This is a genomic window from Mixta tenebrionis (assembly GCF_006517625.1).
Taxonomy (GTDB): Bacteria; Pseudomonadota; Gammaproteobacteria; order Enterobacterales; family Enterobacteriaceae; genus Mixta; species Mixta tenebrionis.
Window position 1 is genome coordinate 1 of the sequence record NZ_VHQI01000006.1, and the last position, 57,054, is coordinate 57,054.

Here is a 57,054-nt window from a genome sequence, read left to right on the forward strand (position 1 = left end):
ATGGGGATATCGAAGCCTTTACCGGTTAATCCAGCGCCAGGTGTTGCTGGAAACATAACCAGCTCTGTAACAACCGAATATGGAAATGATCAGGCAGGAAAAGTACTGGGTGGTGGCCAATGAAAATCTTAGCCTCAAAATGGTTTTCAATCTTCGTTTACCTGTTAATAGCCTTCCCTACTGGGATATTTATTGCTGCTGTAACTATGCAGATTGTAATCAAGTTATTTTACTTTTCCCTTAATGGATCATCTTTGAATTTGTCCTCGATTGATTACTTAAAAATTTTGAAAGGAAGTATCGCGGGAGGAATTATTGGAGCGATAGGTTGTTGGTGGATCTACTACCAGCACTACAGAAAAAACAGAAACAGATAGCACAAAAATCCCGGCTATCGAACCGGGATTTCTTGTTGTTGAGAATAATGCGCTGGGCGCGGCAGCCGGTTCAGATCTGGGATTTTGGTTAGGGAAAACACCGGACGCAACAGCAGAGGATAAAGCGAAAGTGGCTGGCGATATAGCGAAGGGAAATGCAATTGTTTCAGCAGGAGTAGCCAGTACAGTGGGAGTCGGTACGTTAACGGCAGAACAGGCTGCGGTGTGGGGGCTGGGGGCCGGAGTGAATGCTGGAGTGCAGTATGCAAGTAGCGGCGAGGTAAATCCGGTTAACTCTGTGATAGCAGGCTGGGTAAATGTAGCGACAATGGGACAGGGTTGGAAAGGTACTGTAGCCTGGAACAGTGCGGGAGGTGCTTTGACTAATGCCATAAATGGTGATGATCCACTGACCGGAGCTGTAACAACGGGAGCAGGTGCCTGGGCTGGATATGGTGTTGGTAACTATATTGTGAAACCGGCAGCAAATACGGCGGGTAAGTGGTTAACCGGCGGCTGGAATCCGAAGTTTGATGCTAATTGGTTGAAATATAGTGAGGTGAAAGGTCAATTCGGGATTTCGAAAGAAATGTTGCCGAGTAAGATCCCAGGGGCAGTAGGTAATGCCAGTGGTAGCTTAACATCTGAATTTGGAAGTGCTTTAATCCAGAAAAAAAATAATGGAATGGAGGGAGGAGAATGAGGAGCCTTCTGTTCTTAATTACTATAATAATGATCTGCATATTAGGGATGTTTATTATTGGTATAGTATTTTATATTTCTCTGGAGCTTTTTTTCTATATTTATGCCGGTACGCCGGTATACTTTGAGAGTTATCAATTTGTAAAATTGATAAAAATGAGCGTTGGTGGCGGTGGGATTGTAGGCTTAGGGATTGGCATGCTTCATTTATTCAAAGTTAAAGGTTTTTAATCTGAAGAGAATACATCACAAGTATTGTGGTACCGTATAGTTGAGAATAACTATTTGAGCCAGAAACAGCAGGCTCAGAAGAAAGAAGAACTTGCACAATGTAAGAGCATCTCCTGTAAAGCTCAGACTCAGGCAAAATGGACGGCGATTGACCTGGGTCAGGACGGCAGCTTTGCGGCGGGTATGATCGCCGGGGTTCCGGCAGGACTGTATGATGCCGTTGACGGCATCGTGAAAACGGCCAGCAGTCCGGTTGAAACCTACGAGGCGCTGAAATCTCTGTTTAACAGCGGTGACGTGCTGGGCAATGTATCGGATGCAGTGAAGCAGTCCTATATCGACCGTATTGATCGGATGGAAGCGGAATACCAGAGAGCCGGGGCCAGCGGATCGTTTAATGCAGGGGTTGAAGGCGGGAAGCTGGTCACGGATATAGCTGGTCTGCTGGCTGGCGGAGCCGGAGTGGCGAAAGGCGGTGTGCTCCTGACGGAGAAAGTGGTTGCGAAAACTACTGGTATAGTAGAAACAACATTAAAATCTTCAGTCGTTAACAAAATACTGGAGGCAGATCGTATTGGTAGTGGACTAAAACCGGATCCTACACATAGAGGAGCAAGTTATCTGAGTCGCGAACAATTGATGAGTGGGAAAGTTTTCACTATCAAAGGCGGTGATGGTATAGAAAGAAGATTATTGCAAGCCGAAGGTTCCTTTAATGGAAAAAAGGTGTATTCGAATATATTTATGACAATAAAGGGAACGTAACACACCAAAGGTTTATCGAGAGTGGAAGAATTACGGGTAAACCCAATCAAAGAGTGCAGAAGGTGAAATGATATGAATTTATACCCGATACCTTTCGATTTTATTGATAAAAATATTCGGCTGTCGTGGTGTGAAGTAAAGTGGGGTTATGAAAATAGTCTCATTACCTCAGAAGTGCCCGTAAAGAAGGCGGAAAAGATTGTCTTAACAGAGTGTTATACGAAGCCTGAGCTTGAATTGTCATTTATTATGCCGGGTGAAAAAAATAACATAGATCCTTTGCTAAAAGAGCTATGTTCGGAAATTAAGCAGAATGGCCAGTCAGCGATTAGAAAAAAGTGGCTATATATAGTACTTAGCTGGCTTTGGAAAAATCAAGGTTGTTTTGATGATCCGTTAGGAGAAGTAGAAAATATCTACGCTCATTTTGATTACCCAGGTGAAATAGAAGGTTTTATAAAATATATGCCTCCTAATGATGGATATGATCCATCAAAGCATACTGAGGCGGAGAATATTAATCATTTAATGGATAAGTGGCGAAACTATTTAGTTAAAGAATCAAATACGTTTATGTCTTAATGAAATCCCGCCCTTTACCGGCGGGATTTTTACTACCACCTTATAAAACCACGACCTATGGGCGTAGTCATCAGCAGGTTTGGCTCTGCCTTATTGTCTTTGGGTTTAAACCTAACAGGACTGGCAGAGACTTCTTTTTAGCGTATTTAGTACGCTCTTCCAGGGCGAAATCAATGCCACCTTCGATGAAGGCGGATTTTTACTTAAACCCGTCAGCTACTCCTCCCTCGCCAGCCGGATGATCAGCTGTCCCGGCCCGGTGATCACCTCGATCTTCTGCCCGGTCACAAACCCCAGCGCCGCCATCCAGCGGCCCTTGAGCGTAATGGACGGCGACGGCTCAAACTTTCGCTGATCCCTATAATCCACAGTGCAATGCCGGGTTGTGGGTGCCTCTCCTTATGATGTTGCGCAGCCATAATCAACGTGCCGGGCGGAGCCGGAATAAGAGAGCGCGAAACAGGTGCTTGAGCAAATTTTTGACTCTTTCGGTTTAACAGTATCAACCTGGCGAGCTGTTAACTTCATTGAGGGCACCTCAAAAGGGGCGCATCTTTTATGCCTCCCAGAATGTACTTGATTCTGGTAGAGATAAGTTGACCCCAGGAGAACATAACTGATTGTTATGGCAGCTAGTATAAGGGATTTACTGATTACAGTGGCGTTCAGTAGAGGCAAATTGGCGGAAGATCACAGGGGTCGAACCTGCCCAGGACCGCTGGCGGCCCCAACCGGATTTGAAGTCCGGCCGCCTCACCGGAGACGACGATCTTCCATCAAATGATGGCTGCGAGTATAACACCGGAGCCGCCAGGATACAGCTCTTCTCAATGGCGCTGGAAGGCAGCTTAATGACTGGTTAATTTTGCGTTTATGCGGTCACCCTTGTTCCTTGTATATCTGTGCTGCTACCCCGTTTGCGGCTTATAAATGCTGATAATAATACCTGACTAGAATATCTCGCCGCTCTGTCGGCGATACTCTCTGGGCGTCGTGGCATAGCTTTTCTTAAATACCGAATAAAAATACTGGAGCGATGGATAGCCGCACATTTGCGAAATCTCATTGATCGGCAGCGAAGATGAGATTAACAGGGTACGCGCCCGCTCCAGTTTTTCACTATGAATAATGGTATGAATGGTTTCGCCGGTTTCATCCTTAAAGCGTTTTTCCAGGTTGGAACGCGACATGCCGACCGCGTCCAGTACCTGCTCAACCTTAATACCTTTGCAGGCGTTGCCGCGAATATAGTGCATAGCCTGAATCACCGCCGGATCGCGCAGCGAACGATAGTCGGTAGAACGGCGGGCGACTACTTTAACGGGCGGTACCAGAATGCGCTGTAGCGGCAATGATTGCCGATCCAGCAGACGATGCAGCAGCTTGGCCGCCTGATAGCCCATCTGGTGAGTGCCCTGCGCGACTGATGACAGCGCAACGCGTGACAGATAGCGCGTCAGTTCTTCATTATCGATACCGATTACGCACAGCTTCTCCGGCACCGGGATTTTTAAATGTTCGCATACCTGTAGCAGGTGGCGGGCGCGCGCGTCGGTTACCGCAATAATTCCGGTCTGCGGCGGCAGCGTCTGCAGCCAGTCGGCGAGTCGGTTTTGCGCATGCTGCCAGTGGGCAGGCGCCGTTTCCATACCCTGATAAATTACGCCCTGGTAGCGCTCTTTCGCTACCAGCTGGCGAAAGGCGTACTCCCGCTCCTGCGCCCAGCGCTTGCCGCTGGAGGCGGGCAGGCCGTAAAAGGCGAAACGGTTGATGCCCTTTTCTTTCAGGTGCAGAAAGGCGCTCTCTACCAGCGCGGCGTTGTCGGTAGCGATATAGTGGACCGGCGGATAATCTTCGGGGCGATGGTAGGAGCCGCCAACGCCTACGATAGGAACCTCCACATTGCGCAGCAGCGCCTCGATCGCCGTATCGTCGTAGTCGGCGATCACGCCGTCTCCCAGGCACTCACGAATATTTTCAATACGGCAGCGAAAATCCTCCTCAATAAAAATATCCCAGTCGGTTTGCGATGCTTGTAAGTATTCGCCAACGCCCTCTACCACCTGACGATCGTAGGCTTTGTTGGCGTTAAACAGCAGGCTGATGCGGAAACGTTTTTCAAACATGATCACTCCCGTTTTTATTCTGCATCCTGATTACCACAGCCAAACCGGCAGCAGAAAAAAATTGGCGAGCCCTGTGATCTGCTTCGACGATTACACCCGCCGTCGGGTAGCGGAATCCATCCAGACCGCCAGCAGCAGAATGGCGCCTTTAACGATGTACTGCCAGAAAGTGGGTACATCCATCATGCTCATGCCGTTATCCAGCGAGGCCATAATAAAAGCGCCCATTACCGCGCCCGCGACCGAACCGATACCGCCGGCGAGGCTGGTCCCGCCGATAACGCAGGCGGCAATAGCGTCCAGTTCGGCGATATTGCCGGCAGAGGGGGAGCCGGCGCCGAGGCGGGAACTGAGGATCAATCCGGCGACCGCGACCAGCAGGCCGTTAATAGCAAATACCGCCAGCTTGGTGCGCGCCACGTTAATACCGGAGAGCCGGGCGGCATCCAGGTTGCCGCCGATGGCGTAGATACGGCGGCCAAAAGCGGTACGCGTCGCCATAAACATCCCCGCCAGCAGCAGCAGCGCCAGAATCAGCACCGGCGTCGGCACGCCGCGATAATCGTTTAACAGCCAGATAGCGCCCAGCACCAGCAGCGCGGTAATAGCCTGGCGCGTTACCGCGCTGCGCCCGGTTGGCTGCGGCAGGCCCATCTCCTGACGGCGCATCCGCAGCCGCCACTGCCAGGCGATAAACAGGCCAAGGCCGATGACGCCAAAGCCGAAGCCGATACCGTCGGCAAGGTAGCTCTGCCCAATTTGCGACATTGCCGGGCTGGTAGGGGCGACGGTGGTGCCGTTGGTGATGCCTACCAGTACGCCGCGAAAGGCAAGCATCCCCGCCAGGGTGACAATAAAAGAGGGTACTTTACGGTAGGCCACCCACCAGCCGTTCCAGGCGCCCAGCAGCAGACCAAGCGCCAGCGTAACTACAATAGTCAACGGCAGCGGCCAGCCCAGCCAGACGTCAAAAATAGCCGCGGCGCCGCCCAGCAGACCCATCATCGAGCCTACCGAGAGGTCGATCTCAGCGGCGATAATCACAAAAACCATGCCTACCGCCAGAATGCCGGTGATGGCTGTCTGGCGCAGCAGGTTAGAGACGTTGCGCGCGCTAAGGTAAGCGCCGTCGGTCATCCAGGTAAAAAACAGCATAATCAACAGGATGGCAGCCAGCATAACCAGCACCTGCAGGTTAAGCAGGCGTAATTTGCCCGGCGCGCCGCCGCCGCTGGCGGGCAGCATCGCGGTATTGGTTTTAAGCATAGTGTTCACTCCGCAGCGCCGCTTCCATTACCTGCTCCTGCGTCAGGTTATGGTTCGGCAGATCAGCTTTGATTTGGCCTTCGTGCATTACCAGCACGCGATCGCTTAGCCCTAATACCTCCGGTAGTTCGGAAGAGATCACGATAATGGCGATGCCCTGTTGCACCAGTTGATGAATCAGCTTGTAGATTTCCACGCGGGCGCCGATATCGATACCGCGCGTCGGCTCGTCCAGAATCAGCACCTGCGGGTTAAGCAGCAGACATTTGGCGATCACCGCCTTTTGCTGATTACCGCCGCTGAGGCGGCCTATCGCTAACTCCGGCGACGCGGTTTTTACCCGCAGCTGTTGAATGGCGTCGTTGATGGCGATCTGTTCACGCGCGTCGTCCAGCGTTGAGAGCGGGCCGCTAAACTGGCTGAGCGCCGCCAGGGTGATATTTTTCCCCACGCCTAATAGCGGAACGATGCCATCCTTTTTACGATCTTCCGGCACCATAGCAATACCGTGGTGAATTGCCTGCTGGCAGCTCCAGCGGCGCGCTTCAACCCGGTGGCCCTGTATTACCACCTCGCCTTCCCAGCGTCCCGGCCACAGGCCGGTAAGGCACTGGACGGTTTCGGTACGTCCCGCGCCCACCAGCCCGGCGATACCGAGAATCTCGCCGCGCCGCAGCGTGAAGGAAACGTTATTTACCCGGCGCAGATGGCGGTTTACCGGATGCCAGGCGGTGAGATTCGTCACGCGCAAAATCTCCTCGCCCTGCGCGTGCGGTTCGCGAGGATAGAGCGCGGTCAGTTCACGTCCGACCATCATGGTAATAATGTCATCTTCGCTCAGGCCCGCAGCCGCACAGGTAGCGATATGCTGGCCGTCGCGAATCACGCAGATGGTATCGGAGATCGCTTTAACTTCGTTCAGCTTGTGGGAGATATAAACGCAGGCGATGCCGTGATCGCGCAGATCGTTGACGATCTCCAGCAGCACGCCGGTTTCCTGTTCGGTCAGGGAAGAGGTAGGCTCATCCAGAATCAGCAGCCGCACCTGTTTATTTAACGCCCTGGCAATCTCCACCAGCTGCTGCTGGCCGATTCCCAGCTCGCCGACGCGCGTCCAGGGGGAAATATCCAGCTTTACCTGTTTGAGCAGGCGCTGACAGCGCAGCGCCATCGTTTCGTCATCCACCACGCCGCCACGGGTAATCTCGCTGCCGAGAAAGATATTTTCCAGCACCGTGAGCTGCCGTACCAGCGCCAGCTCCTGATGGATAATCACTATGCCCTTGCGCTCCGTATCGCGGATGGTCGCCGCGCGTAACGGTTCGCCGGCGAACAGGATTTCGCCCTCGTAGTCGCCGCTGGGATAGAGGCCGCACAGTACCTTCATCAGCGTCGATTTACCGGAGCCGTTTTCGCCGCACAGCGATACGATTTCACCCGCATCCAGGCGCAGCGAAATATTGTCGACGGCCTTTACGCTGCCGAAGCGCTTGGTAATATTTTTCATTTCCAGTTGCGTCGTCATGTCCTACTCCATCTGTTGGCCGGCAAAGAGCAGCAAACGCCGCGGCTCAGGCTATCAGGGCCGCCCGTCGGACGGTAAAACCCTTGCCTGCGGCCCGGCGCTTAAGGAATCTGAAATTCAGAGATCGCTCTTTTTATGAAAGCCATCGGCAACCACGGTGCTGTCAATATTGCTCTTATCAACCGGAATCGGCGTCAGCAGCCAGGCCGGCACCTCTTTTTTGCCGTTGCTGAGCGTGGCGTTAGATTCCGGCTGCTTGCCCTCGCCAAGTTCAACGGCGATTTTGGCTGCGGCATCCGCCAGCTTGCTGATTGGTTTATAGACCGTCATGGTCTGCGTGCCGCTTTCGATACGTTTGATGGCCGCCAGATCGGCATCCTGGCCGGAGATAGCGACTTTGCCCGCCAGCCCCTGAGCGGAAAGCGCCTGAATCGCGCCGCCGGCGGTGGCGTCATTCGAGGCGACCACCGCATCGATATGGTTGTTATTGGCGGTCAGGGCGTTTTCCATTATTTTCAACGCGTTTTCCGGCAGCCAGGCATCGACCCACTGATCGCCCACTACCTTGATTTTGCCCTGATCGATTAATGGCTTAAGCACCTTCATTTGACCGGCGCGGAACAGCCGGGCGTTATTATCCACCGGCGAGCCGCCCATCAAAAAGTAATTCCCCTGCGGCACCTGCTTTACCATACTTTGGGCCTGAAGTTCGCCGACTTTTTCATTATCGAAAGAGATATAAAAATCGATATCGGCATTATTTATCATGCGATCGTAAGCCAGCACTTTAATGCCTTCCTGCTTCGCTTCGGCAATCACGTTGCTTAATACCTGGCCGTTGTAGGGAATAATCACCAGCACGTCCACGCCGCGGTTGATCATATTTTCAATCTGCGACATCTGCGTCTCTTCATTGCCGTTGGCGGACTGAACAAATACGCTGGCGCCCAGCGCTTCAGCCTTTTTCACGAAAATATCGCGATCTTTTTGCCAGCGTTCAAGGCGCAGGTCGTCAATCGCCATGCCGATCTTCACCTCTTTTGCCTGTCCAGCCTGGCTAAACAGGGCCAGCGCAGCGCAGAGAGCCAGTAACGTAGGTTTCATTTTCATCTTCATTACCCTGTAGGTTGAGGTCATTTTTATTAAGGCGATCCTGAATGGGCTGATGAATTCTTGACCTGATGGCCGGGTTTAGCAATTACAGATTTTTATCCTGGGGTTACGTTTTTTGGTTTATTTCTGATTTTATGATGGCGGTCTATTTTTTAATGCGTGGCGGATTGTTCTGCTGTGATTTTTGCGTGCGGTAACGAAAATCAGGCGATCGAACGGGTTAATTTGCGAGGTATCGCACAGATAATAATTATCTTAATTGCGGTGTGAAATAACATAATTGAGCATTGCTGAGGCGCCGATCAGAATAAAGCTATCTTCGCTGACCATTTCCGGTCACTTGTTAAGGAGTAAAAGATGCAGGCTTATTTTGATCAGATTGAACGCGTTAGCTATCAGGGGCCAGACAGCAGCGATCCGCTGGCGTTTCGTCATTATAATCCTGATGAAATCGTGCTGGGTAAGCGTATGGCGGATCATCTGCGCTTTGCCGCCTGCTACTGGCATACTTTCTGCTGGACCGGCGTGGATATGTTTGGCGTCAGCGCCTTTGACCGGCCGTGGCAAAAAGCGGGCGACGCGCTGGAAATGGCGAAGCGCAAAGCGGATGTCGCCTTCGAATTTTTCTACAAGCTGAACGTGCCTTTTTACTGTTTTCACGATGTTGATGTCGCGCCGGAAGGGGGATCGCTGCAAAGCTATCAGCATAATCTGGCGCTGATGACCGAGGTGCTGCAGGAGAAACAGCAGCAGACCGGCGTCAGGCTGCTGTGGGGCACCGCCAACTGCTTTACCCATCCGCGCTACGGCGCCGGGGCCGCGACCAACCCCGATCCGGAAGTCTTTGCCTGGGCGGCGAGCCAGGTATGCAGCGCCATGCAGGCCACCCATCAGCTCGGCGGCGAAAACTACGTTCTGTGGGGCGGGCGTGAGGGCTATGAAACGCTGCTGAATACCGATCTACGTCAGGAGCGCCAGCAGCTTGGGCGCTTTATGCAGATGGTGGTGGAGCACAAACATAAAACCGGCTTTCAGGGCACGCTGCTGATTGAACCGAAGCCGCAGGAGCCGACTAAACATCAGTATGATTATGATGTGGCTACGGTTTATGGCTTTCTGCAGCAGTTTGGGCTGGAAAAAGAGGTGAAAGTTAACGTCGAGGCGAACCACGCTACGCTGGCCGGCCACAGCTTCCATCACGAAATTGCGATGGCGATAGCGCTGGGTATTTTCGGCTCGGTGGATGCCAACCGCGGCGATCCGCAGCTGGGCTGGGATACCGATCAGTTCCCGAACAGCGTGGAAGAGAACGCGCTGGTAATGTATGAGATCGTGAAGGCGGGCGGGTTTACCACCGGCGGGCTTAATTTTGACGCCAAAGTACGGCGCCAGAGTACCGATAAATACGATCTCTTTTACGGGCATATCGGCGCGATGGACACCATGGCGCTGGCGCTGAAACTGGCGGCGCGCATGATTGAGGCGGGCGAGCTGGATCGGCGCGTTGCTGCGCGCTATAGCGGCTGGAACGGCGAGCTGGGGCAGCAGATCCTGCAGGGCGAGATGTCGCTGGCGGCGCTGGCTTCCCACGCTGCCGCACAGCAGCTTAACCCCCAACATCAGAGCGGACGTCAGGAGCAGCTGGAGAATCTGGTTAACGGCTGGCTGTATCGCGGATAAAACAACGGGAGCCGGAGCATGGTTATCGGCATTGATTTAGGCACCTCCGGCGTCAAGGCGGTGCTGCTGAACGCGGCGGGCGAAGTAGTCGCCAGCCAGACGAAGAAGCTGGCCGTTTCGCGTCCGCAGCCGCTGTGGAGCGAGCAGGACGCGAACAGCTGGTGGCAGGCGACCGACAGCGCGCTGCAGGCGCTGCGTCAGCAGCACGATCTCAGTCAGGTCAGGGCGATCGGCCTGACCGGGCAGATGCATGGCGCGACGCTGCTGGATGCGCAGCATCAGCCGCTGCGTCCGGCGATTTTATGGAACGATGGCCGCAGCCTCGCGCAGTGTCAACAGCTGGAAGAAAAGGTGCCGCAGGCGCGGCAGATTACCGGCAACCTGATGATGCCGGGGTTCACCGCGCCGAAGCTGCTGTGGGTCAGGCAGCATGAGCCGGAGATTTTCTCACGCATCGCGAAGGTGCTGCTGCCGAAAGATTACCTGCGCTGGCGTCTGACCGGCGACTTCGCCAGCGACATGTCTGATGCGGCAGGTACGCTCTGGCTGGACGTGGCGAATCGCTGCTGGAGCGATGCGCTGCTGGGGGCCTGCGGGCTGACGCAGGCGCAGATGCCGACGCTGTTCGAGGGCAACCAGGTCACCGGCTATTTGCAGCCTGCGCTGGCGCAGCGCTGGGGTATGGAAAGCGTGCCGGTGGTGGCGGGCGGCGGCGATAATGCCGCGGGCGCGGTAGGCACCGGGATGATTAACGCCGGACAGAGCATGCTGTCTCTGGGCACGTCCGGCGTCTACTTCGTCGTGAGCGACGGTTTTCTGGCGAACCCGGAAAGCGCGGTTCACAGCTTCTGTCACGCGCTGCCGAATCGCTGGCATCTGATGTCGGTGATGCTCAGCGCGGCGGCCTGTCTGGACTGGGCGGCGGCGCTGACCGGCTGCGCCGATGTGCCTGAATTGCTGGCCGAGGCGGAGCGGGCGCGCCTCGATGTGCCGCCGCTGTTCTTTTTGCCCTATCTTTCCGGCGAACGCACGCCGCACAACAATCCGCAGGCGAAAGGGGTCTTTTTCGGCATGACGCACCAGCACGGTCGGCCCGAACTGGCGCTGGCGGTGCTGGAAGGAGTGGGATACGCACTGGCGGAGGGTATGGATGCGGTGCATGCCTGCGGCATTAAGCCGGAGCGCGTGACGCTGATCGGCGGCGGCGCGCGCAGCCCGTTCTGGCGGCAGATGCTGGCGGATATCAGCGGACAGACGCTGGACTACTGCCGCGGCGGCGATGTCGGCCCGGCGCTTGGCGCCGCACGGCTGGCGCAGCTGGCGTTGCAGCCGGATACGCCGCCGGAAACGCTGCTGCCCACGCTGCCGCTGGAACAGCGCCATCAGCCGGATGCGCAGCGCCATCAGCGCTATCAGGCGCGGCGGGCGCTGTTCGCCAGGCTTTATCAGCAGCTGGCGCCGCTGATGGATACGGATTCACTGTAAAAAAAGCGTCTGGCTTATCGCCGGCGCCGATTGCAGTACGAGAGCACGTCGCGCTTAACTCACCAGATGATGCCTGTCGAGACGGCGCAGGCCCAACGCCAGCAGCAGGCTGCCCGCCAGGGTTACGCTGAAGACCAGCACGATATCCAGCAACGGCCGCTGGGTATAATCAAGGTGATGGGTGCGCATAAAATGGATAAACAGCGCGTGAAAGCCGTAAATCGGCAGTGAATTGCGGGAAATCAGCGCCAGCCCTGGCAGTGGACGCTGGTTCAGGCAGTTTTTAAACCAGATAAACAGGCTCAGCGCGCCGATAAACACCAGCGGGCCGCAGTAGAGATACCAGAGGTCGGAGAACGCGCCGTTAACGTGCAGCTCCTGTTTGGTGCCCAGCGAAATACCCGCCACGCAGGCGAGAAACAGCGCCGCCGCCAGCCAGCTGACGCCGCGCTTTTCCGTATTCATGGCGCCGAGGGCGCGGCCCAGCAGGGCATAGAGCAGATAGTAAATGCTTTCGCCGCTGATGTAGAGATTAACCGGCAGCCACTGGAAACGTCCAGTTGACTGGGCAGCGGTATGGGGATTGGCGATTATCGCCAGCACCAGCACCAGCGCGACGACGTAACCCGCCGTGGTCGGTTTTACCTGAATCAGCGGCGAAAAAAGATAGATAGTGATGATGGCGAAGAAGAACCACAGGTGATAGAACACCGGCTTTTGCAGCAGGTACAGCAGCGACAGTTTTTCACTGATCGGCGTCAGCAGGCTGATATAGAGCAGCGCCACCATACTGTAGAACAGCAGGCAGAGCGCAATGCGCAGAAAATGGCGCGGCTGCGCGCTGCGTTCGCCGAAAAACAGGTAGCCGGAGATCATAAAGAACAGCGGTACGCAGACGCGCGACGCGGAGTTAAGCAGGTTCGCCAGGTCCCAGGCGGATTCCGCCACCCGATCGCTGTTGGTGATATACCAGGTCGTAGTGTGAATTACGATCACCATCAGGCAGGCGACGGCGCGTAAATTATCTATCCAGCCGATCTTTTGCAGAGACATTTTTTCCTCATATCGCGTGCGCTTGCGTTTATGAGGGTAGCCAGGCGGCTGCGCTTCAACAACCTCAGGTTGCCAGCAAACGAATTTATCGGCTTCAGGCCAGGTGACGTCAACCCTGACAAAACAAAGCGCGCGTTGGAGCGCGATCTCAAGCTGCATAACCGTCGGTCAAAGGGTATACTGACCCACACTTTTTAATCCACCCGTATCGCGTGCGAATTCAACATGCAAAAGTTTGATACTAAGACCTTTCAGGGCCTGATCCTGACCTTGCAGGATTACTGGGCGCGTCAGGGCTGCACCATCGTTCAACCTCTGGACATGGAAGTCGGCGCTGGCACTTCTCACCCGATGACCTGCCTGCGGGCGCTTGGTCCCGAGCCGATCGCCGCTGCCTACGTGCAGCCCTCACGCCGTCCTACCGACGGACGCTACGGGGAAAACCCGAACCGCTTACAGCACTACTACCAGTTCCAGACCATTATCAAGCCGTCGCCGGATAATATTCAGGAGCTTTACCTCGGCTCGCTGAAAGAGCTGGGCATCGATCCCACCGTACACGATATCCGCTTTGTGGAAGATAACTGGGAAAACCCGACGCTGGGCGCCTGGGGGCTCGGCTGGGAAGTCTGGCTGAACGGTATGGAAGTCACGCAGTTTACCTACTTCCAGCAGGTCGGCGGCCTGGAGTGCAGGCCGGTAACCGGCGAGATCACCTACGGCCTGGAGCGTCTGGCGATGTATATCCAGGGCGTCGACAGCGTGTACGATCTGGTCTGGAGCGACGGCCCGCTGGGTAAAACTACCTACGGCGACGTGTTCCATCAGAACGAAGTGGAGCAGTCCACCTATAACTTCGAATACGCCGACGTCGATTTCCTCTTCACCTGCTTCGAGCAGTATGAAAAAGAGGCGCAGCAGCTGCTGGCGCTGGAAAAACCGCTGCCGCTGCCGGCCTACGAGCGCATTCTGAAGGCGGCGCACAGCTTTAACCTGCTGGACGCGCGCAAGGCGATTTCGGTAACCGAACGCCAGCGCTATATTCTGCGCATCCGCACCCTGACCAAAGCCGTGGCGGAAGCCTACTACGCCTCCCGCGAGGCGCTGGGTTTCCCGATGTGCAATAACCACAAATAAGAGGCAGCCATGACTGATAAAACTTTTCTGGTGGAAATCGGCACCGAAGAGCTGCCGCCGAAAGCACTGCGTAGCCTGGCGGAATCTTTCGCCGCTCAGGTTACCGCCGAACTGGACAACGCCGGCCTTGCGCATGGCGAAGTCAGCTGGTATGCCGCGCCGCGCCGCCTGGCGCTGAAGGTGGCCAACCTGAGCGCGGCGCAGCCGGATCGCGAGATTGAGAAACGCGGCCCGGCGATTGCCGCCGCCTTTGACGCCAGCGGCGCGCCGACCAAAGCAGCTGAAGGCTGGGCGCGCGGCTGCGGCATTACCGTCGATCGGGCGGAACGTCTGAAAACCGACAAGGGCGAATGGCTGATGTATCGCGCCCAGGTGCAGGGTGAAAGCGCGCAGAAGCTGCTGCCGGGCATGATCGCCACGGCGCTCGGCAAGCTGCCGGTGCCGAAGCTGATGCGCTGGGGCAGCAGCGACGTGCAGTTTGTGCGTCCGGTACATACCGTCACCCTGCTGCTGGACGACGAGCTGATTCCGGCGACTATTCTGGGCATCGAATCTGGCCGCACCCTGCGCGGCCACCGCTTTATGGGCGAGCCGGAGTTCACTATCGCCCATGCCGATCAGTATCCAGAAATTCTGGAAACGCGCGGCAAGGTGATGGCGGATTACGAAGCGCGTAAAGCCAAAATCAAGGCCGATGCCGAAGCGGCGGCGCGTCAGATTGGCGGCAACGCCGATCTCAGCGACAGCCTGCTGGAAGAAGTCGCCTCGCTGGTGGAATGGCCGGTGGTACTGACGGCGACCTTCGAGGAAAAATTCCTCGCGGTGCCTGCCGAAGCGCTGGTTTACACCATGAAAGGCGACCAGAAATATTTCCCGGTTTACGGCAATGACGGCCAGCTGCTGCCGCATTTTATCTTTGTCGCCAATATCGAATCGCGCGATCCGCAGCAGATTATTGCCGGTAACGAGAAGGTGGTGCGTCCGCGTCTCGCCGACGCCGAGTTCTTCTTCAATACCGATCGCAAAAAACGTCTGGAAGATAACCTGCCGCGTCTGGAAACCGTGCTGTTCCAGCAGCAGCTGGGCACGCTGCGCGATAAAACCGATCGTATTCAGGCGCTGGCGGGCTGGATTGCCGCCCAGATTGGCGCGGACGTAAATATGGCGACCCGTGCCGGCCTGCTCTCCAAATGCGACCTGATGACCAATATGGTGTTTGAATTTACCGACACCCAGGGCGTAATGGGGATGCACTACGCACGCCACGACGGCGAAGCGGAAGAGGTGGCGGTAGCGCTGAATGAACAATATCAGCCGCGCTTCGCCGGTGACGATCTGCCTTCCAGCCCGGTAGCCTGCGCGCTGGCGATTGCCGATAAAATGGATACCCTGGCGGGCATCTTCGGTATTGGTCAGCATCCGAAAGGGGATAAAGACCCGTTCGCGCTGCGCCGCGCCGCGCTGGGCGTGCTGCGCATTATCGTTGAGAAGCAGCTGCCGCTCGATCTGCAAACCCTGACTGAAGAGGCGGTGCGCCTGTACGGCAGCAAGCTGAGCAACGAGAAGGTGGTGGATGAGGTTATCGACTTTATGCTGGGCCGTTTCCGCGCCTGGTATCAGGAAGAGGGCCACAGCGTCGATACCATTCAGGCGGTGCTGGCGCGTCGTCCAACCCGTCCGGCGGATTTCGATGCGCGCATGAAGGCGGTTTCGCACTTCCGCACGCTGGATGAAGCCGCCGCGCTGGCCGCCGCCAACAAGCGCGTCTCTAATATTCTGGCAAAAGCGACCGAGCCGCTGAACGATCGCGTACAGGCAGCGTTGCTGAAAGAGAATGAAGAGATCAAGTTGGCTACCTTCGTTACCGCGCTGGAAAGCAAATTACAGCCGTGGTTTGCCGCAGGGCGCTATCAGGATGCGCTGATTGAGCTGGCGCAGCTGCGCGAAGCGGTGGATAACTTCTTCGATAAGGTAATGGTAAACGCCGACGATCGGGAAGTGCGTATTAACCGCCTGACGCTGCTGGCGAAGCTGCGCGATCTGTTCCTGCAGGTAGCGGATATTTCGCTGCTGCAATAATTTTCGCGGCGGGCATGACGCTCGCCAGCCAGCTGCGGCGCCGAATCATTTTCAGGATGGTTCGGCGCCGTTTTTTTTGCAATATTTTCCTTCCGTCATCGCCGATCGGGTGCCGGCGCGGCATGGAACAACGCTCCCGGCTCGCCGCCTGTTCTCTCCGCGCTAAGCAGGAAAAGGCTCTGGCGGTAAACAGGTTTACTCTGCCGGCGCGCCGTTAAACAGCGCCTCGTCGCGCAGGATATGCTCGTTGCCGCGTCGGCGGGTAAAGCCGCTGCGGTCAAAGAACTCCAGCAGCTGAATCGCGATTTTACGGCCGGTGCCGAGCTGGTTGCGAAAATCGGCGGCGCTGGCGGCTCCGGTCGCGGCGGCCTGCTGGCGAATCAGATCGGCGAAGATCCGTATTCTGTCGCTGCGATAGTAACGATCGCGCACGATCGCCGTAACCTGCCCCAGCTGCGCGGCGGTCAGCAGCAGCTGACGAATAGTCTCCTCCTCCTCGCCCAGCCGCTGAGCGATATCGCGAACCCAGAGCGGATCGTCGGCGAACAGCGGCGCCACCCGCTGCCAGAGCTTCGCTTCCTGCGCGTTAAACCTCGGTTTAAAGGTAGGTAAATGCAGCCAGCCCTGGCGATTCACCAGCGCGCCGCGCGCTATCAGCATTTCGATAAGGGCGCAGGCGATCTCCTGTCGTACCTCCGGCAACGCCATACGGCGCAGCCGATCGCGCCCGACGCCGGGCTGATCGCCGTGCTGCTGATGGAAATGCGCCAGCGTGCCCAGCAGCATCTCCTGCCAGCGCTGCGCCACCTGCGCGCCAAGCAGCCAGCCGCCTGCCTCTATTGGCCGCAGCGCCGCGGTGAGCTGCTGCAGCGCCGGCGGCTGCAGCTGGCGCGCCCAGCAGAGCGCGTCAGGCAGGCAGGGCTGCTGTTGCAGATAGCAGTTAATCGCTGCGCTATCGTCCGCGGCGTCGGCCAGCTGATGCAGCCAGCTTAAATAGTGCGGCTGACGTTTGCCGCGCCGTTTGCTGTCCAGCAGCACCACGCGGGCCGCGGCCAGCGTTTGTCGGGCGCTGATATCGCGCAAAATAAGCCGATCGTTATCCGCCAGCCAGAGCGGGGCATCCAGCACCAGCTCCGCCAGCTCGCCTTCCAGCAGCGACACGCGGCCGGTAATGTGGCTGGCCGCGTGATAGATATGTACCGACTGCCACTGCTCCAGCGGCTGCAGCGCCTCAAGCGCCACAATCAGGCGTCGGCTGCCTTCCGGCCGCCCGGCGGCGAGCAGCCAGTCGCCGCGGTTGATTTGTCCCTTTTCCACTTCGCCGCTGATATTCAGAGCGATGCGCTGGCCGCCGTATGCCTGCTGCGTCGGCTGGTTCTGCGCGTGCAGACCGCGTACCCGCACCGGCTGATTAACGCCGGTCAGCCACAGCCGATCGCCGATACAGACCTGGCCTGCCAGCGCCGTGCCGGTTACTACCAGCCCCGCGCCCTTAATGGTAAAGGCGCGATCGATCGCCAGGCGGAACGGGCGCGCCTGCGCGTTTTGTGCCGCGGGCAGCGCGCTGAGATGCTGTCGCAGCGCCTCCAGCCCGGCGCCGGTCACTACGCTGGTGGGGAACCGGGCGCAGCGCTGCCAGCCCAGCTGCTGCGTTAATGCCGTAACCTGACGCGCCACCTCATCGATCCGCGTCGCCGCCACGCGATCGCTTTTCGTCAGCGCGACGGTGAGCGGCGGCTGCCCGGCCAGCTTCAGCAGCGTCAGATGCTCGCGGGTCTGCGGCATTACGCCGTCATCGCAGGCGACCACCAGCAGCGCATGACTGATGCCGCCGATGCCGCTCAACATATTGGCGAGGAATTTTTCATGGCCGGGCACGTCGATAAAGCCCAGTATGCGGCCATCCGGCTGCGGCCAGTAGGCGTAGCCGAGATCGATAGTCATGCCGCGCTTTTTCTCTTCCGGCAGGCGATCGGCGTCGGTGCCGGTCAGCGCCTGCAGCAGGGCGGTTTTACCATGATCGACATGGCCCGCGGTGGCGATAATCATGAGCCCAGCGTCCGTAAAAACAGAGTTTCATCTTCAAGACAACGCAGGTCGAGCCACAGGCGCCCCTCCTGTAAACGGCCAATTACCGGGACAGAGAGCTGGCGCCAGCGCTGCGCCAGCGCTTCCAGGCTGCCGCCGCGTCCGTCGTGCGGCGCAAAGGTGATGGCATAGCTCGGCAGGCGATCCGCCGGCAGCGAACCGCTGCCGATTTGGGAAAAGCAGGGGGCGATCGCCAACTGGTAAGATGCGCCCCACCGTGCCTGCAGCGGCGGCAGCAGCCGTTCCGCCTGTTGCCGTAGCGATTCCCGGTCGCGCGTCAGCAGGCGCAGCGTCGGCAGGCTGTCGTGCAGCCGTTCCGGCTGGCGATAGAGCTGCAGCGTGGCCTCCAGCGCCGCCAGCGTCAGCTTATCCACCCGCAGCGCGCGTTTTAACGGATGCTGCTGCAGACGGGCGATCAGATCTTTTTTGCCAACGATAATGCCCGCCTGCGGTCCGCCCAGCAGCTTATCGCCGGAAAAGCTCACCAGACTGACGCCGCTGGCGATCAGCTGCTGCGGCATCGGCTCGGCGGGCAGCCCGTAGCGGCTGAGATCGATAAGCGAACCGCTGCCGAGATCGCTAATGACCGGCAGGCCGAGTTCCTCGCCCAGCGTCACCAGCTCCGCCTCGTCGACCGCTTTGGTAAAGCCCTGAATCTGATAGTTGCTGGTATGAACTTTCATCAGCAGCGCGCTCTGCTCGTTCACCGCGCTGCGGTAATCTTTCAGGTGAGTGCGGTTGGTGGTGCCCACTTCATGCAACAGGCAGCCCGCCTGACGCATCACGTCGGGTATGCGAAAGGCGCCGCCGATCTCCACCAGTTCGCCGCGTGAGACGATAACTTCTCTGCCGGGCGCCAGCGCCGACAGCATCAGCAGCACCGCCGCCGCGTTGTTGTTAACGATACAGGAGTCTTCCGCGCCGGTCAGCTCGCACAGCAGCTGCGCCAGCGCCCGATCGCGATGCCCGCGCTCCGCCTCGTCCAGCGCATACTCCAGCGTGACCGCATGGCGCGCGGTCTGGCTGAGCGCCGCTATCGCCTGCTCCGCCAGCCGCGTCCTGCCCAGGTTGGTATGCAGCACCGTGCCGGTCAGGTTAAATACCGGACGCAGCGCGCTGCGGCTGCGCTGCGCCAGCCGCGCCGCCGCCTCCTGCGCCCAGTCGGCGTGCCAGCGGGGCAGCTGTTGCTGCTGTCGGATTGCGTCGCGCGCCTCCTGCTGCATGGCGCGCAGGATCTGCGTCAGAAAGGAGGCGCCGTACTGCGCGCCCAGCGCCTGAAGCGCAGGCTCGCGCAGCAGGCGATCGATAGCCGGAAGCTGATGGTAAAGTGTGCTCATAGCATCCCTGTTCTCAGGTGGCTGGCGGCACCGTACGGGCAAAGCTCTCGCGCTGAAAGTTTTTCTCTACCAGCTTAACCAGCGCAGGGCGATTAACGCACCAGTTAGGTGTCACGCGTCGAAAATTAAGGTAACCGATAGCGCAGGCCGCCGCGATATCGGCAAGATTTATCATGTCGCCGTTGAGCCAGGCGCCGCTGGCCGCCGCACGTTCCAGCGCGTCGAGGCCGCGTTCGATCTTATGGCGCTGGCGCAGCATCTCTTCCGGCGATTGCTGTTCTGTCGGGCGCAGCTGCTCGCGCACGATAAACAGCGCCGCGTCGCTGATGCCGTCGGCCAGCGCCTCCAGCTGGCGAACGTTAACCGTGGCCAGCGCATCGTCCGGCAGCAGCTTTGGCGTATGCGGCAGCGTTTCCAGGTAAGCGGCGATAATCGGCGAGTCGTACCAGCAGGCGCCGCTATCATCAACCAGCGCGGGCACTTTGCCTAGAGGATTATATTGCGGAACGTGACTCTCTTCAGACCAGGGGGATTCATTGCTGAATTCAAACGTAATACCTTTTTCCAGCAGGATAACGGAAATCTTACGCACCCAGGGGCTGGTATAGTTGCCGATAAGTTTCATGACGCCTCTCCCTCTGATGGATGGATCAGGCGCCGGGCCGGGAATCGACCCGATCGCCAGCAATCACTCGCTGCCAGGAAACAGGAACGGATTCAGGCTGCTGCGGGCGAAACCCTCCTGCTCCATACGCGCATCCAGCATCAGCGAAGCCAGATCGTCCGCCACCGGATCGACGGCGGGATCTTTCTCCTGCCGCAGCATTTTGAGGTAGGTGCCGCAGTCGCCGCAGCTCTCCGCCTTCACGGCGGACTGTTCACTGTCCAGCGACCAATAGTGTAGATCGCGCGTCTGCTCGCAGTTGGAACATTTGGCGCGAACCACGTGCCATTCGCTTTCGCACAGGTTGCAGTGCAAATAGCGCAGGCCGCCGCTTTCCGTTCCCATATGTATCACGCTGCTTACCGGCACGCTATTACAGACCGGGCAAAACTGGCGCTGGTCGCCATATTCGGCGCGCGCCTTGCCAGGGATCAGCGCCGCCATCTGCGCCCAGTAAACCGACAGGGCGGCCCAGATAAAGGGCGCTTTATCGCTGCTGACTTTGGCGAAATCGTGCGCCAGCAGCGCGGAGGCCAGCTCTTCCAGCTCCGGCGCGGAGGTTTTCTCCAGATTTTCCAGCACCGCCAGCGCCTGACCGCTCATTTCCGGCTTCAGCTCGGCAATCAGCGAGTGCAGCAGGCGCTGCCAGTGCGCGTCGCGCGGCAGCGTATGGATATCGAGCGGCGGTTTGCCGCTGGCGGCGGCTTCACTCAGGCGCGTATGGAGATCCAGGTTCAGCGGGTGATCGTAGAGGACAATTTCCTGCGCTTCCGCAATAAAAGCGACGAAGCGCAGGTAGTCGCCCAGCGGATTTTTCGCCGCCAGCTGGCGTAAACGCGCGGCGCGGCGGCTGTATAAGTTTTTTAGCCGGGGGAAAAGTAACGGCGGAATCATATCCGCCGTTGTTTTGTCGCTTTTCTCCAGCTGTTCCTGCGGGATGATGCGAATAGTCATCAGGGATGTTTATCCTGTTGTGTCGATTGGCTCTGCTGTGCCCGAACAGTGCGATACCAGCGCGGATGGTGCGCCTTCGCCCAGAGCGGCGTGACCCAACCCTCTACCATGGCGGTAATAGTGCCTTTTATCCATAGCGCCGCGTAGATATGCACCATAATCACCAGGATCAGGCCAATCGCCGCGACGGAATGCACCAGCAATGCCAGCCGGATCAGCGGAATGGGAAAGGAAGCGGCGAAATAAGGACGCCAGATCACGATGCCACTCGCCAGCAGCAGCAGTAAGCTGATGATAGCAGCCCAGAATACACACTTTTGCCCCAAATTATAGCGGCCGGTGTCGCCGAACTCTTCATTCCTGATAATTTTGTGGATATTGCGCGCCCAGCGCACATCTTCCCGCTCCAGCAGATTGTGCCGCCAGTAGCGGAAAAACATTACCAGGAAGGCGAAAAACATCGCCACGCCGACAAAAGGGTGCAGGATGCGCGCCAGCTGCGGCGTGCCCAGCACGTTCATCAGCCAGTTAAACGACGGAAAAAAGAACCCCAGGCCGCTGAGAGCGGCAAAGATGAAGCAGAACGCCACAATCCAGTGATTGATGCGTTCCAGCGCGCTGTAGCGCACGATCAGATCGCGCTTTTTCATGATTGATGCTCCTCTTTTTCCTGCTCTTCTTCCTCGTGCTCGCTCACGCGGTTCGGCCCGATGCCCACATAGTGGAAGACCGACGCGGCGAAGGTCGCGGCGAAGCCGATCGCCGCCAGCGGTTTCCAGATGCCTTTCCAGAAGGTAACCGTCGGGCTGATGGACGGATTATCCGGCAGGCCGTGGTAAAGCTGCGGCTTGTTGGCGTGATGCAGTACGTACATAACGTGCGTGCCGCCGACGCCGGACGGATCGTACAGACCGGCGTTCTCGTAGCCGCGGGTTTTCAGCTCTTCAACACGCTCCGCCGCCAGCTGGCGCATATCCGCTTTGCTGCCGAAATGGATAGCGCCGGTCGGGCAGGTTTTTACGCAGGCGGGTTCCTGGCCGACGCTGACGCGATCCACGCACAGCGTACATTTATAGACGCGGTTGTCATCCTCATTCATGCGCGGAACGTTAAACGGACAGCCCGCGATGCAGTAGCCGCAGCCGATACAGTGCTCTGACTGGAAATCGACGATGCCGTTGGCGTACTGGATAATCGCGCCCTCTGCCGGGCACGCCTTCAGGCAGCCCGGATCGGCGCAGTGCATGCAGCCATCCTTGCGGATAAGCCACTCCAGCCTGCCGTTCTCTTCCACTTCAGAGAAGCGCATCACCGTCCAGGATTTCGCGCTCAGATCGGTGGGGTTATCGTATACCCCGACGTTATGCCCGACCTCATCACGGATATCGTTCCATTCCGAGCAGGCAACCTGACACGCCTTACAGCCGATACAGGTGGTGACGTCAATCAGCTTGGCGATTTCCTGCTGATGATCGCGCGCCTGCGGCGGCGGCGTTAAGCCGTTTGTCGCGGAGCGACGAATAATGTCTTGCGACTGATAAGCCATAATCGTTCTCCGTTACACCTTTTCCACGTTCACTAAGAATGCTTTATATTCAGGAGTTTGTGAGTTAGCGTCGCCAACGGACGGCGACAGAGTATTGGCTAAAAAGCCTTTCTGCGTGGCGCCTTCAAAGCCCCAGTGGCAGGGAACGCCGATAGTATCCACCTGTCTGCCGTCAATGGTCAGGCGGCGTAAGCGCTTCGTGACCACCGCTTTGGCCTTGATATAGCCGCGCTGCGAACTCACCCTGACGCTGTCGCCGGCGCTAATGCCTTTATCCGCCGCCAGCTCGGCGCCGATTTCGACAAACTGTTCCGGCTGGGCGATGGCGTTCAGTCGGGCATGTTTGGTCCAGTGTCGGAACAGCTCCGTGATCGAGTAGGTAGTGGCGACATACGGGAAGGCGTCCGCCTTGCCCAGCGTTTTGACATCGTGCGGGAAAATACGCACTACCGGGCTGTGCACCTGTTCCGGATGCAGCGGGTTAGTGGCGGTCGGACTTTCCATCGGCTCATAGTGTTCCGGGAAAGGGCCGTCGGCCAGTTTATCCAGCGCAAACAGGTGTCCCATGCCGTCAGGCAGCATAATGAAGGGACCGATCTGTTTCTCCGGCGCGGCCGTCAGCGGATAATCCGGTACGTCGTAGCCCTGCCAGCGTTTGCCATCCCACTCAATCAGCTTGCGCTGCGGGTCCCAGGCTTTGCCCTGCGGATCGGCCGAGGCGCGGTTATAAAGGATGCGGCGGTTAGCCGGCCACGCCCACGCCCAGCCGGAAATCGCTCCCAGACCTGACGGATCGGCATTGTCGCGGCGCGCCATCTGGTTGCCTTCCTGCGTCCAGCTGCCGGCGTAGATCCAGCAGCCGCTGGCGGTGGTGCCGTCATTGCGCAGTTCGGCAAAGGAGCTGATTTGCTGCCCTTTCTTCAACAGCAGCTTGCCGCTATCGTCGTAGATATCGGTCAGCGCCCAGCCGTTGCTTTCGCGCGCCACCTCTTCCGGCTCCGGATTGCTCGGATCGGTATAGTTCCAGCTCATCGCCAGCAGGGGTTCCGGCGCGGCGCCGCCTTCCTGGCGATAGCGCTCGCGCAGACGCAGGAAGATATTGCCGAGAATTTTACCGTCGTGCAGCGCTTCTCCCGGCGGTTCCGCCGCGGCCCAGTGCCACTGTAACCAGCGTGACGAGTTGGCTACCGAACCGTTTTCCTCCGCGAAGCAGGAAGAGGGCAGACGGAAGACCTCCGTTTGAATCTGCGCCGGATCGACATCGTTAAATTCGCCATGATGCTGCCAGAAGCTGGCGGTTTCGGTGCTTAGCGGATCGATAACCACCATATATTTCAGGCGGGAGAAGGCGCGAAACGCTTTGTTTTTGTTAGGGAAGGCCGCCAGCGGGTTAAAACCCTGAATAATGAAGCCGTTAAACTGCCCCTGCTCCATCATATCGGCCAGCGCCAGGCAGTCGTAGCTCTTATCCCATTTAGGCAGCCAGTCATAGCCCCACTGGTTTTCCGCCGTCGCGTTATCGCCGTAGAAGCTCTTCATCAGGCTGACGAAGAATTTATCGGTGTTCTGCCAGTAGTTAACCTGGCCTGGCAGCGGAGAAACGGGCGTCGCCTGCTGCAGATAGCTGGCAAGCGTGGTTTGCTTTTCCGAAGGCAGCGGCAGGTAGCCGGGCAGGCTCTGCGCCAGCAGGCCGAGATCGGTGTAGCCCTGAACGTTGGAGTGGCCGCGCAGGGCGTTGATGCCGCCGCCGGGCATACCGATGTTGCCCAGCAGCAGCTGGACGATCGCCGCGGTACGGATAATCTGCGCGCCGTTAGTATGGTGCGTCCAGCCGAGCGCGTACAGGAAGGTGGCGGTGCGATCGGGAACGCTGGTGCTGGCTATTGTCTGGCAGATAGCCAGAAAATCTTCTTTGGCGGTGCCGCACAGGCGGCTGACCATCTCCGGCGTATAGCGGCTGGCGTGTTTTTTCAGCAGATTAAGTACGCAGCGCGGATGCGTCAGCGTCATATCGCGTTTGGCCGCGCCGTTAGCGTCCAGCTCATAGTGCCAGCTGGATTTATCGTACTTCTGCGTCGCCTCATCGTAGCCGCTGAACAGACCCGCTTCAAAGCTGAAGCCTTCGCTGACGATCAGCGAAGCGTTGGTGTAGTGTTTGACATACTCGTGCTGGATATGGTCGTGCTGCAGCAGATAGTTGGTCAGGCCCATTAAAAACGCCACGTCGCTGCCGGCGCGCAGCGGGGCATAGATATCGGCGACCGCAGCCGAGCGGTTGAAGCGCGGATCGACCACAATTACTTTAGCTTTATTGTGGGTTTTCGCTTCGATGACCCATTTAAATCCAACGGGATGCGCCTCTGCCGGATTACCGCCCATAATCATTACGACGTTGGCGTTTTTAATATCGTTCCAGTTATTCGTCATCGCGCCGCGCCCGAAGCTGGGCGCCAGTGCGGAAACCGTGGGGCCGTGACAGAGCCGGGCCTGGTTTTCCAGGGCGACGATCCCTAAAGCGCGCGCAAATTTATGGTCGAGCAGGCCGGTTTCATTACTGGCGGCGGAGGAGCAGAGCATGCCGGTAGTGGGCCAGCGGTTTACCGTCACTCCCTGCGCATTTTTTTGCTGGAAGTTGGCGTCGCGGTCTTCTTTCATCAGGCGGGCAATGCGATCGAACGCCTCTTCCCAGCTGATGCGCCGCCACTCGTTTGAGCCTGGCGCGCGATATTCAGGATATTTCAGCCGCTGCTCGCTGTGGATGTAATCCAGCACGCCCGCGCCTTTGGGGCAAAGTGAGCCACGACTAACCGGATGATCGGGATCGCCTTCAATATGATAGATCGAAGAGATAGCGTTCTTTGCGCCGTCGCCGCGACTGTAAATCAGCATGCCGCAACCTACGGAACAATAGGTGCAATTATTGCGGGTTTCTTTCGCCCGTAAAAGTTTATATTCTCTGATGTTCGCAAGAGCAGCGGTGGGGGCAAACCCTAATAAACTCAAGGTCGTACCAGCCATGCCGCCCGCACAGATTTTGAAAAAACTGCGTCTATTAATATGCATAATATTTATTTTTTGCTCAAAGCATTGCCAGAAACAGGGAAAATAACAGCCTCAGAGGTTATTTTTTTGACCGTAATCAAAAAGTAATGGTTTTGTTATAAATATTAAGTCATTAATACTAAAGGGGTACATTCAGAAAATTTAATGATTTGAGCCATTAAATAATCGAAGTGTATCTTTTTACCGTTTATTTATATTAATGTAATTAGCGCTTTCAGCGTGCAAAGTAAAAGCTGCGCCGCCAGATAGCGTTTCGCATTTTTTGTACAGCGATTTCTTTGCGATGCACCGGTTGCAGGTTCAGAATTGCCAGGCAAATGCTGAAGTAATAAGCGGCTTAAGATTACCATCGAATTTGTGTGGCTGTTATAACCAGGTAGACGTAAATTGAACTCTGAAGATCAACAAAATTACGAAGCTGTGAGCAGCTTCACCGGCGCGAGCAAGGCGCTGGTTTGGCAGCGGGACGCGCTGACGCAATCCCGTAGCGACTGGCTGGCCGACGAGGTGCCGGTAGCGCTGGTCTACAACGGTATATCTCATGTCGTCATGATGAGCACCCCCAAAGATTTGGAAGCGTTTGCGTTAGGATTTTCGCTGTCGGAAGGGATTATCGTCGCGCCGGAAGAGATTTACGGTATTGATGTGGTGCCGGGCTGTAACGGCATTGAGGTGCAAATCGAACTTTCCAGCCGCCGCTTTATGGCGCTGAAAGAGCGGCGCCGGGCGATGGCCGGCCGCACCGGCTGCGGCGTATGCGGCGTCGAGCAGCTGAACGATATCGGCAAGCCGATTGCGCCGTTGCCATTCAGCCAGACTTTTGACCTCTCCCTGCTGGATAGCGCGCTGCGGCAGCTGAAAGATTATCAGCCGGTAGGGCAGCTTACCGGCTGTACCCATGCGGCGGCATGGATCGGTGAAGAAGGGCAGTTGGCCGGCGGCTGCGAGGATGTAGGGCGCCACGTTGCGCTGGATAAGCTGTTGGGCTACCGCAGCCGTAGAGGGTGGGCGCGCGGCGCGGCCCTGGTATCCAGCCGCGCCAGTTATGAAATGGTGCAAAAATCGGCCATGTGCGGCGTGCAGATCCTGTTCGCCGTTTCGGCGGCGACGCGGCTGGCGGTCGAAGTGGCGGAACGCAGTAATCTGACGCTGGTAGGCTTTAGCAAACCTGGACGCGCCACGGTTTACACTCATCCAAGACGGTTAATTAATAATTCACTGTAAGCTATTAACTATATTGTTAAAACCACAGGGAGAATATGTTTTTTCTCCCTTTCGGCCAGAACTATAACAACATGCCCCGTGCAATAAAATTCACCGATTGGGCTATTTTACCGCTAAAAAATAGTAATAGATCTATTCCGGTTATCGATCGGCAAAAATAAATGACTATTAAATAAATAGTCATTAAAAGTAATTCAATGAAAAAATAATAATTATAAAACGGCTGTATAGTCTTTTAAGATATTTACAGGTTGCTTCGGCTGTTTTTTTTAGTCTATTATTGGCGAGTGCAATACCCCTGCATGGATTTGTTTCGGGGTGGCGCATAAGTCATCACATTCAAGACTTTTAAATAAAAGGAATTAATATGAAAGAGCTTACCGCAACTGAAATTAACTCAGTTTCTGGTGGATTTTATTTCTCCGCGCCGTTTATCGGCGCATCAATTGGTAACGCAGTTGGTGATGGTGATACCTCTGCGATCCTGGCTGGCGCTGCTATCGCATCTATTGCGTTAGTACCGTATTGCCCGCTGCACTGGGGACTGGGTATCGTGTTAGGCTGTGCTGCTATCATCGTTAAGATTATAGATTGCAACAACCCTGATCCGGAACCGAATCCGGAACCGATTGGCTAAGTTTTTTTAGTCACTCTGTTACTACTAATAGCTCCGATATAAAGGAGCTATTTTTTTAGTAAATTAACTATATTCTTTGATTACCGATAAGCGTAAAACGGCAATACCTGAACATGGTCTATATTTTGTAGCTTATTATTCCGTTAGTAATAAAACTATTTTGTAGTGAAAACCATATTCAATAAAGCGATGTTCTGCTGACAGGAAAACAGAGTAATTCATACCAGTTTAAAAAAGAAATCTGATAAACAGAACGGTGGTATTAATTAAATGAGATCAGGCGGCAGAGATAATAGTACTTATTCTAAAAGATAACGATTTTGTAAATAAGTGATTTGAGCGCCCTGTTGCTTATTTACTTTTTTGTCAGAGTGGTGCTCATAATAAAAAGAAGTGCATAGTATAAATTTGAATAACATTGGGATTTAATTAAAAGGAGTTGTCATGAAAGAATTAAATGCGGTTGAAATAAGTGCAGTAAATGGCGGCTGCTATGGCGGCGGTTACTACGGTGGTGGTTATGGCGGCGGCTATGACTGCAATATCTCCTTCTCGCTGGACTCTATCTTTAATATGGTGTTCAACATCGTTAACGTCAGCGTCAATGCGGCGGTGAGCATTATTAACGTGGTTTCCAACGTGATTATCAACATCGTTAATAATATTCCGGGCAAAGATTGCGAGCCGTGCCCGTGCCCGCCGAACAATGATCCGCTGGGCTAAGGCGTAGCCTTCCAGTATGTGTTAACTAGCCCCGGTCATACGGGGCTATTTTTTTGCCTGTCGTTAGCCCGCTGATGAGCCAGCGGCGGCTTTTTTAACCTTTACCGACGGCGGCGGCGCCGCGGATTTGACGATCCGTGCGTTTTGCGCCGCGCTAAAGACGGGCATTTTTCCAGGATAAGACGGCAAAAACCGCCGGCAGGTGATGCGTAACGAGCGCGCCCCGGAAGCGGCTAACAGCGCGCAAGGTTGCCGACAATTATGGCGTTCAGCTGAGCGCCAGCAGGGATAACACGCCGCCGCAGCGCGCTGGCGCAGGGCCTGGCCGTGCCTGTCGCCGTGCGATTTTTCGCCGCAGCGCCGCTGCTTAAACAAACTTAAAAGAAAGGCAAATCGCTTTTTATTTATCAATGGGTTACGATGATTTTACGGCGGTTGTGCTTTTTGTTGTTCGGCCTTTGCAAATAAAGCATGAAGTCACCGTATCTGGTATAACCTTATAACCAGAAGGGTGATGATAACCCTTTTTTCGATCACTAATTTAACTATAATGATCCAACTGCTTACGCGGTGCTTACAACCAACAGGCGCCGCCCTACAATAAATGGAGATGATGAACATGAGTTATTCACTGCCATCCCTGCCTTACGCATACGACGCACTGGAACCGCATTTCGACAAGCAGACGATGGAGATTCACCACACTAAACATCACCAGACCTACGTCAACAACGCCAACGCGGCGCTGGAAGGCACCGAATTCGCTAACCTGCCGGTAGATGAACTGATTACCAAACTGGATCAGGTGCCCGCAGAGAAAAAAACCGCGCTGCGCAATAACGCAGGCGGCCACTACAACCACAGCCTGTTCTGGAAGGGCCTGAAAACCGGCACCACCCTGCAGGGCGAACTGAAAGCGGCTATCGAGAAAGATTTCGGCAGCGTTGAGAAGTTTAAAGAAGAGTTTGAAAAAGCGGCGGCAACCCGTTTCGGCTCCGGCTGGGCATGGCTGGTGAAGAAAGGCGATAAGCTGGCGGTAGTCTCTACGGCCAACCAGGACAGCCCGCTGATGGGTGAAGCGATCTCCGGCGCTTCCGGCTATCCGATCCTTGGTCTTGACGTATGGGAACATGCTTACTACCTGAAGTATCAGAACAAACGTCCTGACTACATCAAAGCGTTCTGGAACGTGGTCAACTGGGATGAAGCGGCGGCGCGTTTCGCTAATGCCAAATAATATCGCTAATTAAAGCGTTATTAAGCGGCCGGCAGGGCGTTAACCCTGCCGGCTTTTTTATTTTAAAAAGACTTTTCATTGAGCTTCTGTTTAATATGATTGTGAAATATAGCCAGAAAATAATGAATATTTCCTAAACGCTGATTTTATTGGTGTGATATTAACTTTCTGTTGATATTTCTCGACTTATTATTTGTGCATGTTCTCCTGATATTAATAAATAATAATGTCTACTATTACTGACAGCTCAATACCAGCAAGCTCTACCGGATCGCTTTTTTTCCAACTGGCCCGCGGCACATTTAAGCCAAATAAGCTATGGGCGTGCCGGCGTTTTCGCGCCAAGTTTTTATTGCGTTCGCTAGCCTGGCCGGTTACCACTTTTTCCTATATGCAACGAATGTCGCAGCTGCCTGCTATGCGGCAGGCGCTTCATATTCAGGGTTTGCTGCCCGCTAAAATTCATCGCCCCTATCTGTGCGCCAGCTTTAGCGTAAAGCAGCGGGCGCAGGCGCTGCTGGATCATTATGAGGCGGTGCAGCAGCTGTCGCCGCCGCTTCGTCAGCTGCTTTTATCACCGGTTACTCAGCTGGCGGCATCCCTGCGGGGCAAAAACGAGGAGCGCTTTGATATCTCCTGCAGCACCGGACGCTTCGATCGCGAAGGCGAAGTCTCGCTGGTGCTGAGTTACAACGGCACCGCTATCGCCTCGCTCTCTTTCTCTTTTCTGCGCGAGGCGGGGCAGCTGGGGCTGTTAATCGGCGGATTGCAGGGGCCGCGTAAAACGGTGGATGCCGGGATCATTCGCGAGGCGACCAAAGCGGGCCACGGCATCTTCCCGAAACGGTTGCTGATGGAAACGCTGTTCTATCTTGCCGCCTGCTGCCAGGTGCAGTGGATTCAGGCGGTCGGCGATACGACTCACGTTTTCCGCAGCCTGCGCTATCGCCACAGTAAAAAAGAGGTGTTCCACGCCAGCTACAGTGAGTTCTGGCTGTCGCTGAGCGGCCAGGCGCTGGCGGACGGGCGATATCAGCTGCCGCTGGCGATGCCGCGTAAGCCGCTGGAGGAGATTGCCAGTAAGAAACGCGCCGAATATCGTCGTCGCTATGAATTTATGGATACGCTGGAACAGCAGCTGTCGGAAGTGGTGGCCGGAGGCGTCGGCCGGGCGTAGTCCTTACCCGGCCAGCCAGTCAGAACGGTTTTGGCGCAAAGCCGGTCATCTCTTTCAGGTCCATTTCTTTGCCCAGCGCGGTCATGGGATGCACTACGACCAGGCCGCGCACGCTTTTCTTCAGCGCGCCCATATTCGCCTGCTCTTTTTTGGTGATGACGCGATTAAACGGCAGCTTTTGCAGCTTCTGCGCTTCTTTGCTCAGCTTCTCTACGCGGACGTTGCGCAGACGTTCAATCTCGGTGGTCAGCGCTTCTTTTTCTTTCAGCAGCGCGCCGAGCTTTTCCGCATCGCCTGATTCCAGCAGCGCTGGCTCTTTACGATTAAGTATATCCAGCTGATCGCTGAGGCGCTTGATTTCGGCTTTTTCCTGCTCTTTCATGCTTGTTACCTGTACTAATGATTAACCAGTATGATACACGAAAAGCGGGCAGGGCGCGGAGCTTACTTTTTGAAGGCCTGCTTCAGACTGATACGGGAAATCAGCTCCGTCAGGGAAAGCACCATTGTGGATCGCAGCACCTGCTGATAACGCTGCTGCTGCATGGCGCGTAGCTGCGCATCGTCATCTGAGAAATCGGGGCGGGGCGGCCAGGCGCTGACGCAGTGCAGCTCGCCGAACGGGCCTAATATCTCGTCGTCGCTGAAGCGATATTCCGTGCCGTCATGATTCAGCTCTTCGCGCAGCGCCATCAGCAGCTCGCAGTCTTCATATTCCTGACGGCTGATAACGCCCAGGCCATAAATCAGCTTCAGCCGCACCGAAAGCTCGCCCAGCGGGCCGTTGCCCAGCAGTAACGGTTCGACGGCATATTTCACCGCATAGTCATCCTTGCGAAATACCTGAATCACCAGCAGATTGACCGCCTCGCTCAACAGCTCTACGGCGGCAATCAGGAAGCTTCTTACCGAGCGTCCGGCATTCAGGCGTTCCAGCACCTGATTTTCAAAAGCCTGCTTCTCTTCCATTGTTGCCTGTACATTTATCATTCTGCGCGGGGGCACGGTCAGGCCGTGCCCTTGTTGCTCACCGTTAAATGCCATCGGGAGCGTGCGCATTATGGCATTGCGTCATAGGCCTTAACCACTGCGGCAACCACTTCGCTGTTGATATCCAGTCCGGAAATCTGCGCCAGCGCCGCCTGCGGGCCCGATTTTTCCAGCAGCGTCGCCAGTTCCTGCGCCTGCGGATCCTGCTCGCTACGATAGCGCATTGCGGCGGCAATACCTTTGACCAGGTTAACATGTGGCAGCTGATACTCCAGCGTGCCCAGCGTCGGCTTGATTAAACGATCGCCCGCGCTCAGCTTACGCAGCGGCTGGCGGCCGACGCGCTCCACATCATCCTTCAGGTAAGGGTTTTCAAAGCGTCCGAGGATCTTTTCGATATAGGCGGCATGTTTTTGCGCATCGAAGCCGTAGCGTTTGATCAGCACCGCGCCGCTCTCCTGCATTGCGCCCTTCACTACCGCGCGCACCGCCGGATCGAGAATCGCGTCGCGGATGGTCTGATGACCCGCCAGCTGACCAAGGTAGGCGGTAATGGCATGGCCGGTATTGAGGGTAAACAGCTTACGTTCAACAAACGCCATTAGATTGTCGGTCAGTTCCATGCCGGGAATAGAGGGCAGCGGCCCTTTAAACTGCGTTTTATCGACGATCCATTCGCTAAAGGTTTCCACGGTTACCTCCAGCGGATCGCTGCTGTCCGCATCGCCCGGCGGCACGATACGGTCAACGGCGGAATCGACAAAGCCGACATGCTCTTCTACCCAGGCATGGTAGCTTTCCGGCAGCGCGGCCAGCACATGCTGTTTCAGCTGGCTGGTGCCGCGCACCATATTTTCACAGGCGATGATGTTCAGCGGGCGGGCATTAGCGCTATCACTGCGTTTGGCCAGGCCGCGTGCGATGCTGTCAGCGATGCGCGCCAGAATCTGCGGGCCAACCGCCGTGGTAACGATATCAACCCCGGCAATCAGCGTGACGACTTCGTCGCTGGTACTGTTAACCGCGCTGACGCCGGTGACGGTTTCTACCTGCTCCTGTTCGCCCACTACCCGTACCGGATACTGGCGACGGGCGTTTAACGCCTCCAGCACCGCCTGGTTAACGTCTGCGAAAACCAGCTCAATACCGGCATCCGCCAGCAGCTTGCCAATAAATCCCCGCCCGATATTACCGGCGCCGAAATGTAATGCTTTCATCGTTGCAATACCTTTAAAAAAAAAGAGGGGCAAGTCCGCCTTGCCCGGATAAGGGGCCGGGCAGAGCGGCCCCTCAACGTAGAGGTCAGCTTAGGCCGGTTTGCCGGTCAGCAGATCCAACACTTCCTGTACGCTGGCGGTATTGGCCAGACGTTCAATGACGCTCTCATCATCCAGCGCATTGGTCAGGCTGGTAATCACCTGGATATGCTCGTTATTGCGGGCGGCGATGCCGATTACCAGACGAGCGATATCGTCCTGCTCTTCACCAAAGCGCACGCCCTGCGGATACTGGCAGAACACCACGCCGGTTTTCAGCACGCGATCTTTCGCTGCCACCGTGCCGTGCGGTACTGCAATGGACTCGCCCAGGTAAGTGGGCGTCAGCTTCTCACGCTCCAGCATGGCATCAATATATTCAGGCTCAACGTAGCCGCCTTTTACCAGCTGCTCGCCGGCGAAGCGAATCGCCTCCTCTTTCGTGGCGGCGCGCTGGCCGAGAAAGATATTGCTCTCGCCCAGTTTAAACAGGTTAGCCTCGCCGCTGTCATAGCTGTCGCCAAGCGTGGCGTTTACTTTTTCGCGAAGCTCGGCGCTGCGCTGCGCTTCCACCAGGCGCGCGGTCAAATCGCCGTACAGCCCGCTGTCGAGGAAGTTATTCAGCGAAATATGCTGCGCGTGCGGCGCCTGGCGCATGGCGCGTTCAGTCAGATCGCGATGGGTAATCACCAGATCGACGTCGCCCGGCAGCGCGTTGATCGCGGTATTGGTAACGGAAATCTGGCTCAGCCCGGCATCCTGTATTTTTTTACGCAGCACGCCTGCGCCCATGGCGCTGGAGCCCATTCCCGCATCGCAGGCGACGATAATTTTACGCACGTGACTCAGATCGCCGTTCGCTGCGATATTCGCCGCCGCGCCCGCCTGGCCTTTAGACTGCGCCTTCATATCCTGCATACGGCGCGTTGCCGCTTCGATGTCGTCGTCGTCTTTCGCTTTGCTGGTTTTCAGCAGTACCGCAGAAACCACGAAGGAAACCGCAAAAGCGGCCACGATAGCGGCAATATTGGCGAAATAAGCGCCTTTGGGCGTCATTGCCAGTACCGCGAGGATGGAACCTGGAGAAGCCGGAGAAACCAGGCCGCCGTTCAGCAGCGTCAGGGTGAAGACGCCGGTCATGCCGCCGAGGATCACTGCGATCAGCAAACGCGGCGCCATCAGTACGTACGGGAAGTAGATCTCATGGATGCCGCCGAGGAAATGGATAATCGCCGCGCCGCCTGCGGACTGCTTCGCATTGCCGCGGCCAAAAAACATATAGGCGACCAGTACGCCCATGCCCGGACCAGGGTTAGCCTCAATCAGGAAGAAGAGCGATTTACCGGCTTCGCTGGCCTGCTGGATGCCCAGCGGCGAGAAGATGCCGTGGTTAATGGCGTTGTTCAGGAACAGAATTTTCGCCGGTTCAACAAAGACCGAGGTCAGCGGCAGCAGGTTGTGCTGCACCATCAGGTTGACGCCGGTAGCGAGAATATGGGACAGGCCTTCTACCAGCGGGCCGATGGCGAGAAACGCCACAATGGCCAGCAGCATGCCGATAATACCGGCTGAGAAGTTGTTAACCAGCATCTCAAAGCCGCTTTTGATTTTGCCGTCAATCGCCCGGTCAAAGGAGCGGATTGCCCAGCCGCCCAGCGGGCCAGCAATCATTGAGCCGAGAAACATCGGCATATCCGCGCCCACGATCACGCCCATAGTGGTGATAGCGCCCACTACGCCGCCGCGATCGCCGCCTACCAGCCGTCCGCCGGTATAGCCAATCAGCAGCGGCAGCAGGTAGGTGATCATCGGCCCAACCAGTTTCGCCAGCGTTTCGTTAGGCAGCCAGCCGGTTGGAATAAACAGCGCGGTGATGATACCCCAGGCGATAAAGGCGCCGATATTGGGCATCACCATATTACTCAGAAAGCGACCAAAGCTTTGAACCTTGACCTTGACTGATGAGGACATAAAAACACACCCCTTATTGTTACGCGCCGGGAAATAAGAGAGCGCGTGATTTTGTTAAGACGTTACGGCGGGGAGCCGTCGGATTACTGTATGCAGGCGGACTCTAGCACGCGTTTATCACGCTGCGTAGTGAGCGTGCTGAAGTGATTAAGATCACAATTAGAGGTAGAAGGAAGGGCTGTTTTTAGTGAAACAGATCACAGAAAAGCACGGAGAGAAACGCTTTTGCTGCGGATCGGCGGGAAAAAAGCGCTGTTTATTGTGATTTTTATCACGCTTTTTTGCGGTATGTTTCTGTCAGAAATGTGATTTAAATCACAATAAACTTTTGGGCGAAAATGCGTCGGATCACACTTTATCCTGGCACGAAAAAAGCGTGATACGTTATCGCAGCTAATTTTTAATCGTTTTGGCGTAGCGTTGTCGGGGAGCGGCATCCGGGCGGAGAGGGAAGGGATAGCCCGGATGCCGTGAAGCTAGTGGCGATTAAATAAAGTCGGCGCTGCGGAAGGCCGCCAGCGCGTCGCGTTTTTGTTCTGCGGTCATCGGACGCAGCGGACGGCGCGGATCGCCGACGTCAATGCCGTGCAGCTGCATCGCCAGCTTTCCGGCCGCGACGCCGCCGTACTGAACCAGAACGCGAATAATCGCGATGACTTTATCCATACAGGCGGCGACATCCTGATGATTGCCCTGTCTGAAGCTGTCGATCAGGCGGTGATAGAGCGGCGCCGCGTAGTTATAGGTGCTGCCTACCGCGCCAACGGCGCCGCAGGCTAACCCCGCCGGTAAGAATTCATCCACGCCGAATGGAATATCGAACTGGCCGTTATTAACCCGCAGGCAGCGCTGGTACTCATACATGTCACTGGAGTTAAACTTCATCCCGGACAGATTGGGGATTTTATGCGCCGCGGCCAGCAGGAACTGCTCCATATCCAGGCTCAGGCCCGACATGCCGGAGTGGTAGTAGTAAAAGCCTTTCGACGGCGCTGCGGCGGCGATAATGCGGCAGTATTCCACCAGATCGTCAACGGTAGAGGGTTTAAAGAAGCAGGGGCCGATCACCGACGTGGCGAAAATATCCAGCGTTTCAGCATGACGGCTTAGCTCCAGCGCATCGGCGATGCTGAGCGCGCCGGTATGCAGCGTAATGCTTAATTGACCCTGGCTTGCCGCAACCCAGCGCTCGGCAATTTTTTTACGCTCTTCCACGGAACAGTGGATGCCTTCCCCGGTTGTCCCACAGACGTAAGCGCCTTTAACGCCCTGGCTAATCAGATGTTCGGCAATCCGATCGATAACGGGATAGTTTACTTCGCCGTTCGCATCAAAAGGCGTGTGGGGAGCAGCAATAAGTCCTGTTAACTTGGTCATGTAAACCTCTAATGGTGTTTTTCTTCTTAAATTAATTTAATTTGAAGTATTACTCCATGTTAGGGCGTAACCCTGCCGGTTGCAACCGGATAGCGGCAGGGAGAAAAACGGGAGTATCAGAGTGTGATGGGCCGCACTAAATTCGCCCTATTTGAGCATGGACAGCGCATCCATCGTACGCAATTTATTGGAGCGGGCGGTTTCCGGAGCCTTCTGCACCAGCAGCGTATAAATGAGATCGAGGACGAAGAGCTGCGCCGTCTTGGTGCCGATAGAGTCTCCCTGCAGGCGTCCCTGACGGTTGCCGTTAATCAGGGTGAAATCCGCAACTTTACTTAATGGCGATCCCAGATTGTGCGTTAAAGCGACGGTGGTGGCGCCCGCCTGCCTGGCGAGGCTAAGGGCGTGAATAGTTTCCGGCGAATGGCCGGAATGGCTGATGCCGATAGCGACGTCGCCAGCCTTAAGCAGTGCGGCCTGCATATACATAAAGTGATTATTGGTTAAGGCATCGACGCGCAGCCCGATTCGCATCAGCTTGTGCTTCATCTCCTCGGCGGTCAGCCCGGAGGCGCCGACGCCGAAAATATAGGCGCTGTTGCTGAGGTGCAGCGCCTCAACCACGCGTTCAACCTGCTGCATATCCAGCAGGTTGAGCGTTTCTGAGAGTACGGTCGAAATGGCGCCCTGCAGCTTCAGGCCGATGGTGTGCGCGTCATCGCTCTCCTGAATTTCGGCATCCAGCAGCGTGCTGTTGTCATCGCTATCGGTCATGGCCAGCTCAATGGCCAGCTCCATTTTGAAGTTCTGAAAGCCTTTATAGCCCAGAAGCCGGCAGAAGCGGATCACTGACGCTTCGCCCGCGTTTACTTCCTCTGAGAGATCGGCGATGGAAAGCTGAGTTACCCGGTGAGGGGAGGCGAGCACATAGCGTGCGATGCTTTTCCCGACGCGGGTCATACTGTTCTGCATCGCTCCCAGAGTATCAAGTATTTTCCCGGCTTTAACCGGCGAAGTCGGCGTCGTCATCTCTTCCTTACTGTTTACGCGATTATTGGGCGTTCATGATGGGACTCAGCCCATCGTCAGGCAATCAGAATTGCAAAAAAACGGTGTGGCGGCTGAGTATATCCTGAGCAGTAAAAATATATTACCTCTCATCATGTGAGTCAGATCGACTTTTTTCATTTCCATACACCCGATGTCCATGACCCTATTCACAGATTTCATGAAATACTCTTGTGGTGTTTAACTTCTAAAAAATAGAATAATTGGAGTTTAGCTTCATTTGGCTGCAGGATACCTTCCCGTTTCGGCCCTACCGCATAAACGCTTTGCTCATCACAGGAGAGCAATATGAGTAGAACAATAAGTACCACGCCATGGTATAGGCACCTCAATAAGTCGCAGTGGCGGGCGTTCTCCGCTGCCTGGCTTGGCTATTTACTGGATGGCTTTGATTTCGTGTTAATTGCTCTGGTACTCACTGAAGTACAGAGCGAGTTCCAGCTCACCACCGTACAGGCGGCGAGTATTATCTCTGCGGCGTTTATCTCGCGCTGGTTCGGCGGCCTGCTGCTGGGAGCGATGGGCGACCGCTATGGCCGCCGCCTGGCGATGGTCAGCAGTATTATTCTGTTCTCCGTCGGCACGCTGGCCTGCGGCTTTGCGCCGGGATACACCTCAATGTTTATCGCCCGGATGGTGATCGGGATGGGGATGGCTGGCGAGTATGGATCCAGCGCTACCTATGTCATTGAAAGCTGGCCGAAACATTTGCGCAACAAAGCCAGCGGCTTCCTGATTTCCGGCTTTTCCGTCGGCGCCGTTTTGGCGGCGCAGGTTTACAGCCTGGTGGTGCCCGTCTGGGGCTGGCGCGCCTTATTCTTTCTCGGCATCCTGCCGATTATTTTCGCGCTGTGGCTGCGTAAAAATATTCCGGAAACCGAAGACTGGGAAGAGCGCCAGACGAAAAAAACGCCGGTGCGGACGATGGTGGATATTCTCTATCGCGGCAAATACCGCGCGATGAATTTGGTGATGACGCTGGTTGCGACGGCGGCGCTATGGCTCTGCTTCGCCGGGAACCTGCACAGCTCTCTCGCGGTAATTGCGCTGGCGCTCATCTGCACGGCTATCTTTGTCAGCTTTATGGTGCAGAGCAGCGGAAAACGCTGGCCGACCGGCGTAACGCTGATGGTTATTGTACTGTTCGCTTTCCTCTATTCCTGGCCTATTCAGGCGCTGCTGCCTACCTACCTGAAAAGCGAGCTGGCGTACGATCCGGCGACGGTGGCGCAGGTGCTTTTCTTCAGCGGTTTCGGCGCCGCCGTCGGCTGCATCGTCGGCGGCTTCCTCGGCGACTGGCTGGGTACGCGTAAAGCCTACGTTTACAGCCTGCTGGCCTCGCAGCTACTGATCATTCCCGTTTTTGCCCTCGACGGCTCCAGCATCTGGGGCCTGGGCATCCTGCTCTTTTTCCAGCAGATGCTGGGTCAGGGCATCGCTGGCATCTTACCGAAGCTGATAGGCGGTTACTTCGATACCGACCAGCGTGCTGCCGGTCTGGGCTTCACCTATAACGTCGGCGCCCTGGGCGGCGCGGCGGCGCCGGTTATCGGCGCGCTGGTTGCGCAGCATCTGAGCCTGGGCGCCGCGCTGGGTTCGCTCTCCTTTGGATTAACGTTTGTGGTGATCCTGCTGATTGGCCTGGATATGCCCTCCCGCGTACAGCGCTGGATTCGCCCGGAAGCGTTACGTACTCATGACGCCATTGATGGCAAGCCATTCAGCGGCGCGATTGTTCGTAACGACAAAGCGGATGTCCCGCTTTGCAGTAAACACTAAATTAACGCGTCCGGCGCTGTCGGGCGCAAACTGAAGTAAGGGTGAGCGCTATGTTGTTATTTGATACTTTGGATGCAAAGGTTAAAGAATTGGGTGGTCTTATTGTTTCCTGCCAGCCGGTGCCGGGCAGCCCGTTAGATAAACCTGAAATCGTTGCGGCGATGGCGCAGGCGGCGGTACAGGCGGGCGCGGTCGCAGTGCGTATTGAAGGCGTTAACAATCTGAAGGCGGCGCGTGAACTTATTTCAGTCCCCATTATTGGCATCATCAAGCGCGATCTGCCGGATTCGCCGGTACGCATCACGCCGTTGCTGGATGATGTGGATGCGCTGGCGCAGGCGGGCGCGGATATTATCGCTTTTGACGGCACGGAACGCCCGCGTCCGGTCAGCGTGGCGGCGATCATTGAGCGGATTCACCAGCAGGGCTGCGCGGCGATGGCGGACTGCTCCAGTCTGGAAGACGGCACGCAGTGCCACCTTCTCGGTGCGGAAATCATCGGCACGACGCTGTCCGGGTATACCACGGACGTAGTGCCGGAAGCGCCCGATTTCCCGCTGGTGCGGGCGTTGAGCGCTAAAGGCTATCGGGTAATTGCCGAAGGGCGGTTTAACTCTCCGGCCCTCGCGGCGCAGGCTATACAGCACGGCGCCTGGGCGGTAACCGTCGGTTCCGCGATTACTCGTCTTGAACATATCTGTCAGTGGTATCGCGACGCGCTGGCCGGGGCTGCGGTATGACAACGCTGGCGATTGATCTTGGCGGCACGAAGCTGGCCGCCGCGCTGATTGACGCGCAGCGGCGCGTGCTGGAGCAACAAACGCTGCCGACGCCGGCCGGCAGAACGCAGGCGGCGCTGACGGATGCGTTAAGCGCGCTGGTCGCGCCTTTCGCCGGGCGGGCGCAGCGGGTGGCGGTCGCCTCTACGGGAATTATTCGCCACGGCGTGCTCACGGCGTTAAACCCGGATAATCTCGGCGGCCTGGCGCAGTTTCCACTAACGCAAACGCTGGCGCGCCTCACGGGTCTGCCGTGCCTGGCGGTGAACGATGCGCAGGCGGCGGCCTGGGCCGAATATTGCGCTCTGCCTGCCGGGGTAAGCGATATGGTGTTTATCACCGTTTCAACGGGCGTGGGCGGCGGCATTATCTGTAACGGTAAGCTCCTGTCCGGGAAAGAGGGGCTGGCGGGGCATATTGGCCATACGCTGGCCGATCCGCACGGCCCGCGCTGCGGCTGCGGGCGTACCGGCTGCGTGGAGGCTATCGCATCCGGCAGGGGAATCGCCGCGCTGGCGACTGACGATCTGCAGGGCATGACGGCTAAAGCGATTTTTGCCCAGGCGCAGAACGGCCATCCGCAGGCGATGTCGTTAATCCGCCAGTCGGCGAAAACCATCGCCCGGCTGATTGCCGATATCAGGGCGGGCTATGACTGCCAGTATGCCGTGTTGGGCGGCAGCGTCGGGCTGGCGCCTGGCTATCTGGATCTGGTTACGGCATATCTGGCGCAGGAGCCGGCGGTCTATCACACCACTATTACCGCCGCACGCTATCAGCATGATGCCGGCCTGCTGGGCGCGGCATTATTAGCAGAGGAACAAGCATTATGATTATTGGCGATATTCATCATCCGGAATGCGCGGGTCTCTCTCCCGTCCTGCTGCAGGCCGTGAGGCTGGCGCTAAAGATGCAGCCGCAGCAGTGCGAGCCTGGGCGCTATGATTTACAGGGCGATGAGATTTATATGAACGTCATGCGCTTCGCCACGCAGCCGGCGCAAAGTAAAAAAGCGGAGCTGCACGAAAAATTTATTGATATTCAGATCCTGCTGGAAGGCGACGAGACCATCCATTACGGCGTGGTCGGCAGCGCCCGCGAGTGTGAAGCGTGGCATAAAGAAGAGGACTATCAGCTGTGCGCAGCCATTGCCGGGCAGCAGCAGGTGGCGCTGAAGCCCGGTATGTTCGCTATTTTCTTTCCTGGCGAGCCGCATAAGCCGGGCGTGCAGGGCGCGCAGAGCGCTGAGATTAAAAAAACGGTGATTAAGGTTAATCACGCGCTGGTGGCCGGATAACGTAGCGCCGCCTGCCGGGCAGCGCTCTGGCGGCACGCTATGATTATTATCCGCAAAGATAGCCGCCGGTACGCCTGGCGAGCAGGCCGGCGTAAGCGCCAGCCGGCGCTTATCAGGATGTTAAGGCGTCGTCGTTGCCGCACGACGCCTCCGGCTGTTACTGGAAGCCGCCCTGTACGGCGCTTTGCGCCTGCGTCAGCGCCTGCGCTTTAGCCGCAACGTTGCTTATCAGCGTATTGTACTGGCTTGCCTGCTGCTGGGTAGGAAACTGGACGCCATTATCGTTAAAGCTGACGCGCGCCCCCTGCTGTTGCAGGAAATCGCCCGCCTGCACCACATCCTGACTCAGCGACTGCAGGGCCGGCAGCAGCGGCATCAGCGAGGCGGCTGGCTGCGTAACCACCCTGGTATAAATTCGATCGTAGACCGCTTTTAAGTCATCGGGCTGCCTCAGCGTTGCTTTGCTGCCGTCTGCCTGATTTTTCGCGTTCTGAATCTGCTGCGCCAGCACGCTCAGCGTGCCGCTGGCCTGGCGCAGCGTATCGCGGTGGGTCAGGTAATCCTGCGGAATGCGAATCGCGGACAGCTCATCCACCACCGGACGCAGTCCCTGATCCACCGCTTTATTCACCTGCTGGGAAAAGTTATAAATAATGGCGTAATCGTTGGCATAGTTGCCAAAGCGTTGCTTCTGGTCTTCACTTAGCGCAGGCAGATGCTCACCGCTGCGCATTACGGTATTCTGTAAAAAGTCGCTAAAGGCCTTGCGCTGATCGCCTTCTTTATCACCGCAGCCGACAAGCTGCGTCACAACCAGCAGCGCGGCCAACGGTAGCCACAGACGCATCCAGACGCGGGAAATTCCGGTCGCCATAGCGTTTACTCCTGTAAATTAATGAACTATCTGTTTGATTAAGCAGCATAGCTGCTCCCCTTGAGATGCCTAAAGCATAGTTCAATGCGTTCAGGCTGAATATACCTGGCAATAAATTAACGGACCGGGCTGGCGGAAGATAGCCTGATTTAGCCGCCGCGCCAAAAAAGAGCGCAACCTTACCCAGGCCGGCTGGCTATTCGCCGCCGGCGCCGTAGTAAAACAGGAGAAGCCGACGTTTAATTGCTCAACAGATAATTAACCGCTGGTTGTATGTTATCAACGAAGCCGGCGCTTATCAGGAAGACGACGTCAGCCAGGATGAACAGGGATAGCGCGACTAAAAATGGAGCGGAGGTTACCCCTCTTTTTTATTCATGCCGCGCCAATAATAAACCAGATGGTTTCTCTGCTTTACATTAATAATATAACTTTTGTCTAATGGGGCGTTTAAAGGAGAAACGTATTTATCAAAATAACAAACCCGGCCGCTTTTCCGCTACGCTCCCGGCAGATTAATGGTATCGACATGTCCGGCGCTTATCCTGTTTCTATATTTTTCCGGGGAGTTTTTTCGGATTATTTCTACAGTTTCTTTCCTTTTTCTGTCGTATATATTTTATCGCGGTACGGATTAAGAACCAGAGCGAACCGCCGCCGGGAAATGCCACGCGGGACAGGCAAAGAAGTTATTTCATAAATCAGCTTTCGCCGCAGTTCAGGTTAAATTTTTTATTATCAGAAATGCATCGGGAAAGAGACACCTATATAATCTGGATCGGGGCGCTGAGCGCGATCGTAACAGCGGACGCGCGTCGACTTGCTTGTTTTATTGCGCGCGCTGGAAACGCAGTCGTTATAGCGTTCAGCATTGCTGCGCTCGTCGCCATGCAGGCGCGGCGTGGCGTTTTTATCAGTTGGGTAGCTATCGCCCAGCTCCCAGCCCCTTTCGCTGCTGCATCCCGCCAGCAAAAGTAAGCAAATCACAGCGATATTTTTCATGCTTGCTCCTTATCATCGTTTTCTTCGTCATCGTCTTCGGTATAAATTAATATATCGCCAGGCTGGCAATTCAGATGTTTGCATATCTGATTTAATGTTTCCAGGCGGATACCTTTCACTTTGCCATTTTTAAGCAGCGACAGGTTTTGTTCATTGATGCCAATTAGCCTGGAAAGCTCTTTGGAACTTATCCCCCTTTTAGCGATTAAAACGGTCAGATTAATAGTTATTGCCATAGTTCCTGCTTCAGATAATTAAACTGTTTTCATCATCTATAATTTTTGCCCTGCTCAAAATCATAGAGAAAGTATATATAGAAAGACCGACAATAAACGAACGGGTTTCCTCTGCGCTTATACCATAGGATAAAATAAACACCGGTTTGCCTTTCAGGGTAAAAGCCAGCATTTGCAACGTATCTTTAAGCGCCGGAAAACAGGCATCAAAAATAATCAGAATACTTATCGTCTTCAGAAGATTTATATTGATTTTGTCCCAGAAAATATTCATACGAAACCGGTTAAATATTACTGCGCCAAGGATTAACGCCACATAGTAAGGTATAAACCCGATATAATCCAGCGTTAAGGTAATGCTGTATATTAGTTTGCCGCCGACGGGGTAAAGATGCAGTTCGGGATAATATTCACTGTAGCCCTGATAAATTTTTTGAAAAGCCCGATCGTGGAACCAGTCGATCTGCATAATCCATAGTTCTACCAGCGAACTGGCTACCAGCAGCAGACTGACCAACACGCACAGGCAACGAACTTTCCCCGGCAGGCCATAGCCTGCGGCAGAGGCCGGCTGAATCATTTCCGTTTCTTTCATTTGTTATTACTCCATGTGAAGAGAATATTATCGTATAACGATAATTTATTATCGTCAAACGATAATAATCGCGCTATTTGCGCAGCCTGCCCGGCGCTGTTATTAATGGGTTCGACGGCAAAAAAACTAACTATCAATGAGTTAACGCAAGAAGCCCGTCGCCGTGTAAAGCCAGGATGACGCTTAAGCGAGCCAGAACCGCCAGCGTCAGCCGCAGCGGGCTGCGCCGCTGCCGGCGCGCAGCAAGATCGAAAAATAGTCGCAGATCGGGCAGCAAAATGCCCACGATCGTCTAATACTTAAATTCCCGATTTATGTTGCACTGTCCTGCCCTGTTTACCTTTGCAACAAACCGGCATTCTGAGCCTGGGTCTCAGGCTCTTATCTCTGTTCTCTTTCACGTTGTTCATAGTGAGTTTTAGGAGTTTGCTATGGAAGTAAAAGATCCCATGGTTGAGTTACTCAGCAGTCTTGAGCAAATTGTATTGACACGGAACGTTGGTGGTACGTTGACAGCGCAGCAAGAAAAAACGGTTTCACTGCCCGAACCACAGCGCCTGCGCGAAATGACCGGTATGAAAATTGATGAATTTGCCCGCGTGATGGGCGTGAGCGTCTCTTCGGTGAAAAGCTGGGAAGCGAGACGCACCCGCCCATCAGGCAGCGCACAAAAGCTTATGCAGCTGCTGCATTCGAACCCTTACCTGGGCCGCCAGCTGCTTGACTGATCGTATTGCCAGCAAAACAAACCCGCCGCCCGGCGGGTTTTTGTTATCAATTTTAAACCACCTGCTGTGGCGGTGGCGATGGTTTGTCCGCGATAAACCACTTCCTGCGGCTGGCGATATAGTCCGTTTTCAACCCCGTTTAGCGGCGTAGCGATATAGCCCGCTTTACATCGTCCTCTCTTAACCTCTTCTGAGCCTGCAATAGCGCCTCGGCCAGCGCCAGCCTCAGACAGCGCGCGGTAACTTCCCTGCCGCAGGCGCCGGGCTTGTTTACTGTGCATACTTCGCCGCCTGACGCTGAAACCAGGCCTCCGGCACGTTATAAGGGCGCTGGCGCAGCTGCGCGATACCCTGGGCGATAGTGGCCTGCGCCTGCTGCCAGAGTGTGGCATCGCCGCGCTGCAGCAGCCCGATCTGCACCTGTTTTTCCACCAGATAGATGCGGGCGAAATGCGCATCGTACCGCACGATAGCGCGGGTGTTATCGATAATATCCGCCAGCTTAATGGTCTGCGCCTGCGGCGAGGCGTCGGCGGTATGACGAAAGTGCGCTACCTTGCGCGCCGCGCGATTTTTTGCCTGCGGCTGCTTGCTGTCGGTAAGCATCGCTACCAGCGCCGCGACCTCGTCGCCGAACTGGCGTCTGATATCGTCCAGCGTGGTGCCGGTATCCTCCACGGTATCATGCAGCCAGGCGGCGGCAAGCATCGCTTCGTTATTGGTTACGCTGCGCACCAGTTCAACCACTGCCGCCGGATGGACGATATAGGGCTCGTCGGTATATTTACGGCGCTGCCCGGCTGCGGCATGCACCTCCGTGGCGTAGCGTCTTGCCTGTTCTTCCAGTGACTGCATGGCTGGCTCCTGTGCTTCAGCGACATATTGCTTGCAATTATGTAGTGCGCTATCTATATTGTCACGCATGAAACCGCAAGATGATAAAAAAATCCTCAGCGCGCCGCTGCTGCTGGATAACCAGCTCTGCTTCGCCCTTTACTCAGCGAACCTGGCGATGCATAAGCTCTATCGCCAACTGTTGACGCAGCTCGAACTCACCTATCCGCAATATCTGGTAATGCTGGTGCTGTGGCAGCGCGACGATGTGACGGTGTCTGATATTGGCGAGCGGCTGTTTCTTGATTCCGCCACGCTGACGCCGCTATTAAAGCGTCTGGAGGCGGCGGGCATGGTTTCACGCCGGCGCTCGCGGCTGGACGAGCGCCAGGTGGTGGTGACGCTGAGCGCGGCAGGGCGTGCGCTACGGGAAAAAGCCTTAAGCATTCCTGAATCCGTGCTCTGCGCTATTGACTGCGATCCAGAGGCGCTACAGGCCCTTAAGGCGCAGCTGGATCGGCTGCGTGACAACCTTATCCGCTAGCGTCTTACAGGTCAGCCGCTGGTAAAGGCGGCTGAACAGGCTAAAATTTATCGTGCCGGGTCTATTAAATAGTCCGCGATTTAATCGTGAACATACAACAGGAAGGGGTTTACCATGTCATTAGAAAAAGTTATTTATCGTGCGAAGGCTAAAGCTACCGGTGGTCGTGATGGCCGCGCCACCTCTTCTGACGGCGTGCTGGATGTTAAGCTCGGCGTGCCGAAAGAGATGGGCGGAGCCGGCGGTGAAGCGACCAACCCGGAGCAGCTGTTTGCCGCTGGCTACTCCGCCTGCTTCCTGGGGGCGATGAAGTTCGTTGCCGCTCGCGATAAAATCACCATGCCGAAAGAAGCGTTTATTGAAGGTGAAGTGGGTATTGGACCGCTGCCGACCGGTTTCGGTATTGAAGCCACGCTAAACATTAATCTGCCGGGCATGGATCGCGCAGAAGCGCAGAAGCTGGTGGATGCCGCGCATATCGTGTGTCCTTACTCTAACGCCACCCGCAACAATATCGACGTTACCCTGAATATCATCAGCTAATTCTCCAGGCGGGCGCCGGCTCTGCGCGTCCGCCGCGGCTTTCTTTTCATGTGACAAACTGCGCATTTTCTCGTCACGATGGCAAAATTTCGCCGATCGTACCGGGCCATTGTGGTTAACTGGCCGCGCTTTACCGGAAAAGGCTCCTTTTCCGCTCAGCATCCGCTGGTTCATCCTGCCGTGAAAATATTGCCTTCCCTGCAAGAACTCTGGCGCAGCCGGGCGGTCTGATTATCGTTTGTGAAATATGTTGCGCCGGGAATAAAGAAGGTTGAATGAATTACATTAAATCGCTTACCCAGCAAAAGCTCTCTCTTTTGCTGTCGCTCTACATCGGCATTTTGCTGAACCTGCCCGTTTTTTATCGTCGGTTCGATCCTTTTCTTAGCCAATCCACTTTTTCTAACTGGCTGTCTGCGGCGGCGGAAGTGGTGGCGATAGTTCTGCTCACCTTCTTCCTGATGCGCCTGCTGTCGCTGGGCGGCAAGCTGGCGTACCGCATTCTCGCCACGCTGCTGGTGCTGATTTCGGTCGCCGCCGCCTACTATATGACCTTTTTTAACGTGGTGATTGGCTACGGTATCGTCGCCTCGGTGATGACCACCGATATCGATCTCTCTAAAGAGGTGGTGGGTTATCAGTTTGCGTTGTGGATGGTGCTGCTCAGCGCGCTGCCGCTGCTGATGATCTGGCGCAACCGCCTGCGTATGACGCTGATCGAGCAGCTGAGAACGCCGGGCCAGCGCCTGCAGCCGATGGCGATTATGCTGCTGGCGGTGGCGCTGGTCTGGCTGCCGATCCGCTATTTTGACAAGCTGCAAAAAGCCAATGAGGAAATTACCAATATCGATCTGCCCAGCTACGGCGGGGTAGTGGCGCACTCCTATCTGCCCTCTAACTGGCTGTCGGCGCTGGGGCTGTTTACCTGGACGCATATTGATGAGGCGGTAGACGGCGAAGAACTGCTCGACCCGGCGAAGCAGTTTACCTACATCGCGCCGGCGGATATCGATGATACTTACGTGGTGTTCGTCATTGGCGAAACCACCCGCTGGGATCATATGGGGCTGCTGGGCTACCAGCGTGACACGACGCCGAAGCTCTCTCATGAAAAGAATCTGGTGGCGTTCCGCGGCGAATCCTGCGATACCGCCACTAAGCTTTCGCTGCGCTGTATGTTTGTGCGCGAGGGCGGCACTATGGATAACCCAGGGCGTACGCTGAAGGAAGAGAACATCTTTTCCGTACTGAAATCGCTTGGCTTCAGCTCCGAGCTGTTCGCCATGCAGAGCGAAGTCTGGTTTTACGATAACAGCCATGCGGATAACTTCGTCTTCCGCGAGCAGATCGGCTCTGAGCAGCGTAATCAGGGCAAGCCGGTTGACGATATGCTGCTGATCCCGGAGCTCAGGGCGTCGCTCGATCGTCACCCGAACGGTAAGCATCTGGTGGTGCTGCATACCAAAGGTTCGCACTATCTCTATTCCCAGCGCTATCCGCGCAGCTATGCGCGCTATACCCCGGAATGCATGGGCGTTGATGAGAAGTGCAGCAAGGCGCAGCTGATTAACGCTTTCGATAACTCCGTGCTTTACACCGACAGCGTGCTGGACAGCGTTTATGACCAGCTGCGCGATAAAAAAGCGATCGTGTTCTACGCGGCGGATCATGGTGAATCGATCAGCGACAACATGCACCTGCACGGCACGCCGCGCGATATGGCGCCGCCGGAGCAGTTCCGCGTGCCGATGATCGTCTGGGCTTCCGACAGCTGGCTGGCGGAGAGCAACCATCGTCAGGCGTTTGAGCGCCTGCAGGCGCAGCAGCGCGTCGGGAAAACCCATCGCCACGTTGAGCTGTTCGATACTATTCTCGGCTGTCTCGGCTACAGCTCGCCGGACGGCGGCATCAGGGCGGAGAATAACTGGTGTCAGGCGCCGGGCGCTGAAACGGCGGGAAAAAGCTGACGTCGATACGCCGGCGGCGTGAATGCTTTTCAGCCAGTTAAGGCATATGGCGTGAAAAAGTCATTGACGCCTGGCGGCGACCTGAGTAAGATGCGCCCCCATCGGCGAGTAGCGCAGCCTGGTAGCGCAACACGTTCGGGACGTGTGGGTCGGAGGTTCAAATCCTCTCTCGCCGACCAAATCCCCAACCCCAGTCAGCAATGACTGGGGTTTTTGCTTTTTGCGCGCCGGTTATTTTCCCGCAGCTCGCCTTTGCGCCGGCCCTAAGTCCTGCTTGCGTCATAGCCAACGGTTATTCTCTTTTGGGCAGTCATAACCTTTGCTTTTAGCGTGCCCGGCGCAGCAAAGGCGGTTAAGCGTTATTATTGGCAGTCGCCGCGCCGCAGGCCGCGTCTTGTCTGTTCTGTCCGCTTATTTTGCAGCGCGTCCGTATCACTTTTCTTTCTCTGCATCGTCCCGGGCCGCCGCGCCTCGCCGCAGCATTTTTAGCTGCCTTCCCGCCGGAACGGCCGCTCAATCGTTCAGTTATTCAGCATCCAACGATAAAATTTAAAGCTTTTTTTACCGCGGAACGCACTGAGCGGCGCGCTTTTTACCCGATCTTTATGCGGGCAACTGGCAAAATGCTGAATTTTTCATCTGGCTTTGTTAGCGGATGGTTTTTTTTATGTTTGCTTGCTGTTTCTCACACTCTGTGTAAATACCTCACATCCGTATTGACGTCTTTGCGATCTGTTGACAAATTGATGTTTCACCGGGGGAAGGGAAGCGGATTCTTCTGATAGATTTCGCGCTGTCGAGCCGTCAATGCCGCCACTTCACTCCAGACGCCTTCGGGCATTCGCACCGGCCGCACAAAAAAAACACAGGTCGGGCATACGCGCAAACACACATCACATTGGAGCATAAGCATGAGTATTTCCTTGGTTAAATCAGGGGTGCTAAAGGTTGGCCTGAGCCTGATTGCAATGACCGTGGCCGCCAGCGTTCAGGCTAAAACTCTGGTTTACTGTTCAGAAGGATCGCCGGAAGGCTTTAACCCGCAGCTGTTTACCTCCGGCACTACCTATGACGCCAGCTCGCGCCAGGTCTATAACCGTCTGGTGGAGTTCACTATCGGCACCACCGAGCTGCATCCGGCGCTGGCTGAGAAGTGGGAGGTCAGCGAAGATGGCAAAACCTATACCTTCCATTTGCGCAAAGGGGTGAAGTGGCACACCACCAAAGATTTCAAACCCACGCGCGATTTTAATGCCGATGATGTGGTGTTTACCTTCGAGCGCCAGCTCGATAAAAACAACAAATACCACGGCGTTTCCGGCGGCAATTACGAATACTTCGAAGGCATGGATATGCCAAACCTGCTGGCGAAAGTAGAGAAGGTGGATGACTACACCGTGCGCTTTACTCTGACGCGCCCGGAAGCGCCGTTCCTTGCCGATTTGGGGATGGATTTCGCCTCTATCCTGTCCGCAGAATATGCTGACAAAATGCTGAAAGCGGGTACGCCGGAAAAAGTTGACCTCAACCCGGTCGGCACCGGCCCGTTCCAGCTGCTGCAGTATCAGAAGGATTCGCGCATCCTTTATAAAGCTAACGCCGATTACTGGGGTACTAAACCGAAAATCGATCGGCTGGTCTTCTCCATTACGCCGGACGCCTCGGTGCGTTACGCCAAGCTGCAAAAAGGCGAGTGCCAGGTGATGCCCTATCCGAACCCGGCGGATATCGCCCGCATGAAGCAGGATAAAAACATCAATCTGATGGAGCAGCCCGGTCTGAACGTCGGCTATCTCTCCTACAACGTCGAGAAAAAACCGCTGGATAACCTCAAGGTTCGCCAGGCGCTGACCGTGGCGGTAAACAAAAAGGCGATTATCGACGCTGTCTATCAGGGCGCGGGCCAGCCGGCGAAAAACCTGATTCCGCCCACCATGTGGGGCTATAACGATGCGGTGCAGGATTACGCTTACGATCCGGAAAAAGCTAAAGCGCTGCTGAAAGAGGCGGGCATGGCCGATGGTTTCTCTATCGATCTCTGGGCGATGCCGGTACAGCGTCCTTACAACCCGAACGCGCGCCGCATGGCGGAGATGATTCAGGCTGACTGGGCGAAAATCGGCGTGAAGGCGAAAATCGTTACCTATGAGTGGGGCGAATACCTCAAGCGCGCCAAAGATGGCGAGCATCAGACGGTGATGATGGGCTGGACCGGCGATAACGGGGATCCGGATAACTTCTTCGGCACGCTGTTCAGCTGCGCCGCGGCAAAAGATGGTTCCAACTATTCGCGCTGGTGCGACAAGTCGTTTGAGGAACTGATTCAGCCGGCACGCGCCACCGAAGACCACCAGAAACGTATCGAGCTTTACAAACAGGCTCAGGTAGTGATGCACGACCAGGCGCCCGCGCTGATCATTGCCCACTCCACGGTATATGAGCCGGTCAGCAAGAAAGTTTCTAACTACGTGGTGGATCCGTTGGGCGGTCACTATTTCGTTAACGTCGATATCGCTGAATAATCAACAGGGCCAGCTTCGCCTGGCCTGATATCCCTGAGCCGTCGTCGTCCATATTCATTATGGGCAGCGACGGCCCGACGGCGATAGCTGTGGGCTGAAGTAGCTTCATCCCCTTTCCCGGACGAAAAAATGGCTAAGGCGCAATACACCGCGTCGCGGTTGGCTTCACGCCAACGCAGGCATGTGAGCAAAACCCGCCCGGCGCGGCGGGATAAAAACAGAGAAACCGGATTATGCTGCAGTTCATATTCCGACGTTTGGGGTTGGTTATCCCAACGTTTATCGGTATTACCCTTTTAACCTTCGCTTTCGTGCATCTGATCCCCGGCGATCCGGTGCTGATCATGGCGGGCGAACGCGGGATCTCCCCGGAACGCCACGCGCAGCTGATGGCCCAGCTTGGTCTGGATCAGCCGATGTGGAAACAGTACCTCACCTACATTAATGGCGTGCTGCATGGCGATCTCGGCATCTCGCTGAAGAGCCGCACGCCGGTATGGGATGAATTTGTCCCGCGCTTTAAAGCCACGCTGGAGCTGGGCTTCTGCGCCATGCTGTTTGCGATGATTGTCGGTATCCCGGTTGGCGTGCTGGCGGCGGTAAAGCGCGGCTCGGTTTTCGACCATACCGCAGTCGGCATCTCGCTGACCGGCTACTCCATGCCCATCTTCTGGTGGGGCATCATGCTGATTATGCTGGTTTCGGTGCAGCTTAACCTGACGCCGGTTTCCGGGCGTCTGGGCGATGCGGTTTTTCTGGATGATACGCAACCGCTGACCGGCTTTGTGCTGATCGATACCTTAATCTGGGGCGAAGCGGGCGATTTTCAGGATGCAGTAATGCATATGATCCTGCCTGCGATTGTGCTGGGCACCATTCCGCTGGCGGTAATTGTGCGTATGACGCGCTCCTCGATGCTGGAAGTGCTGGGCGAGGATTATATTCGTACCGCGCGCGCCAAGGGGCTGACGCGGATGCGCGTGATCGTGGTTCACGCGCTGCGCAACGCCATGCTGCCGGTAGTCACCGTTATCGGCCTGCAAATCGGTACGCTGCTGGCCGGGGCGATCCTTACCGAAACTATCTTCTCGTGGCCCGGCCTGGGGCGCTGGCTGATTGAAGCGCTACAGCGGCGCGATTATCCGGTGGTGCAGGGCGGCGTGCTGATGGTGGCGACGCTCATCATCCTGGTCAACCTGCTGGTTGATCTGCTCTACGGCGTGGTGAATCCGCGCATTCGACATAAAAAATAGGGGGCCGCGACATGTCTGTGGTTGATTCCGGCAGCGTAAACGCTGCACCCAAGCCGATGACCCCGTTACAGGAATTCTGGCACTACTTTAAACGCAACAAGGGCGCGGTGATCGGCCTGGTTTATATCATCATTATGGTGCTGATTGCGATCTTCGCCGGCCTGCTGGCGCCGCACGGCCCGGCGGAACAGTTCCGCGATGCGCTGCTGCGCCCGCCCGTCTGGCAGGAGGGCGGCAGCTGGCAATATCTTCTCGGCACCGACGACGTGGGCCGCGACGTGCTGTCGCGCCTGATGTACGGCGCGCGCCTGTCGCTGCTGGTGGGCTGCATGGTGGTGCTGCTGTCGCTGATCCTTGGGGTGATTTTAGGACTGCTGGCGGGCTATATCGGCGGCGCGCTGGATGCCGCCATTATGCGTCTGGTCGATATTATGCTGGCGCTGCCGAGCCTGCTGCTGGCGCTGGTGCTGGTAGCGATTTTCGGCCCGTCGATCGTCAACGCTTCGCTGGCGCTGACCTTTGTAGCGCTGCCGCACTATATCCGCCTGACGCGGGCGGCGGTGCTGGTGGAGGTTCACCACGACTACGTGACCGCCTCCAGCGTGGCGGGCGCAGGGGCGCTGCGTCAGATGTTCGTCAATATTCTGCCGAACTGCCTCGCGCCGCTGATTGTGCAGGCGTCGCTCGGCTTCTCCAACGCTATCCTGGATATGGCCGCGCTGGGCTTTCTTGGCATGGGCGCGCAGCCGCCGACGCCGGAGTGGGGCACCATGCTCTCCGACGTGCTGCAGTATGCGCAAAGCGCCTGGTGGGTGGTCACCTTCCCAGGCGTAGTGATCCTGTTGACGGTACTGGCGTTTAACCTGATGGGCGATGGCTTGCGTGATGCGCTCGACCCGAAACTCAAGCAGTAAAGAGGCACCGAGATGGCGTTATTAAATATAGAAAAACTGTCGGTGCATTTCGGCGATGAAAAAGCACCGTTCCGCGCGGTTGACCGCATCAGTTATCAGGTAGAGCAGGGGCAGGTGGTCGGCATCGTTGGCGAATCCGGCTCCGGCAAATCGGTCAGCTCGCTGGCGATTATGGGGCTGATTGATTATCCAGGCCGCGTCATGGCGGACAAGCTGGAGTTTAACCAGCGCGACCTGAAGCGCATCTCCGAAAAAGAGCGGCGCCAGCTGGTAGGCTCGGAAGTGGCGATGATTTTCCAGGACCCGATGACCAGCCTGAATCCCTGCTACACCGTCGGCTACCAGATTATGGAAGCGATTAAAGTGCATCAGGGCGGCAACCGCCGTACCCGACGCCAGCGCGCTATCGATCTGCTGAATCAGGTCGGGATTCCCGATGCGGAATCGCGGCTGGATGTTTATCCGCACCAGCTATCCGGCGGCATGAGCCAGCGCGTGATGATTGCGATGGCGATCGCCTGCCGTCCGCGCCTGCTGATTGCCGACGAGCCGACTACCGCGCTCGACGTGACGATTCAGGCGCAGATTATCGAACTGCTGCTGGCGCTGCAAAAGCAGGAGAATATGGCGCTGATCCTGATTACGCACGATCTGGCGCTGGTGGCGGAGGCCGCGCAGCACATTATCGTGATGTATGCCGGGCAGGTGGTGGAAACCGGCAGGGCGAGCGATATCTTTAAAGCGCCGCGCCATCCTTACACCCAGGCGCTGCTGCGCGCGCTGCCGGAGTTCGCGGCGGATAAGGCGCGGCTGGCCTCGCTGCCGGGCGTGGTGCCGGGCAAATACGATCGCCCCGGCGGCTGTCTGCTTAACCCGCGCTGCCCTTACGCCACCGATCGCTGTCGTGTGGAAGAACCTGAACTGCGTGATATTCCGGGGCGTCAGTCCAAATGTCACTATCCGCTGGATGATGCCGGGAGACCAACCTATGCGTCCTGAAACTCAACAACAGCCCTACCTGCTTCAGGCCGTCGACCTGAAAAAACATTATCCGGTGAAAAAAGGGATGTTCGGCCAGCCGCGGCTGGTGAAGGCGCTGGACGGCGTCTCGTTTAACCTGGAGCGCGGCAAAACCCTGGCGGTAGTCGGCGAATCGGGCTGCGGTAAATCAACGCTTGGCCGCCTGTTAACGATGATTGAAACGCCGACGGAAGGGCAGCTGTTCTGGCAGGGCCAGGATTTGCTGCGGCACGATCCCCAGGCGCAAAAGCTGCGGCGGCAAAAAATTCAGATTGTGTTCCAGAATCCCTACGGCTCGCTGAATCCGCGAAAAAAGGTCAGCCAGATCCTGGAAGAGCCGCTGTTGATTAACACCTCGCTCAGTAAGGCGGAGCGGCGGGAAAAAACGCTGGAGATGATGGCGAAGGTCGGGCTGAAAACCGAGCATTACGATCGCTATCCGCATATGTTTTCCGGCGGCCAGCGCCAGCGTATCGCCATCGCGCGCGGGCTGATGCTCGATCCCGACGTGCTGATCGCCGATGAACCGGTGTCGGCGCTTGACGTTTCGGTACGCGCGCAGGTGCTGAACCTGATGATGGATTTACAGCAGGAGATGGGGCTCTCCTACGTCTTTATCTCGCACGATCTTTCGGTAGTGGAGCATATCGCCGATGAGGTGATGGTGATGTACCTGGGCCGCTGCGTGGAGAAGGGCAGCAAAGAGGCAATCTTCGCTAATCCGCGCCATCCTTACACCCAGGCGCTGCTGTCCGCCACGCCGCGCCTCAACCCGGATGACCGGCGCGAGCGCATCAAGCTGACCGGCGAGCTGCCCAGCCCGCTTAATCCGCCGCCGGGCTGCGCCTTTAACGCGCGTTGCCGGCGTCGTTTCGGCACCTGCGTCCAGCTACAGCCGCAGCTTAAATATCATGGCGCGCAGCAGATCGCCTGTTTCGCCGTCGATCGGGACGAACAGCAGCAGGCCGGCTAAAAAGCAAACGTCATCGCATTGATTTCATGGTGCGATGACGTGCTGTTATTACCTTCTCCGCACTCTTTTCCGTAAATATTTTATTACCCGCGCCAATAGCCCTGCTTATTAAATGGTTAATTTCATTACCCGTTGCCAGAAAAGGTTTAAAGAATCAAGCCTGGCGCTTTATCACTTTTCGCTACGGGTGAATAAATATATTCTTGTTGTTTAATGAATTAAGTACACTTGGGTGGCGAAGCGCGAACTTTTTCAGGAAAACGGCGATCTATTCGTCCTGGCCTGGCGTATTAGCCAAATGAAAAATGCTATAGTAAATAAGCGAATGTAAAATGGATAATACTTTTAGTTTATTTCAATTTAAAAAGAAAAAACAGCCGGAGCCCGTAACTGTAGCACAGTAAAGCGTTGTAGTTCAAAAGGATACGATTTACGAACGAATTATCTGTCAGAATCTGCTTTCCGGTATGGGCAGTATAGAAATTATTCGAAATTCCTTGCTTAATTCCAGTGAACAGCTGAAAAAAGAGCAGGAAATTATTGAGGCGCTGAATGAAAAGAATCTTTATGCGCGTAATGCCATTCAGGCATTAATGAATCAGGTTAGCCAGTTTGAAGAGCGGGCGCAAAATGAAAATGCGGTAAGCCAGGATTTACAGCTGGCCGTTGGCGAAATAAACGATTGCGTCAATGATATCGATCGGCTGGCGAACCAAACTAATCTGCTGGCAATCAATTCCGCGATTGAAGCGGCCAGGGTCGGCACCCAGGGGCGCGGCTTTTCGGTACTGTCGCGTGAAGTAAAAACCCTGGCGGAAGAGGTCAAGCAGCAGTCGGGAAAAATAGAAACCTTAACCGGCAACATTCATCGTCTGGCCAGCCAGGTGTGCGAAAATGCGGCGGGCGTTATGGCCGCGCTCGCCACCATCAAAAGAGACGTGACGCTGGCCTGCGAGGCGCTGGAAGAAGTGATTACCCGCTCAACGCGCATGCAGGCGATCATCCGCTTTATCTCTCGTCAGCAGTTTCTTAATACCGTCAAGCTCGATCACATTATCTGGAAGCAGCAGGTATATACCCTGCTGTTCAATCAGGATAAGCGTTCCAGCGTCAACGGCCATCAGGAGTGTCGTCTGGGCAAGTGGTATTACGGCGGCGAAGGGCGAGCGCTGTTTAGCGATAACACCCATTTTCGTCAGCTTGAGCAGCCGCATGCCAGCGTGCATAACAGCGGGCGGGCGGCGCTGGCGGCTTTCGCCAAAGGTGATGTCAAAGCGCTGTCGGACGCGCTGGCGCATATGGAGCAGGCCAGCGATCGGGTGATCATCATCCTCGATCGGCTGATTGAATGTATTACGCCGCAACAGATTGCCTGATGGCGCCGGAAAGCCGGGCATAAAAAAGCCCGCCTGCGCGGGCCTCATGATTCATCATCGCGCGGCTTACTGCGGGTAGGGCACCCAGTCGCCGCCGTTCAGGCGAATCCAGGGTTTCCCCTGATACATCACCACCACCGCATTATCGTTTTCCGACACCACCGGCGTTTGCGGCAGGTTTTCGGTCAGCACCGACATGTTGACGTTCGGCGCGTTAAACACCTGTCCATCCACCACGCGCGCCAGCAGCTCGGACAGCGCCAGCAGGCTGGTCGGCGTCCCGACGCTCAGCGGCTGGTCCTGATGCGGCGCCTTCATGCCGACAAAGCGGATGCCCACCGGCACATGGGTAATGCCGGGGCTGGGAATATCGCGCAGGCCGGAC

52 protein-coding genes, 2 tRNA genes and 2 pseudogenes (1 of these 56 only partly in view) are annotated in these 57,054 nt (G+C 56.2%); 29 read left to right on the plus strand and 27 right to left on the minus strand.

Going from position 1 to position 57,054, the window contains the following annotated elements; translation table 11 throughout:
* Window positions 1–597: 597 nt before the first annotated feature.
* The 4 genes and pseudogenes from FKM52_RS10935 to FKM52_RS10950 all read left to right on the plus strand — a co-directional run.
* A pseudogene (locus FKM52_RS10935) lies at window positions 598–1,080 on the plus strand (hypothetical protein); the annotation flags it as partial.
* Window positions 1,077–1,310, plus strand: coding sequence for a hypothetical protein (locus tag FKM52_RS10940; RefSeq protein WP_181407926.1), 234 nt, complete (start codon window positions 1,077–1,079; stop codon window positions 1,308–1,310). The pseudogene FKM52_RS10935 and the gene FKM52_RS10940, both read left to right, overlap by 4 nt.
* A gap of 39 nt (window positions 1,311–1,349) precedes the next feature.
* Window positions 1,350–2,146, plus strand: a pseudogene (locus FKM52_RS22215) (VENN motif pre-toxin domain-containing protein); the annotation flags it as partial.
* A gap of 1 nt (window position 2,147) precedes the next feature.
* Window positions 2,148–2,657, plus strand: coding sequence for a DUF2247 family protein (locus FKM52_RS10950; protein WP_141176216.1), 510 nt, complete (start codon window positions 2,148–2,150; stop codon window positions 2,655–2,657).
* Window positions 2,658–2,873: 216 nt separating this feature from the next.
* Here FKM52_RS10950 and FKM52_RS10955 read toward each other — a convergent pair whose 3' ends face one another.
* From FKM52_RS10955 to xylF, 6 genes are all read right to left on the minus strand, one after another.
* Window positions 2,874–3,026 (minus strand): SymE family type I addiction module toxin, encoded by a 153-nt coding sequence (locus FKM52_RS10955; RefSeq protein WP_141176217.1) that lies wholly within the window; start codon window positions 3,024–3,026, stop codon window positions 2,874–2,876.
* Window positions 3,027–3,337: 311 nt separating this feature from the next.
* Window positions 3,338–3,432: transfer RNA gene (locus FKM52_RS21700), tRNA-Sec, on the minus strand.
* Window positions 3,433–3,607: 175 nt separating this feature from the next.
* Complete coding sequence (gene xylR, locus FKM52_RS10960; RefSeq protein WP_141176218.1) at window positions 3,608–4,783, minus strand: D-xylose utilization transcriptional activator XylR; 1,176 nt, start codon at window positions 4,781–4,783, stop codon at window positions 3,608–3,610.
* A gap of 90 nt (window positions 4,784–4,873) precedes the next feature.
* Window positions 4,874–6,049, minus strand: coding sequence for a xylose ABC transporter permease XylH (gene xylH / locus FKM52_RS10965; RefSeq protein WP_141176219.1), 1,176 nt, complete (start codon window positions 6,047–6,049; stop codon window positions 4,874–4,876).
* Window positions 6,042–7,574, minus strand: a complete 1,533-nt coding sequence (locus FKM52_RS10970) for a xylose ABC transporter ATP-binding protein (protein ID WP_141176220.1) — start codon at window positions 7,572–7,574, stop codon at window positions 6,042–6,044. Before FKM52_RS10970 ends, xylH begins: the two co-directional genes overlap by 8 nt.
* A gap of 117 nt (window positions 7,575–7,691) precedes the next feature.
* Window positions 7,692–8,684 (minus strand): D-xylose ABC transporter substrate-binding protein, encoded by a 993-nt coding sequence (xylF, locus tag FKM52_RS10975; protein ID WP_141176221.1) that lies wholly within the window; start codon window positions 8,682–8,684, stop codon window positions 7,692–7,694.
* Between the two features lie 360 nt (window positions 8,685–9,044).
* On the opposite strand from xylF, the gene xylA reads away from it, so the two are divergent.
* Both xylA and xylB read left to right on the plus strand, forming a co-directional pair.
* The gene (gene xylA / locus FKM52_RS10980) at window positions 9,045–10,367 is read left to right on the plus strand and encodes a xylose isomerase (RefSeq protein ID WP_141176222.1); all 1,323 of its coding nucleotides are present in this window, start codon (window positions 9,045–9,047) and stop codon (window positions 10,365–10,367) included.
* Window positions 10,368–10,385: 18 nt separating this feature from the next.
* Entirely contained in the window at window positions 10,386–11,852 is a 1,467-nt protein-coding gene (gene xylB, locus FKM52_RS10985) for a xylulokinase (RefSeq protein WP_141176223.1), read from the plus strand.
* Window positions 11,853–11,906: 54 nt separating this feature from the next.
* Here the strand turns inward: xylB and FKM52_RS10990 are convergent, their stop codons facing one another.
* Complete coding sequence (locus tag FKM52_RS10990; protein ID WP_141176224.1) at window positions 11,907–12,905, minus strand: acyltransferase; 999 nt, start codon at window positions 12,903–12,905, stop codon at window positions 11,907–11,909.
* Between the two features lie 225 nt (window positions 12,906–13,130).
* Here FKM52_RS10990 and glyQ point away from each other — a divergent pair, with 225 nt between their 5' ends.
* Complete coding sequence (gene glyQ / locus FKM52_RS10995) at window positions 13,131–14,042, plus strand: glycine--tRNA ligase subunit alpha (RefSeq protein WP_141176225.1); 912 nt, start codon at window positions 13,131–13,133, stop codon at window positions 14,040–14,042.
* Between the two features lie 9 nt (window positions 14,043–14,051).
* On the plus strand, window positions 14,052–16,121 hold the full coding sequence (glyS, locus tag FKM52_RS11000) for a glycine--tRNA ligase subunit beta (protein ID WP_141176226.1): 2,070 nt from the start codon (window positions 14,052–14,054) through the stop codon (window positions 16,119–16,121).
* 195 nt (window positions 16,122–16,316) lie between these two features.
* On the opposite strand, the gene selB is transcribed toward glyS, so the two are convergent.
* The 7 genes from selB to fdnG all read right to left on the minus strand — a co-directional run bounded on the left by selB (window position 16,317) and on the right by fdnG (window position 25,773).
* Window positions 16,317–18,170, minus strand: coding sequence for a selenocysteine-specific translation elongation factor (gene selB / locus FKM52_RS11005; RefSeq protein WP_141176227.1), 1,854 nt, complete (start codon window positions 18,168–18,170; stop codon window positions 16,317–16,319).
* Window positions 18,167–19,546, minus strand: a complete 1,380-nt coding sequence (selA, locus tag FKM52_RS11010) for an L-seryl-tRNA(Sec) selenium transferase (protein WP_141176228.1) — start codon at window positions 19,544–19,546, stop codon at window positions 18,167–18,169. The genes selB and selA overlap by 4 nt, the downstream gene beginning before the upstream one ends.
* Window positions 19,547–19,559: 13 nt before the next feature.
* On the minus strand, window positions 19,560–20,171 hold the full coding sequence (locus FKM52_RS11015) for a glutathione S-transferase (protein ID WP_141176229.1): 612 nt from the start codon (window positions 20,169–20,171) through the stop codon (window positions 19,560–19,562).
* Between the two features lie 63 nt (window positions 20,172–20,234).
* Complete coding sequence (fdhE, locus tag FKM52_RS11020) at window positions 20,235–21,164, minus strand: formate dehydrogenase accessory protein FdhE (RefSeq protein ID WP_141176230.1); 930 nt, start codon at window positions 21,162–21,164, stop codon at window positions 20,235–20,237.
* A complete protein-coding gene (gene fdoI / locus FKM52_RS11025) occupies window positions 21,164–21,814 on the minus strand; it encodes a formate dehydrogenase cytochrome b556 subunit (protein ID WP_141176231.1) in 651 nt (216 codons plus the stop codon). Before fdoI ends, fdhE begins: the two co-directional genes overlap by 1 nt.
* The gene (fdxH, locus tag FKM52_RS11030; protein WP_141176232.1) at window positions 21,811–22,710 is read right to left on the minus strand and encodes a formate dehydrogenase subunit beta; all 900 of its coding nucleotides are present in this window, start codon (window positions 22,708–22,710) and stop codon (window positions 21,811–21,813) included. The genes fdoI and fdxH overlap by 4 nt, the downstream gene beginning before the upstream one ends.
* 12 nt (window positions 22,711–22,722) lie before the next feature.
* The gene (gene fdnG, locus FKM52_RS11035; protein ID WP_141176233.1) at window positions 22,723–25,773 is read right to left on the minus strand and encodes a formate dehydrogenase-N subunit alpha; all 3,051 of its coding nucleotides are present in this window, start codon (window positions 25,771–25,773) and stop codon (window positions 22,723–22,725) included.
* A gap of 387 nt (window positions 25,774–26,160) precedes the next feature.
* On the opposite strand from fdnG, the gene fdhD reads away from it, so the two are divergent.
* The 5 genes from fdhD to FKM52_RS11060 all read left to right on the plus strand — a co-directional run bounded on the left by fdhD (window position 26,161) and on the right by FKM52_RS11060 (window position 30,771).
* Entirely contained in the window at window positions 26,161–26,997 is an 837-nt protein-coding gene (gene fdhD, locus FKM52_RS11040) for a formate dehydrogenase accessory sulfurtransferase FdhD (protein WP_141176234.1), read from the plus strand.
* 367 nt (window positions 26,998–27,364) lie between these two features.
* Window positions 27,365–27,634 carry a hypothetical protein gene (locus FKM52_RS11045; RefSeq protein ID WP_141176235.1) on the plus strand — a complete coding sequence of 90 codons (270 nt, stop codon included), beginning with the start codon at window positions 27,365–27,367 and terminating at the stop codon, window positions 27,632–27,634.
* Window positions 27,635–28,078: 444 nt separating this feature from the next.
* A complete protein-coding gene (locus FKM52_RS11050) occupies window positions 28,079–28,357 on the plus strand; it encodes a hypothetical protein (RefSeq protein ID WP_141176236.1) in 279 nt (92 codons plus the stop codon).
* Between the two features lie 619 nt (window positions 28,358–28,976).
* A complete protein-coding gene (sodA, locus tag FKM52_RS11055) occupies window positions 28,977–29,594 on the plus strand; it encodes a superoxide dismutase [Mn] (RefSeq protein WP_141176237.1) in 618 nt (205 codons plus the stop codon).
* A gap of 226 nt (window positions 29,595–29,820) precedes the next feature.
* Window positions 29,821–30,771: a VirK/YbjX family protein gene (locus FKM52_RS11060; protein WP_141176238.1), complete on the plus strand. Its 951-nt coding sequence runs from the start codon at window positions 29,821–29,823 to the stop codon at window positions 30,769–30,771.
* Between the two features lie 19 nt (window positions 30,772–30,790).
* On the opposite strand, the gene FKM52_RS11065 is transcribed toward FKM52_RS11060, so the two are convergent.
* From FKM52_RS11065 to FKM52_RS11090, 6 genes are all read right to left on the minus strand, one after another.
* Window positions 30,791–31,153 (minus strand): YibL family ribosome-associated protein, encoded by a 363-nt coding sequence (locus FKM52_RS11065; protein WP_141176239.1) that lies wholly within the window; start codon window positions 31,151–31,153, stop codon window positions 30,791–30,793.
* Window positions 31,154–31,215: 62 nt separating this feature from the next.
* A complete protein-coding gene (gene mtlR, locus FKM52_RS11070) occupies window positions 31,216–31,761 on the minus strand; it encodes a mannitol operon repressor MtlR (protein ID WP_377088980.1) in 546 nt (181 codons plus the stop codon).
* A 68-nt stretch (window positions 31,762–31,829) separates the two neighbouring features.
* Window positions 31,830–32,978 carry a mannitol-1-phosphate 5-dehydrogenase gene (gene mtlD / locus FKM52_RS11075; protein WP_141176241.1) on the minus strand — a complete coding sequence of 383 codons (1,149 nt, stop codon included), beginning with the start codon at window positions 32,976–32,978 and terminating at the stop codon, window positions 31,830–31,832.
* A 90-nt stretch (window positions 32,979–33,068) separates the two neighbouring features.
* A complete protein-coding gene (locus FKM52_RS11080) occupies window positions 33,069–34,988 on the minus strand; it encodes a PTS mannitol transporter subunit IICBA (protein WP_141176242.1) in 1,920 nt (639 codons plus the stop codon).
* Window positions 34,989–35,474: 486 nt separating this feature from the next.
* On the minus strand, window positions 35,475–36,365 hold the full coding sequence (locus tag FKM52_RS11085) for a dihydrodipicolinate synthase family protein (protein ID WP_141176243.1): 891 nt from the start codon (window positions 36,363–36,365) through the stop codon (window positions 35,475–35,477).
* A gap of 147 nt (window positions 36,366–36,512) precedes the next feature.
* The gene (locus tag FKM52_RS11090; protein WP_141176244.1) at window positions 36,513–37,394 is read right to left on the minus strand and encodes a MurR/RpiR family transcriptional regulator; all 882 of its coding nucleotides are present in this window, start codon (window positions 37,392–37,394) and stop codon (window positions 36,513–36,515) included.
* A gap of 327 nt (window positions 37,395–37,721) precedes the next feature.
* Between FKM52_RS11090 and FKM52_RS11095 the strand changes: the two genes are divergently transcribed.
* The 4 genes from FKM52_RS11095 to nanQ are packed head-to-tail and all read left to right on the plus strand — an operon-like array spanning window position 37,722 to window position 41,288.
* A complete protein-coding gene (locus FKM52_RS11095; protein WP_141176245.1) occupies window positions 37,722–39,212 on the plus strand; it encodes an MFS transporter in 1,491 nt (496 codons plus the stop codon).
* A 50-nt stretch (window positions 39,213–39,262) separates the two neighbouring features.
* Window positions 39,263–39,952 carry an N-acetylmannosamine-6-phosphate 2-epimerase gene (locus tag FKM52_RS11100; protein ID WP_141176246.1) on the plus strand — a complete coding sequence of 230 codons (690 nt, stop codon included), beginning with the start codon at window positions 39,263–39,265 and terminating at the stop codon, window positions 39,950–39,952.
* Window positions 39,949–40,824 (plus strand): N-acetylmannosamine kinase, encoded by an 876-nt coding sequence (gene nanK, locus FKM52_RS11105; RefSeq protein ID WP_141176247.1) that lies wholly within the window; start codon window positions 39,949–39,951, stop codon window positions 40,822–40,824. Before FKM52_RS11100 ends, nanK begins: the two co-directional genes overlap by 4 nt.
* Window positions 40,821–41,288, plus strand: a complete 468-nt coding sequence (gene nanQ / locus FKM52_RS11110; protein WP_141176248.1) for an N-acetylneuraminate anomerase — start codon at window positions 40,821–40,823, stop codon at window positions 41,286–41,288. The genes nanK and nanQ overlap by 4 nt, the downstream gene beginning before the upstream one ends.
* Before the next feature lie 157 nt (window positions 41,289–41,445).
* On the opposite strand, the gene FKM52_RS11115 is transcribed toward nanQ, so the two are convergent.
* From FKM52_RS11115 to FKM52_RS11130, 4 genes are all read right to left on the minus strand, one after another.
* Entirely contained in the window at window positions 41,446–42,162 is a 717-nt protein-coding gene (locus FKM52_RS11115) for a DUF3053 domain-containing protein (RefSeq protein ID WP_141176249.1), read from the minus strand.
* A gap of 738 nt (window positions 42,163–42,900) precedes the next feature.
* Window positions 42,901–43,164 (minus strand): hypothetical protein, encoded by a 264-nt coding sequence (locus tag FKM52_RS11120; protein ID WP_141176250.1) that lies wholly within the window; start codon window positions 43,162–43,164, stop codon window positions 42,901–42,903.
* Complete coding sequence (locus FKM52_RS11125; RefSeq protein ID WP_141176251.1) at window positions 43,161–43,400, minus strand: helix-turn-helix domain-containing protein; 240 nt, start codon at window positions 43,398–43,400, stop codon at window positions 43,161–43,163. Before FKM52_RS11125 ends, FKM52_RS11120 begins: the two co-directional genes overlap by 4 nt.
* Window positions 43,401–43,410: 10 nt before the next feature.
* On the minus strand, window positions 43,411–43,995 hold the full coding sequence (locus tag FKM52_RS11130; protein ID WP_141176252.1) for a hypothetical protein: 585 nt from the start codon (window positions 43,993–43,995) through the stop codon (window positions 43,411–43,413).
* A 431-nt stretch (window positions 43,996–44,426) separates the two neighbouring features.
* Between FKM52_RS11130 and FKM52_RS11135 the strand changes: the two genes are divergently transcribed.
* Window positions 44,427–44,723, plus strand: coding sequence for an HTH-type transcriptional regulator (locus FKM52_RS11135; protein ID WP_141176253.1), 297 nt, complete (start codon window positions 44,427–44,429; stop codon window positions 44,721–44,723).
* 270 nt (window positions 44,724–44,993) lie between these two features.
* Here the strand turns inward: FKM52_RS11135 and FKM52_RS11140 are convergent, their stop codons facing one another.
* Complete coding sequence (locus FKM52_RS11140) at window positions 44,994–45,578, minus strand: HD domain-containing protein (protein WP_141176254.1); 585 nt, start codon at window positions 45,576–45,578, stop codon at window positions 44,994–44,996.
* 67 nt (window positions 45,579–45,645) lie between these two features.
* Between FKM52_RS11140 and FKM52_RS11145 the strand changes: the two genes are divergently transcribed.
* From FKM52_RS11145 to dppA, 6 genes are all read left to right on the plus strand, one after another.
* Window positions 45,646–46,101, plus strand: a complete 456-nt coding sequence (locus tag FKM52_RS11145) for a MarR family winged helix-turn-helix transcriptional regulator (protein WP_141176255.1) — start codon at window positions 45,646–45,648, stop codon at window positions 46,099–46,101.
* 114 nt (window positions 46,102–46,215) lie between these two features.
* On the plus strand, window positions 46,216–46,644 hold the full coding sequence (locus FKM52_RS11150) for an organic hydroperoxide resistance protein (RefSeq protein WP_141176256.1): 429 nt from the start codon (window positions 46,216–46,218) through the stop codon (window positions 46,642–46,644).
* Window positions 46,645–46,919: 275 nt separating this feature from the next.
* Entirely contained in the window at window positions 46,920–48,611 is a 1,692-nt protein-coding gene (gene eptB, locus FKM52_RS11155) for a kdo(2)-lipid A phosphoethanolamine 7''-transferase (RefSeq protein ID WP_141176257.1), read from the plus strand.
* 102 nt (window positions 48,612–48,713) lie between these two features.
* Window positions 48,714–48,790, plus strand: a tRNA-Pro gene (locus tag FKM52_RS11160).
* Between the two features lie 186 nt (window positions 48,791–48,976).
* Window positions 48,977–49,393, plus strand: coding sequence for a hypothetical protein (locus FKM52_RS21705; RefSeq protein ID WP_181407927.1), 417 nt, complete (start codon window positions 48,977–48,979; stop codon window positions 49,391–49,393).
* 129 nt (window positions 49,394–49,522) lie between these two features.
* Window positions 49,523–51,133, plus strand: a complete 1,611-nt coding sequence (gene dppA, locus FKM52_RS11165) for a dipeptide ABC transporter periplasmic-binding protein DppA (protein WP_141176258.1) — start codon at window positions 49,523–49,525, stop codon at window positions 51,131–51,133.
* Here dppA and FKM52_RS22105 read toward each other — a convergent pair.
* The gene (locus FKM52_RS22105) at window positions 51,111–51,242 is read right to left on the minus strand and encodes a hypothetical protein (protein ID WP_280115525.1); all 132 of its coding nucleotides are present in this window, start codon (window positions 51,240–51,242) and stop codon (window positions 51,111–51,113) included. The genes dppA and FKM52_RS22105 overlap by 23 nt on opposite strands.
* A gap of 124 nt (window positions 51,243–51,366) precedes the next feature.
* Between FKM52_RS22105 and dppB the strand changes: the two genes are divergently transcribed.
* The 5 genes from dppB to FKM52_RS11190 all read left to right on the plus strand — a co-directional run bounded on the left by dppB (window position 51,367) and on the right by FKM52_RS11190 (window position 56,669).
* Entirely contained in the window at window positions 51,367–52,386 is a 1,020-nt protein-coding gene (gene dppB / locus FKM52_RS11170; RefSeq protein WP_141176259.1) for a dipeptide ABC transporter permease DppB, read from the plus strand.
* Between the two features lie 11 nt (window positions 52,387–52,397).
* Window positions 52,398–53,300, plus strand: coding sequence for a dipeptide ABC transporter permease DppC (dppC, locus tag FKM52_RS11175; protein WP_141176260.1), 903 nt, complete (start codon window positions 52,398–52,400; stop codon window positions 53,298–53,300).
* 12 nt (window positions 53,301–53,312) lie between these two features.
* Entirely contained in the window at window positions 53,313–54,299 is a 987-nt protein-coding gene (gene dppD / locus FKM52_RS11180; RefSeq protein WP_141176261.1) for a dipeptide ABC transporter ATP-binding protein, read from the plus strand.
* Window positions 54,289–55,293: a dipeptide ABC transporter ATP-binding subunit DppF gene (gene dppF, locus FKM52_RS11185; RefSeq protein ID WP_141176262.1), complete on the plus strand. Its 1,005-nt coding sequence runs from the start codon at window positions 54,289–54,291 to the stop codon at window positions 55,291–55,293. The genes dppD and dppF overlap by 11 nt, the downstream gene beginning before the upstream one ends.
* Window positions 55,294–55,790: 497 nt before the next feature.
* Entirely contained in the window at window positions 55,791–56,669 is an 879-nt protein-coding gene (locus FKM52_RS11190) for a methyl-accepting chemotaxis protein (RefSeq protein ID WP_246085523.1), read from the plus strand.
* Between the two features lie 66 nt (window positions 56,670–56,735).
* Here the strand turns inward: FKM52_RS11190 and bcsG are convergent, their stop codons facing one another.
* Window positions 56,736–57,054, minus strand: partial view of a cellulose biosynthesis protein BcsG gene (gene bcsG, locus FKM52_RS11195; RefSeq protein ID WP_141176264.1) — the final stretch only. Its footprint extends 1,343 nt past the window's final position; the window shows 319 of its 1,662 coding nt (coding positions 1,344–1,662); its start codon lies off the right edge, out of view; the stop codon is at window positions 56,736–56,738.

Excerpts from the sequence above, each read along its gene's own strand:
- FKM52_RS11090 (WP_141176244.1), bottom strand. The coding sequence starts at position 37,394 with ATGACGACGCCGACTTCGCCGGTTAAAGCCGGGAAAATACTTGATACT.
- fdxH (WP_141176232.1), bottom strand. The coding sequence starts at position 22,710 with ATGGCTTATCAGTCGCAAGACATTATTCGTCGCTCCGCGACAAACGGC.
- FKM52_RS11085 (WP_141176243.1), bottom strand. The coding sequence starts at position 36,365 with ATGACCAAGTTAACAGGACTTATTGCTGCTCCCCACACGCCTTTTGAT.
- selA (WP_141176228.1), bottom strand. The coding sequence starts at position 19,546 with ATGAGCACACTTTACCATCAGCTTCCGGCTATCGATCGCCTGCTGCGC.
- FKM52_RS11150 (WP_141176256.1), top strand. The coding sequence starts at position 46,216 with ATGTCATTAGAAAAAGTTATTTATCGTGCGAAGGCTAAAGCTACCGGT.
- xylA (WP_141176222.1), top strand. The coding sequence starts at position 9,045 with ATGCAGGCTTATTTTGATCAGATTGAACGCGTTAGCTATCAGGGGCCA.
- FKM52_RS11045 (WP_141176235.1), top strand. The coding sequence starts at position 27,365 with ATGAAAGAGCTTACCGCAACTGAAATTAACTCAGTTTCTGGTGGATTT.
- FKM52_RS11140 (WP_141176254.1), bottom strand. The coding sequence starts at position 45,578 with ATGCAGTCACTGGAAGAACAGGCAAGACGCTACGCCACGGAGGTGCAT.
- FKM52_RS11130 (WP_141176252.1), bottom strand. The coding sequence starts at position 43,995 with ATGAAAGAAACGGAAATGATTCAGCCGGCCTCTGCCGCAGGCTATGGC.
- xylH (WP_141176219.1), bottom strand. The coding sequence starts at position 6,049 with ATGCTTAAAACCAATACCGCGATGCTGCCCGCCAGCGGCGGCGGCGCG.
- FKM52_RS11125 (WP_141176251.1), bottom strand. The coding sequence starts at position 43,400 with ATGGCAATAACTATTAATCTGACCGTTTTAATCGCTAAAAGGGGGATA.
- sodA (WP_141176237.1), top strand. The coding sequence starts at position 28,977 with ATGAGTTATTCACTGCCATCCCTGCCTTACGCATACGACGCACTGGAA.
- FKM52_RS11065 (WP_141176239.1), bottom strand. The coding sequence starts at position 31,153 with ATGAAAGAGCAGGAAAAAGCCGAAATCAAGCGCCTCAGCGATCAGCTG.
- selB (WP_141176227.1), bottom strand. The coding sequence starts at position 18,170 with ATGATTATCGCCACCGCGGGCCATGTCGATCATGGTAAAACCGCCCTG.
- nanQ (WP_141176248.1), top strand. The coding sequence starts at position 40,821 with ATGATTATTGGCGATATTCATCATCCGGAATGCGCGGGTCTCTCTCCC.
- glyS (WP_141176226.1), top strand. The coding sequence starts at position 14,052 with ATGACTGATAAAACTTTTCTGGTGGAAATCGGCACCGAAGAGCTGCCG.
- fdoI (WP_141176231.1), bottom strand. The coding sequence starts at position 21,814 with ATGAAAAAGCGCGATCTGATCGTGCGCTACAGCGCGCTGGAACGCATC.
- FKM52_RS11050 (WP_141176236.1), top strand. The coding sequence starts at position 28,079 with ATGAAAGAATTAAATGCGGTTGAAATAAGTGCAGTAAATGGCGGCTGC.
- fdhE (WP_141176230.1), bottom strand. The coding sequence starts at position 21,164 with ATGACTATTCGCATCATCCCGCAGGAACAGCTGGAGAAAAGCGACAAA.
- xylF (WP_141176221.1), bottom strand. The coding sequence starts at position 8,684 with ATGAAAATGAAACCTACGTTACTGGCTCTCTGCGCTGCGCTGGCCCTG.
- fdnG (WP_141176233.1), bottom strand. The coding sequence starts at position 25,773 with ATGCATATTAATAGACGCAGTTTTTTCAAAATCTGTGCGGGCGGCATG.
- FKM52_RS11080 (WP_141176242.1), bottom strand. The coding sequence starts at position 34,988 with ATGTCCTCATCAGTCAAGGTCAAGGTTCAAAGCTTTGGTCGCTTTCTG.
- xylB (WP_141176223.1), top strand. The coding sequence starts at position 10,386 with ATGGTTATCGGCATTGATTTAGGCACCTCCGGCGTCAAGGCGGTGCTG.
- dppB (WP_141176259.1), top strand. The coding sequence starts at position 51,367 with ATGCTGCAGTTCATATTCCGACGTTTGGGGTTGGTTATCCCAACGTTT.
- FKM52_RS22105 (WP_280115525.1), bottom strand. The coding sequence starts at position 51,242 with ATGAAGCTACTTCAGCCCACAGCTATCGCCGTCGGGCCGTCGCTGCCC.
- FKM52_RS11100 (WP_141176246.1), top strand. The coding sequence starts at position 39,263 with ATGTTGTTATTTGATACTTTGGATGCAAAGGTTAAAGAATTGGGTGGT.
- FKM52_RS10940 (WP_181407926.1), top strand. The coding sequence starts at position 1,077 with ATGAGGAGCCTTCTGTTCTTAATTACTATAATAATGATCTGCATATTA.
- FKM52_RS11095 (WP_141176245.1), top strand. The coding sequence starts at position 37,722 with ATGAGTAGAACAATAAGTACCACGCCATGGTATAGGCACCTCAATAAG.
- FKM52_RS11145 (WP_141176255.1), top strand. The coding sequence starts at position 45,646 with ATGAAACCGCAAGATGATAAAAAAATCCTCAGCGCGCCGCTGCTGCTG.
- dppA (WP_141176258.1), top strand. The coding sequence starts at position 49,523 with ATGAGTATTTCCTTGGTTAAATCAGGGGTGCTAAAGGTTGGCCTGAGC.
- FKM52_RS11115 (WP_141176249.1), bottom strand. The coding sequence starts at position 42,162 with ATGGCGACCGGAATTTCCCGCGTCTGGATGCGTCTGTGGCTACCGTTG.
- FKM52_RS11060 (WP_141176238.1), top strand. The coding sequence starts at position 29,821 with ATGTCTACTATTACTGACAGCTCAATACCAGCAAGCTCTACCGGATCG.
- dppD (WP_141176261.1), top strand. The coding sequence starts at position 53,313 with ATGGCGTTATTAAATATAGAAAAACTGTCGGTGCATTTCGGCGATGAA.
- mtlR (WP_377088980.1), bottom strand. The coding sequence starts at position 31,761 with ATGATAAATGTACAGGCAACAATGGAAGAGAAGCAGGCTTTTGAAAAT.
- FKM52_RS10970 (WP_141176220.1), bottom strand. The coding sequence starts at position 7,574 with ATGACGACGCAACTGGAAATGAAAAATATTACCAAGCGCTTCGGCAGC.
- dppC (WP_141176260.1), top strand. The coding sequence starts at position 52,398 with ATGTCTGTGGTTGATTCCGGCAGCGTAAACGCTGCACCCAAGCCGATG.
- FKM52_RS10990 (WP_141176224.1), bottom strand. The coding sequence starts at position 12,905 with ATGTCTCTGCAAAAGATCGGCTGGATAGATAATTTACGCGCCGTCGCC.
- mtlD (WP_141176241.1), bottom strand. The coding sequence starts at position 32,978 with ATGAAAGCATTACATTTCGGCGCCGGTAATATCGGGCGGGGATTTATT.
- glyQ (WP_141176225.1), top strand. The coding sequence starts at position 13,131 with ATGCAAAAGTTTGATACTAAGACCTTTCAGGGCCTGATCCTGACCTTG.
- FKM52_RS11135 (WP_141176253.1), top strand. The coding sequence starts at position 44,427 with ATGGAAGTAAAAGATCCCATGGTTGAGTTACTCAGCAGTCTTGAGCAA.
- xylR (WP_141176218.1), bottom strand. The coding sequence starts at position 4,783 with ATGTTTGAAAAACGTTTCCGCATCAGCCTGCTGTTTAACGCCAACAAA.
- FKM52_RS10950 (WP_141176216.1), top strand. The coding sequence starts at position 2,148 with ATGAATTTATACCCGATACCTTTCGATTTTATTGATAAAAATATTCGG.
- FKM52_RS11120 (WP_141176250.1), bottom strand. The coding sequence starts at position 43,164 with ATGAAAAATATCGCTGTGATTTGCTTACTTTTGCTGGCGGGATGCAGC.
- FKM52_RS11015 (WP_141176229.1), bottom strand. The coding sequence starts at position 20,171 with ATGAAACTTATCGGCAACTATACCAGCCCCTGGGTGCGTAAGATTTCC.
- dppF (WP_141176262.1), top strand. The coding sequence starts at position 54,289 with ATGCGTCCTGAAACTCAACAACAGCCCTACCTGCTTCAGGCCGTCGAC.
- nanK (WP_141176247.1), top strand. The coding sequence starts at position 39,949 with ATGACAACGCTGGCGATTGATCTTGGCGGCACGAAGCTGGCCGCCGCG.
- eptB (WP_141176257.1), top strand. The coding sequence starts at position 46,920 with ATGAATTACATTAAATCGCTTACCCAGCAAAAGCTCTCTCTTTTGCTG.